Raw genomic sequence first — 56,179 nt, 5'->3', positions numbered from 1 at the left:
ACTTCGCCATCTTCGCCTTGCGTCCTCAGCCCAAAGGGCAGAACAGCGAAAAGCGTGATCCACCAGATCACGAAATAGACGGCAAATGACGAAACAAATTGCATTTTTAGGCCTCCCGCCCGCGGGAAAGTATCGAAGCCGAGGCTGCCAAGCAAATGCCGCCTGCGTGATCGATTGTCACACCTCTTCGAGCTCGACCAGCGTGCCGAAGAAATCCTTGGGATGCAGGAAGAGAACCGGCTTGCGATGGGCGCCGATCTTGGGCTTACCATCGCCCAGCACGCGCGCACCGGCAGCCTTCAGGCTTTCGGCCGCCTCGGCAATATCGGCGACTTCATAGCAGATGTGGTGCATGCCACCGGCCGGGTTCTTTTCCAGAAAGGCCGCGATGGGCGAGCCTTCACCAAGGGGCTCCAGAAGCTCGACCTTGGTGTTGGCGAGCTCAACGAAAACCACTGTCACCCCATGCTCCGGCAGCGCCTGTGGCGCGGAGACTCGCGCGCCCAAAGTGTCTCGATAAGTTGTGGATGCAGCCTCGAGATCCGGTACGGCGATGGCAATATGGTTCACGCGGCCCAACATTTCCACATCTCCTCACACCAATAGTATGACTTTAGCCTTGGAGACGCGTCACGAAAACGGTCACGACAGGCTTCTTACCCCAGGTCGCATTGGCGGCTGCACGCACGGAGCGACGCACCGCTTCGCGCAACATATCCAGATCCTTGCGGCGCGCCCGCGGAATGCTTTCAATGGCACCCAGAACGGCATCATAGAGTGCGTCTTCCATGTCCTCGCCTTCATCGTCGAATTCCGGCAGGCCATAGGATTCCACATCCGGATCGGCCAGGAAGTCATAGCGGTTGTCGAGCAGGACATTGACCGACACATGGCCAACATAAGCGAGCTTCTTGCGCTCCGAAATTCCCATTTCGTCTAGGTCGCCGATCAGCTTGCCATCCTTGAAGATACGCCCATGCGGCGCCTCGTCGATCACTTCCGCCGGGCCCGGTGCCAGACGCAGCATATCGCCGTTGCGCACGCGCGGAACGGTCTTGATACCGGCACTGAGCGCCAGTTCCGTCTGGGCCGTCAGGTGGGCTGCCTCGCCATGCACAGGCACAAGGATCTCGGGCCGCACCCATTCATACATCTTCAGCAGCTCGTTGCGGCGCGGATGGCCGGAGACGTGCACCAGCGCCTGGCTGTCGGTGACGATCTTCACACCCTGCTCGATCAGGCCGTTCATGATCTCCAGGATCGCCTTCTCGTTGCCTGGAATGGTACGGGAGGAGAAGACGACCGTATCACCGGAAGCCAATGCCACATGCCGCATCTCGTCGCGGGAGAGCTTGGCAAGCGCTGCACGCGGCTCACCCTGGCTGCCGGTCAAAATCACCACCACCTTGTCACGCGGGATATAGCCATACTCGTCTTCGGCGATGAAAGGCTTCACGCCTTCCATGATGCCGATATCACGGGCAACGTTTGCCACGCGCTTCAACGAACTGCCGAGCAGAAGAACCTCGCGGCCCGCCGCTTCCGCCGCATGGGCGATGGAGCGAATGCGTCCGACATTGGAGGAGAAGGTGGTGATGGCGACGCGACCCTCGGCGGCCTCGATGATCTTGCGCAAGCCTTCGGAGACTTCCTGTTCGGAAGGCGAGACCCCTTCGCGCATCGCATTGGTGCTGTCGCACATCATGGCCAGCACGCCTTCGTCACCCAGTGCGCGGAACCGCGCTTCATCGGTCAACGGCCCCAGTGAGGGTTCGGCATCAATCTTCCAGTCGCCGGTATGGACAACATTGCCGAGCGGCGTCCTGATCACCAGAGACATGGGCTCCGGGATCGAGTGGTTGACGCCAACCGCTTCCACCTCGAAAGGCCCGACCTTGATACGGTCGCCCGCCTTGAAAATGGTGATCGGAATCTCGGCGCGGGTACCTTCGTAATCGCGCTTGGCTTCCAGCATGCCGGCGGTAAAGGGGGAGGCATAGACAGGCACGTTCAGGCCCGGCCAAAGATCGTTCAGCGCACCATAATGGTCTTCATGTGCATGCGTGATGATGATGCCTTTCAGGCGATCCCGCTGCTTGGCCAGAAACCGGATATCCGGCAGCACGAGATCGACACCTGGCAGATCCGGACCCGCAAAGGTCACACCGCAATCCACCATGATCCATTGACGTTGAGACGCCGGTCCATAGCCGTAAAGCGCGAGGTTCATGCCAATCTCGCCCACGCCGCCCAAAGGCAGGAATACCAGTTCGTCCTGTTTAGCCATCAATCCATCATTCCAGATTTACGCGAAAAATACATCGCCCGCTGCGATCGCCAACTGCTCCGCGCCCGTATCGAGCATCAGCAGTCCCTGATCATCAATACCGGCAAAACGGCCAACAAGCGAGCGGTCAGGCAGGTTGACCCGGATGGTTTCGCCAATTCCACACGCAATTTTGCGCCACAGGGCTGTGACGGCCGCCACCGCCCTGCCCTCATCCCAAATCTCCAGCATCTCCGCCATCTCGCGGTAGAGATGAGCAAAGACCTCCTCCGGAGCCACATAGGCGCCCTGCTCGTTCAGCGAGGTCACACCATAGGGCGCGTCAACCGGGCGGTGGCGGATATTGATGCCGATGCCGATCACCAGCGCACGCTTGCCCGAAGGAAGCATTTCTGATTCCAGCAGAATGCCGCAGGTTTTCTTGCGGCCGATCAGGATGTCGTTCGGCCATTTCACCTCCGCCGGTTCCGCCGTCGGCGGCAGAACGGAACGAAAGGCGCCGTGCACGGCGACCGCTACCGCAAGCGGCAGTGAGCCCAGTCGTTCAGCAGGTGCGGGATCGATGAGAAGCAGGGAGGCGTAGAGGTTGCCGGGCTCGGAGGTCCAGGCACGCCCGCGACGGCCGCGCCCAGCCGTCTGGCGTTCTGCGGTGACCCAGAGATTGCCCGGGTCACCAGCGCGTGCCCGTATCAGGCACGCGCTATTGGTGGATTCCGTCTCGCCGATGGCTTCATGACGGAAGGTCTGGAGGGCATAACGCCCTCCCTGCACCGACACGCTCAAAAGAATGTCCGTGCTGCAGCCGTCGCCGCAGTACCGATCGGGCCACCGAACAGTACGTAAGCCGTAACGAACAGACCAGAGATGCCGAACACCAGACGCAGAGTGCCTGAGGTGCGGGCAAACTGCCCTGCCGGTGCATCAAACCACATCAGCTTGACGACACGCAGGTAGTAATAAGCACCCACGACCGACGACAGCACGCCAATGATGGCCAGCGCATAAAGCTTGGCCTCGATCGCTGCGACGAAGACGAAGTACTTGGCGAAGAAGCCTGCAAGCGGCGGAATGCCGGCCAGCGAGAACATCAGGGCCGTCAGAACGACCGCCATGAAAGGATTGGTGGAAGACAGACCAGCCAGATCCTCGATGTTTTCGAGACTGCCTTCATCACGGCGCATCGACATGATGCAAGCGAAGGTGCCAAGCGTCATGACCATGTAGATCAACATGTACAGCGCGACGCCCGATACGCCGGTCTGCGAGCCGGAAGCCAGACCAACCAGCGCGTAGCCCATGTGGCCGATGGAGGAATAGGCCATGAGGCGCTTGATGTTCTTCTGGCCAATGGCCGCGAAGGAACCCAGCAACATGGACGCGATGGAGATGAAGACGACGACCTGCTGCCAATCGGCAAAGACCGGCATGAAGGCTTCCGTGACAACGCGGACGAAGACGGCCATGGCGGCAACCTTCGGACCAGAGGCGAAGAAGGCCGTGACCGGTGTCGGCGCACCTTCGTAAACGTCCGGCGTCCACATATGGAACGGAACGGCGGAAATCTTGAATGCCAGACCGGCCAGAATGAAGACGAGACCGAAGACGACGCCGAGCGAACGGGTTTCAGCGGAAAGCACCGCTGCAATGTTTGCAAGGCCCGTATTGCCCGTGAAGCCATAAACCAATGACATGCCATAAAGCAGCATGCCGGACGACAGCGCGCCAAGAACGAAATACTTCAGGCCCGCTTCGGTCGAACGAACGCTATCGCGGTTGAAGGCGGCAACGACGTAAAGCGCGAGCGACATCAGCTCGAGGCCGAGATAGAGCGCGATCAGGTCATTGGCCGAAATCAACAGCATCATACCAAGCGTTGCCAGCACCAGCAGAACCGGGAATTCGAACTGGTTAAGCTTGTCGGCGCGGCTGTTGACGGAACTCATGATGAGCGACACCAGCGAACCGATCAGCGCCAGGATCTTCATGAAGCGGCCGAAAGGATCGAGAACGAAGGCGCCACCAAAGGCCTCGCCTTGCGTGGGAGCGAAGATGAGCCACAGGCCAGACACCGCCAGAACGGCCACGGCAAGGCCGGTGACCGTCGATGCCGACCGTTCGCCTGAGAAGACGCCGACCATCAGCAGCACCAGGGCACCGATCGCCAGGATCAGTTCTGGCGTCGCGATCTGCAGGCTGGAGAGAAGGATATCAGAAGTCATGTTCAGTCGTGTCCCGTCTCAGTGCACTGCGAGTGCCAGTTTCTGCGCCGCCTGCAGGGCCGCGGAGTAATTGTTGATCAACAGGTCTACCGAAGCCGTGGTCACATCGAAGACCGGGGCCGGATAGACGCCGAAGAAGATGGTCAGAGCGACAAGCGGATAGAGAATGAGCTTCTCGCGGCTCGACAGATCCAGCAGCCCCTTCAGGCTGTCCTTTTCCAACGCACCGAAAATGACCCGGCGATAGAGCCACAATGCGTAGGAAGCCGACAGGATCACGCCGGTTGCCGCAAACAGGGCCACCCAGGTGTTGACGCGGAAGATACCGACGATCGTCAGGAACTCGCCGATGAAGCCTGACGTGCCGGGCAGACCGACATTGGCCATCGTAAAGATCATGAAGGCGACGGCATATTTCGGCATGTTGTTGACGAGGCCGCCATAGGCCGCAATCTCGCGGGTGTGGAGCCGGTCATAGACAACGCCGACGCAGAGGAAGAGAGCGCCCGATACGATGCCGTGCGACAGCATCTGGAAGATGGCGCCCTGCAGGCCCTGCGCATTCGCCGCAAAGATACCCATCGTTACGTAACCCATGTGGGCGACGGAGGAATAGGCGATCAGCTTCTTGATGTCTTCCTGCATCATCGCGACCAGCGAGGTGTAGATGATGGCAAGCACCGACAGCGTGAAGACGAAGGGCGCAAAGTGCTCAGACGCCAGCGGGAACATGGACAGCGAGAAGCGGATGAAACCGTAACCGCCGAGCTTCAGCATGACGCCTGCCAGGATGACCGAGCCTGCGGTCGGAGCCTGCACGTGCGCATCCGGAAGCCAGGTGTGGACCGGCCACATCGGCATCTTGACGGCAAAGGCTGCAAAGCAGGCAAGCCACAGCCAGGTCTGCATGCCGGCCGGGAAGCCGAACTTCAGGAGTTCGGTGATGTCAGTGGTGCCAGCCTGCCAATACATCGCCATGATCGCGAGCATCATCAGCACGGAGCCGAGCAGCGTGTAGAGGAAGAACTTGTAGGATGCGTAGACGCGATCCTTGCCGCCCCACACGCCGATGATGACGAACATCGGGATCAGGGTTGCTTCGAAGAACACGTAGAAGAGAACGACGTCGAGAGAGACGAAGACGCCGACCATGACCACTTCGAGAAGCAGGAAGGCGATCATGTATTCCTTGATGCGCTTCTCGACCGCTTCCCAGCTTGCCAGCACGCAGAAGGGCATAAGGAAGGTGGTGAGAATGACGAACAGCATGGAGATGCCGTCAACGCCGAGGTGATAGGAAATGCCGGTGTTCAGCCAGTTATGCTTTTCCACCATCTGGAAACCCGGATTGGCCTTGTCGAAGCCGATCCAGATGAACAGCGAGAGGATGAAGGTCGCAACAGTCACACCGAGAGAGATGTTGAGAACATTCCGGCGGCCGTGGGCGGTGTCCCCCTGCATGAACAGCAGAAGCACAACGCCGACGAGCGGCAGGAAGGTGACCGCGGAAAGAATCGGCCAATCGGTCATCAGAAGGAACTCCCAAGCATCATCCAGGTGACGAGGGCCGCAATGCCAATCAGCATCGCGAACGCATAATGGTAAAGGTAGCCGGACTGCAGGCGCACGACACCACGGGTGATATCGACGACGCGGGCGGCAATGCCGTTCGGGCCATAGGTATCGATGACGGCGACGTCACCCTTCTTCCACAGGAAGCGGCCAAGCGCCTTGGCGGAACGAACGAAGAGGAAGTCGTAGAGTTCGTCGAAGTACCACTTGTTCAAGAGGAACTGGTAGAGCACGCGATGCTGCTCGGCGAGACGCTTCGGCGTTTCCGGCGACTTGATGTACATGAACCAGGCGGTCACGAAGCCGAGCACCATGGCAATGAACGGGCTCCAGCTGACGAGAACCGGCACGTGATGGAACTCATGCAGGATTTCGTTGTGCTCGGAGGTGAACAGCGCACCCTTCCAGAACTCCTGATACTCCTCGCCGAAGAAGCGGCCTTCGAAGAGCACGCCGGCCAGCACCGCGCCAACCGTCAAAACGGCGAGCGGAAAGAGCATGACCATTGGCGATTCATGCACATGGTGCATGACTTCGTGGGAGGCGCGCGGCTTGCCGAAGAAGGTCAGGAAAGCCAGACGCCAGGAGTAGAAGCTGGTGAAGAGAGCGGCGACCACGAGCAGCGTGTATGCGAAGCCCGAGAGAATCGAGTGCGAAGCATAGGCCGACTCGATGATCACGTCTTTCGAGAAGAAGCCTGCAAAGCCGATCATCGTGCCAGGGATACCAACGCCCGTCAGCGCCAGCGTGCCGATCGTCATCGCCCAGAAGGTGTAGGGGATGTGCTTACGCAGGCCACCCATGTAGCGCATGTCCTGCTCGCCATCGACGGCGTGAATGACAGAACCGGCACCAAGGAACAGCAGGGCCTTGAAGAAGGCGTGCGTGAACAGGTGGAATACGGCTGCACCATAAGCGCCGACGCCGAGTGCCACGAACATGTAGCCCAACTGCGAACAGGTGGAATAGGCGATGACGCGCTTGATGTCGTTCTGCACGAGACCGACAGTTGCGGCGAAGAAGGCGGTGATGGCACCGATCAACGTCACGAAGGTCAATGCGTCCGGCGACAGTTCGAAGATCGGCGACATGCGCGCGACCAGGAAGACGCCGGCGGTGACCATGGTGGCGGCATGGATGAGCGCAGACACCGGGGTCGGGCCTTCCATGGCGTCCGGAAGCCAGGTGTGCAGCAGGAACTGCGCCGACTTACCCATGGCACCCATGAAGAGCAACAGGCAGACGCCCGTGATGGCATGGGCCTTGTCCAGCTGCATGCCGAACAGGTTGATCACGGCATTGTGGGCGTCAGCAGCGCCTTCAGCCGGGAGATAGGTCGCGGCGGACGCGAAGATCGTCTCGAAATTGATCGAGCCGAACAGGACGAACACACCGGAAATGCCGAGCACGAAACCGAAGTCACCGACGCGGTTAACGATGAAGGCCTTCATGGCGGCAGCCGATGCGGACGGCTTCTTGAACCAGAAGCCGATCAGCAGGTAGGACGCCAGACCCACGCCTTCCCAGCCGAAGAACATCTGGGCCAGGTTGTCGGAGGTGATCAGCATCAACATCGCGAAGGTGAAGAGCGACAGATAGGCGAAGAAGCGCGGACGATGCGGGTCATGGTGCATGTACCCGATCGAGTAGATATGCACGAGCGTAGAGACCGTGTTGACGACCACAAACATGATCGCTGTCAACGTATCGACGCGGAATGCCCAGTCGAGATCGAGACCACCGACCTGGATCCAGCGCAGGACCGAGACGCGGATGACTTCATGGCCTTCGCCATGGGCCAGCGCCACGTTGAAGAACACGATCCAGGAGAGGACAGCGGCGATAACCATCAGGCCGCTGGTAACATATTCCGATGCCTTGGCACCGATCGAGCGGCCGAAAAGGCCGGCGATCAGGAAGCCGATCAGGGGAAGGAAGACAATAGCCTTGTAGATCATGACCTGATCAGCCCTTCATCATATTGACGTCTTCAACCGCGATGGAGCCACGGTTGCGGTAGAAGACCACGAGAATTGCAAGACCGATGGCCGCTTCCGCAGCGGCAACCGTCAGGATGAACAGCGCGAAGACCTGACCGACGATGTCATTCAGGAAGGACGAAAACGCCACCATGTTCAAGTTGACGGAGAGCAGGATAAGCTCCACCGACATCAGGATGATGATCACGTTCTTCCGGTTCAGGAAGATACCGAAGACGCCAAGGGTAAAGAGAATGGCGCTGACGGTCAGGTAATGAGAAAGTCCGATTTGCATATCCGAAAGTTCCTTGATCGCGCGCTCAGAGACCCTGGCCAGGCTTGACCTTGACCACCTCGACCGCCGTTGCCGGCGTGCGGGCAACCTGCTTGGAGATGTCCTGGCGCTTGATGTTCTGCCGGTGACGCAGCGTCAGCACGATTGCGCCGATCATCGCGACAAGCAGGACGAGGCCGGCCACCTGGAAGAAATAGACATAGTGCGTATAGAGAACGTCACCGAGTGCAGCCGTATTGGTGCGCTCGACAGCCGACGGGATCGGCATGGTGATGGATTTCGCAGCCTGCGGCGACAAGACAGAACCGCCGACGACCACGATCAGTTCAGCGGCAACGATCAAACCCACGAGGGCGCCGATCGGCGCATACTGCAGGAAGCCGGACCGCAGCTCTGCAAAGTCGATATCCAGCATCATGACGACGAAGAGGAAGAGAACCGCGACGGCGCCGATGTAAACCACCAGCAGGATCATCGCCAGGAACTCAGCCCCGGTCAGCAGGAACAGGCCGGCGGCGTTGAAGAAAACCAGGATCAGGAAAAGTACGGAATGCACCGGGTTCCTGGCCGAAATGACCATGAACGCCGACGCCACTGCGACGAAGGCGAACAAATAGAAGAAAACAGCCTGCAAACCCATGGTGGTGCCTTTTTCGTCTTCCCCGGCGGGGCTGTCCCCTCGCCGTCAAAAACCCGGAGGCCTTGCGCCGTCCAGGCTCACTCTTGTTTTTTAGACCACCGCCTTTGTCAGGCGGCGGCATCTTCCATCACTCAACGATACGGAGCATCAATCGCAATGTTGCGTGCGATTTCACGTTCCCAGCGGTCGCCGTTGTCGAGCAGGCGCTGCTTGTCAAAGTAAAGCTCTTCGCGGGTCTCCGTGGAGAACTCGAAGTTCGGGCCTTCGACGATGGCATCGACCGGGCATGCTTCCTGGCAGAAGCCGCAGTAAATGCACTTCACCATGTCAATGTCATAACGAACGGTGCGGCGCGTACCATCATTGCGGCGCGGGCCGGCTTCGATGGTGATGGCCTGGGCAGGACAGATCGCTTCGCACAGCTTGCAGGCGATGCAGCGTTCTTCGCCGTTGGGATAACGACGCAGTGCGTGCTCGCCACGGAAACGTGGGCTTACCGGTCCCTTTTCAAAGGGATAGTTCACGGTCGCCTTCTGCTTGAAGAAATAGCGCATCGACAGGAAGAAGGCTGCGACGAACTCTTTCAGGAACAGCGAACTGACCGATTGTGCCAGACTAGCCATTGTTATTCTCCAGAAAAGCTTCGGTTGATGCCGGGGCCTGCGATCAGGCCCAGCCACCCAACTTCAGCACGAATGCGGTAATGATGACCATGGCGAGCGACAGCGGAAGGAAGACCTTCCAGCCGAGGCGCATCAGCTGGTCGTAACGGTAACGCGGTACGAATGCCTTCACCATGGCGAACATGAAGAAGACCATCAGCCCCTTCAGCAGGAACCAGAAGATACCCGGAACCCAATTCAGGAACCATACGTCGAGCGGCGGCAGCCAGCCCCCGAGGAACAGGATGGTCGTCAGCGCGCACATCAGGCAGATCGCGGCATATTCGCCGAGCATCAGCATCATGTAAGGGGCAGACGCATACTCGACCATGTAACCGGCAACGAGTTCGGATTCTGCTTCCGGCAGATCGAAGGGCGGACGGTTGGTTTCAGCCAATGCCGAGATGAAGAAGATCACGAACATCGGGAACAGCGACAGCCAATGCCAGTCGAGCAGGCTGTTTGGCAGGCCGATCATCGTGCCGATACCGGACTTCTGCGAATAGACGATGTCCGACAGGTTCAGCGAACCGGCGCAAAGCAGAACGGTCACGATCACAAAGCCGATCGAGACTTCGTAGGACACCATCTGTGCCGCGGAACGCAACGCGCCAAGGAACGGGTACTTCGAGTTCGACGCCCAGCCCGACATGATGATGCCGTAGACTTCGAGCGAGGAAATCGCGAAAACATAGAGGATGCCGACGTTGATGTTGGCGACGACCCAGTTTTCGTTCAGCGGGATGACGGCCCAAGTCGCCAGTGCCAGAACCACGGACACCAGCGGCGCCAGCAGGAAGACGCCCTTGTTGGCGCCGGCCGGGATGATCGGCTCCTTGAAGACGAACTTCAAAAGATCGGCGAAGGACTGGAAAAGTCCGAAGGGACCCACCACGTTCGGACCACGGCGCAGCTGAACGGCAGCCCAGATCTTACGGTCGGCAAGCAGAATGTAGGCGATGAAGACGAGCAGGCAGACGAGCAGCAACAGGGACTGACCGATCATGACGATCGCCGGCCACAGATAGGTGGAGAAGAAAGAGTCCATGTTTTAAGCCTTTACTCCGCCGCAGCCTGGAAGTTGTTGCGGGCCAGCGCAGAACATTCAGCCATGACAGCCGAAGCACGTGCGATTGGGTTCGTCAGATAGAAGTCTTTGACCGGCGACGCAAATGCGGACTTCGCCAAGCTCACCGGTTTTTTCGAAAGCTGGGCCAGATCATTCACATTGCCTGCTGCAATTTCATCGAGCTCGTTGAAGTGCGGGTAAGCCGCATAGAGCTTGGCGCGGAGCTGCGACAGCGAATCGAAGGGCAGCTTCTTGCCCAGCACATCCGACAGTGCGCGCAGGATCGCCCAGTCTTCGCGGGCATCGCCCGGTGCAAAGCCTGCACGGTTGCCCATCTGTACGCGGCCTTCGAGGTTCACCCAGGTACCGGACTTTTCGGTGTAGGTCGCACCCGGTAGGATCACGTCGGCATTGTGGGCACCGGCATCGCCATGGCTGCCGATATAGACCGTCAGCTTGGCGTACTTCGAAGCAAATTCCATTTCGTCTGCGCCGAGCAGGAACAGAACATCCATGGACTTCAGCATGGTTGCGGCATTGGCACCGTTCGGGCCCGGCACGAAGCCGAGATCGAGGCCACCGACGCGCGATGCTGCCGTGTGCAGAACGCCAAAGCCGTTCCACTCTTCGGTGATGGCGCCGACGGAGGCGGCGAGCGTTGCAGCAGCTGCCAGAACGCTTTCGCCGTCATCGCGGGTCAGCGCACCGCTGCCGACGATGATGAGCGGGTTCTTGGCGTTGCGCAGCTTTTCAACAAAGCCATGCGAACCGTTGACGAGATCGTTCAGCGTTTCCGGACCGGCGCCGAGATATTCGTAGCCGTAGCGCAGCTCACCAGCCTCGCCGATCACGCCGATCGGGAAGTTGCCGCGGCGCCAGCGCTTGCGGATGCGGGCGTTGAGAACTGCGGCTTCGAAGCGCGGGTTCGCGCCGACGAGAAGCAGCGCATCCGCCTGCTCGATCCCCTGGATCGTCGCATTGAAGATGTAGCTGGCGCGGCCATTGGCCGGGTCGAGCTTGGAACCATCCTGACGGCAGTCGAGGTTCTGAGAGCCAAGAGCGGCCATCAGTTCCTTCAGCGCATACATTTCCTCGACGGAAGCGAGGTCGCCGGCGATCGCACCGATCTTGTCACCCTTGGTCGCAGAAACGGCAGCCTTGATGGTGGCGAATGCCTCACCCCAGGTGGCCGGCTGCAGGCGGCCGTCGCGGCGGACATAAGGCCGATCGAGGCGCTGCGTCTTCAGACCATCCCAGATGAAGCGTGTCTTGTCGGAAATCCACTCTTCGTTCACCTGCTCGTTGACGCGCGGCATGATGCGCATCACTTCGCGGCCACGGGTGTCGACGCGGATCGCGGAACCGACCGCGTCCATGACGTCGATCGATTCGGTCTTGCCGAGTTCCCAAGGACGGGCCGTGAAAGCAAACGGACGAGAGGTGAGCGCACCGACCGGGCAAAGGTCGATCACGTTGCCCTGCAGTTCGGAGGTCATGGCCTGTTCGAGATAGGTGGTGATTTCTGCATCCTCGCCGCGGCCGATGAGGCCGAGTTCGGAAATGCCGCCGACTTCAGTCGTGAAGCGAACGCAGCGCGTGCAGTGAATGCAGCGGTTCATCACCGTCTTCACGAGCGGGCCGATATACTTGTCTTCGACGGCACGCTTGTTTTCAGAATAGCGCGACGCATCGACGCCGAAAGCCATCGCCTGGTCCTGCAGGTCGCATTCGCCGCCCTGGTCGCAGATCGGGCAATCCAGCGGATGGTTGATCAGCAGGAATTCCATCACGCCTTCGCGGGCCTTTTTGACCATTGGCGTGTTGGTGAACACTTCCGGCAGTTCGCCATTCGGTCCGCCGCGGATGTCGCGCACGCCCATGGCGCAGGAGGCTGCCGGCTTCGGCGGTCCACCCTTTACCTCGATGAGACACATGCGGCAGTTTCCAGCCACGGACAGGCGTTCATGGAAACAGAAGCGCGGCACTTCGGCGCCGGCTTCCTCGCACGCTTGCAAAAGCGTGAAGTGATCCGGAACCTCGATCTCTTTACCGTCAACCTTGAGCTTTACCATCGTCACTTACGTCCTGTTTCCAGTCCCCTGCCCTCTTCCAATCAAGAGAGTGGCGACACATTCCGTCACCGCAGCAGTGCTTTTGCCTGCGCGATCCAATCATCCTTCGCAATGCGGCCGTCAAGCCCAAGCTCGCGGTCGAAATGCTCGACTTCCGTTTGCGTCCAGGCGGCAATCTCATGATAGCGCCTGATGCCAAGATCGTTCAGCAGCGTCTCCAGCTTCGGGCCGATGCCGGAGATCTTCTTCAGGTCATCTGCCTTCGCGGCAGCCTTGGCCGATACCTTTTTTGCCGCGGCCTTTTTCACGGGCACCGGCGTCACTTCAACGGCGGGCGCGGGCGTCACGACCTTCGGTGCCTTTGCCTTTACAGGTGCCGCCACCTTCTTCGCAGCGGGTGCCTTCTTGGCAACTGGCGCCTTCACCGGGATCTCGGGCTCAACCGCTGAAACAGCAGGCGCTTGCGCAACCTTGGGCTCCAGCTTGACCACGACCGGTTCCGGCTTGGCAGCCTCAGTCGAGGTCGCGGGCTCAGCCGCTTTCACCTCTTCCTTGGCAGGCGTTGCCGGTGCGGAGCTGTTCAGCCTGGCTGAAACCTCCAGAGCCGCCTGCGCCATACCGAAAAAGGCATTGGCCATCTGCGCGGACAGCGACATGCCGACGGCCGTTGCAGCAGCGATCGCAGCTGCAGGGTTCGTCATAGCCGCATGAACGGCGGCGGAATCCGCGAACGGCAAGGTAAAGCCGAGCGTCGGCTCTGCCGTCGTCCTGCCCTCTCCTGTTTCGTTCGGTCCGCCAGCCATCGGTGCTTACTCCGCTGCTTCCATGACGGCGCCGTCCTTGGTGGCGTTCGCCGTATACTGATCGATCCGCTGTTCGATTTCCGGACGGAAATTGCGGATGAGACCCTGGATCGGCCAGGCAGCTGCGTCGCCAAGCGCGCAAATCGTGTGACCTTCAATCTGCTTCGACACCTGGAAGAGCATGTCGATCTCGCGCTTCTGCGCGTTGCCCTTCACCATGCGTTCCAGTACGCGCATCATCCAGCCCGTGCCTTCACGGCAGGGCGTGCACTGGCCGCAGCTTTCATGCTTGAAGAAGGCTGCAATACGCCAGATCGCCTTGATGATGTCCGTCGACTTGTCCATCACGATCATGCCGCCGGTACCGAAGGAAGACTTCACTTCGCGCATGCCGTCGAAGTCCATGATGGCATCGGCCATATCTTCGCCGCGCACGACCGGACAGGAGGCACCGCCCGGAATGACGGCCAGCAGGTTATCCCAACCGCCACGAATACCGCCGCAGTGGTGCTCGATGATTTCGCGGAACGAGTGGCCCATCGCTTCTTCGAAGGTGCAGGGCTTGTTGACGTGACCCGAGACCATGAACAGCTTCGTGCCGACATTGTTCGGACGACCGATGGCCGAGAACCAGGAGGCGCCGCGACGCAGAATGGTCGGCGCAACGGCGATCGATTCGACGTTGTTGACCGTTGTCGGGCAGCCGTAGAGACCCATGTTGGCCGGGAACGGCGGCTTCAGGCGCGGCTGGCCCTTCTTGCCTTCCAGGCTTTCCAGAAGTGCGGTTTCTTCGCCGCAGATATAGGCACCAGCGCCGTGATGGACGTAAACGTCGAAATCCCAGCCGTTCTTGTTGTTCGTACCGAGCAGGCCGGCATCATAGCATTCGTCAATCGCAGCCTGCAGGGCTTCCCGCTCGCGCATGTATTCGCCGCGCACATAGATGTAAGCCGTGTGAGCGCCCATGGCGAAACCGGCAATCACGCAGCCTTCGATCAGCGTATGCGGATCGTGGCGCATGATGTCGCGGTCCTTGCAGGTGCCGGGCTCCGATTCGTCGGCATTGACCACGAGGTAATGCGGACGGCCATCTGATTCCTTCGGCATGAAGGACCACTTTAGACCCGTCGGGAAGCCTGCGCCACCACGACCACGAAGACCGGAAGCCTTCATCTCGTTGATGATCCAGTCACGGCCCTTTTCGATGATCGTTTTCGTGCCGTCCCAGTGGCCACGGCTCATGGCGCCTTTCAGCGACTTGTCCTTGAGGCCGTAGATGTTGGTAAAGATGCGATCCTGATCTTTCAACATGATCTATTCCACCAGTCCGCCGCCACTATAGGTCGGCTTTAAAATGCAAGATGCGCCCGTATCCGGCCGCGGTCCGATGACGAGAAGGATGTCTCGCCTTCGGTTACTTCTTCTCAGGCTCGGCGCTCGTCTTCGGTGCGCCTTCCGCAGCCTTGGCGTTTTCCGCCGCAGCAGCCGGCGCCGTCACCGGCGTCTTCAGAGCGGGATTGGTTTCCGCTGCGGTATCCTTCGGGCGTGCGGCATCGGCCGGCGGCACCTCGGCAGCCGGAGCAACCGGCTGCGGCTCAAGGTTCGTCCGGACGGGCTTTGTCTCTTCCAGAAGCGTGACCGGGCCACCGGCAGGCGCCGAGGTATGACGGTCGATCTGCGGGCCGGTCTTGACGTCGGCGCCCTTGCCTGCCTCGAACGCGTCGATGATTTCTTCCAGACGCTCTGGCGTCAGGTCTTCATAGGCATCCTTGAAGATCATCACCATCGGTGCGTTGACGCAGGCGCCCTGACATTCAACCTCTTCCCAGGACAGCGTGCCCGATGCGTTGAGGTGGAAGGGATCGTGATGGATCTTGCGCTTGCAAACATCCATCAGGGCCTCGGAACCTCTGAGCATGCAGGGCGTTGTGCCGCATACCTGGATATGTGCCTTCGTCCCGATCGGCTTCAGCTGGAACTGGGTATAGAAGGTCGCTACTTCCAGCACCCGGATATAGGGCATGGCAAGCTTCTGCGCGACGAATTCGATCGCGGCGCGGGTAACCCAGCCATCCTGTTCCTGTGCACGCATCAACAGCGGGATGACCGCCGATTGCTGCCGGCCTTCAGGATACTTGCGGATCGTCGCCTCTGCCCAGGCTGCGTTTTCCGCAGAGAAGGCAAAGGCTGCCGGCTGGAACTGATCTTCGGCTAGTCGACGAACGGACATTCTTTCTCACGCCTTATCAATTGACAGATCCGCACCGCGTTTTCGTGGCATGCACGAATTCACAGGCGTATGCCGAGGTTTCCTTCTGCAGAAAGACGATCAATTTCGTCGATCCATTGGGCACCGCGGCCTTGATTTCATACCCCTTGGAAAGGAGATCCGCCATGGTTGTGCTGTAACCCTGCGCTGAACTCGGCCCGGTGTTGCTGTCTTGCGCAAGCGCCGACGATGCAACAGAAAGACAAAGAAGAGCAGGCGCCAGCCAACGCATCATTAGCGGTCCACCTCACCAAACACGATATCGAGGGAACCGAGAACCGCCGACACGTCGGCGAGCTGGTGCCCACGGCACAGGAAGTCCATGGCCTGCAGGTGCGCATAACCCGGAGCGCGGATCTTGCAGCGATACGGCTTGTTGGTGCCATCTGCCACGAGATACACGCCGAACTCACCCTTCGGTGCTTCGACGGCGGCATACACTTCGCCTTCCGGCACGTGATAGCCTTCCGTGTAGAGCTTGAAGTGGTGGATCAGCGCCTCCATGGAACGCTTCATCTCGCCACGCTTCGGCGGAACGACCTTGCCGTCCAACGCCGAAGCCGGACCGGTCTTGGCATCACCCAGCAGGCGGTTCACGCACTGCTTCATGATCTTCACCGATTCGCGCATTTCAATCATGCGGATCAGGTAGCGGTCGTAGCAGTCGCCGTTCTTGCCGATGGCGATGTCGAAGTCGAGATCCGCATAGCACTCGTAGGGCTGCGCCTTGCGCAGGTCCCAAGCAGCGCCCGAACCGCGAACCATCACGCCCGAGAAGCCCCAGGCCCAGGCATCTTCCAGCTTCACGACGCCGATGTCGACGTTACGCTGCTTGAAGATACGGTTCGGCGTGATCAGGTCGTCGATGTCGTCAAGCGCCTTCGGGAAGGCATCGCACCACTTGCCGATATCTTCGACCAGTTCCGGCGGCAGGTCCTGGTGAACACCACCCGGACGGAAATAGGCAGCGTGCATGCGCGAGCCGGAGGCACGCTCATAGAACACCATCAGCTTTTCACGTTCTTCGAAGCCCCAGAGCGGCGGCGTCAGAGCACCGACGTCCATGGCCTGCGTCGTCACGTTCAGAAGATGCGACAGGATACGGCCGATTTCCGAATAGAGCACGCGGATCAGCTGGCCGCGGATCGGGACCTGCAGGCCGAGCAGCTTTTCCACTGCGAGACAGTAGGCATGCTCCTGGTTCATCGGCGCGACATAATCGAGACGATCGAAGTAAGGCAGCGCCTGGAGATAGGTCTTGGTCTCGATCAGCTTTTCGGTACCGCGATGCAGCAGGCCGATATGCGGATCGACGCGCTCCACGATTTCGCCGTCAAGCTCGAGTACGAGGCGCAACACGCCGTGCGCCGCCGGGTGCTGCGGTCCGAAATTGATGTTGAAATTGCGGACGTTATGTTCAGTCATGGCCGCGCTCCGCGCTGGTGATTAGCGAATAGCGAATAGCGAATAGATACCCGGACCCGCTCATGTCTTCTCCTGCAGACTTCTGATTAACGCCCTGATCATTCGCCCGATCTCGTCGCACTGTTTCGACAGGCTTTGAAACGGTTGCGTAGCGAGAAGTTCAACTCGTTCCGCAATGATCAAATGCGTTTCCAACTCTTTCAAGGAGCCCTGCGCAATCCGCAGGAACTGAATGAAACTGCCGGTATTTTCCCGCCCGTGACCTTCCGCAATATTGGCCGCAATCGAAGCAGCCGCTCTGCGTATCTGGGCGGTCAGACCGTAAGCCTCACTCTTTGGAAACCCTTCGGTAAAACGATAACATTGAACCGCAAGCTCAATGGAATGCTGCCATACCTTAAGGTCCTTGTAAGAGTTAATCGTCCGTCCTTTCCTTATCCCTTGGCGCCAGCTATTCGCTATTCGCTACTCGCTATTCGCCAAAAGTTGATTATGCCTTTGCCTTCTCATCCCCGGGCAGCACGTAATCCGTGCCTTCCCATGGGCTCAAGAAATCGAAATTGCGGAACTCCTGGCGCAGCTGCACCGGTTCGTAAACAACCCGCTTTGCCGAGTCGTCGTAACGAACTTCAACGAAGCCGGTCGTCGGGAAATCCTTGCGCAGCGGATGGCCTTCAAAACCGTAATCGGTCAGGATACGACGCAGGTCAGGATGGCCGGTAAACAGGATACCATACATATCCCAGGCTTCACGCTCGAACCAGTCAGCACCCGGATAGACGGAACAGGCAGACGGGATCGCCACATCTTCGGCGGTCGCCACCTTGACGCGCACACGCATATTCTTGCGCGGCGACAGCAGGTGATAGACCACGTCAAAACGACGCTCGCGCTTCGGCCAGTCCAGACCGCAGACATCGATGAGGTTGACGAAACCGCTCTTGGGATCGTCACGCAGGAAGGTCAGGAGCGCAATCACATTGTCGGCCTCGACCGACAGGGTCAGCTCATCGAACTCAACCTTGGACGAAGCAATCAAGCCGGGCTTGGCTGCTTCGACGTAGGCTAGAAACTCGTTCAGGGCTTCAGTCATATCAGGTCCTCGCCCTTAGCGCTCGATCGTGCCGGTGCGGCGGATCTTCTTCTGCAGCAGGAGCACACCATAAAGCAGCGCCTCTGCCGTGGGGGGACAGCCGGGAACATAGATATCGACCGGCACCACACGATCGCAGCCGCGAACCACCGAGTAGGAGTAGTGGTAGTAGCCGCCGCCATTGGCGCAGGAGCCCATCGAGATCACGTAGCGCGGCTCCGGCATCTGGTCATAGACCTTGCGCAGAGCGGGCGCCATCTTGTTCGTCAGCGTGCCGGCAACGATCATCACGTCCGACTGGCGCGGGCTGGCGCGCGGCGCAAAACCGAAGCGCTCAACGTCGTAGCGAGGCATGGAAACCTGCATCATCTCGACCGCGCAGCAGGCAAGACCGAAGGTCATCCACATCAGCGAGCCCGTACGAGCCCAGTTGATCAGTTCATCGGTCGAGGTGACCAGAAAACCCTTGTCGGCGAGTTCATTGTTGATCTCGCCGAAGAACGCATCATCACTGCCAACAGGCTTGCCGGTACGCGGATCGATGATCCCCTTCGGCTGCGGCGCGACGAGGGTCGTGCTGTTATCAGCTACTCCCATTCCAGCGCTCCTTTCTTCCATTCATAGATGAAACCGATGGTCAACACGAAGAGGAAGGCCATCATGGACCAGAAGCCGAACCAGCCGATGGCACCGAAGGACACAGCCCACGGGAACAGGAAGGCGACTTCGAGGTCGAAAATGATGAAGAGGATCGACACCAAGTAGAAGCGAATGTCGAACTTCATGCGTGCATCGTCAAAGGCGTTGAAGCCGCATTCGTAAGCCGAGAGCTTTTCCGAATCGGGCGCCTTATATGCCACTGCGAATGGCGCAATCAAAAGCGCCAGGCCGATCACGAGACAGATGCCGATAAAAATCGCGATCGGGACATAGGAACTGAGAAGTTCAGTCATGGTATTCGATCCCTACTTGCCGACAGCGCCGGGGCGGCACCTGAAACGTCTACGCGGCAAGCGAACGTGCATTGCAACAAGCCGTGACTAGCGCAGCCTTGGGTTCGGCGCAAGACTTTTGAACGGCTGTTCCCGTCCCAAAGTGACACAAATTCGCCTCACCTGCCGCACTTCCTTTACATATCAGGATTCGATGACACAGAAGTGTTCAAATTGCATTCCGCGCCGCGGCGATACGGTCGGACAAAGCCGATACTTCATCGCCATTTTCTACGGTGACTGAAATGAAAGTGCGCAGGCCCAACACATGTTAGCCAATCATGCCAAGCTTACGTAATGGCACGCAAAACGGATCGCAATAGCCTGCGGGCTTTTTATTTTAGTTTTATCTAAAATTATGGATGCTCCGCAGCATTTTCCGCCCTGGTCCTTGGGCAAGAACCGAGACAGGGAGCCAACCACGGCCAATGACGAGATGTTCTCCAACGGAGTGGGGGTCGCGGATGAACAACTTCCATGCCTCAGACCGGTGCAGCCTACCGCACGGTGATGGCACAACGGTAAAGCTAAACGCGTCACCGAAAGAAGGAAGCTCCCGAAAGCTTTCCAAAGAAGGATTTTGCGAGGAAGAAGCCGGAACATCGACAACAGCATTCCCAAGGCCCGTGTTCAGCCCGCCTGAGCGACAGCTGCAGAGAATGAACAGGGTCTCAGTGAAGTAAATGGCGCGAGTGACGGGGCTCGAACCCGCGACCTCCGGCGTGACAGGCCGGCACTCTAACCGACTGAGCTACACCCGCGCATTGTTGGCAGCTTCCTGCCTGGCGAACTAAACATCCTTCGAAGTGGCGCGAGTGACGGGGCTCGAACCCGCGACCTCCGGCGTGACAGGCCGGCACTCTAACCGACTGAGCTACACCCGCATTCCTTCAGAAGGAGGAGAAAGTCCCCCGCCCGACCGGCTGTGCCAATCGGATGAGCGGCTCTCTAAGGGGTTCGTTTGAGAGTGTCAAGCAGCATCTAAGACAAAACCGTGACGAAACTGAATTTGGCCGGGAGCGATATCCACACCCTCGCGCTGCCTGTGGAGAGGTGAAAAAAGTTGGAACCCGAAAATCCCTGCGTCGCAAGGCTTTGCGGCCATCGCCCGATGTGAAGCGCGAAAAAAATCAAAAAAACTTCACAAACCCTCTTGCGTCATTCCCGCGATCCGCATAGATCACGGCCACCGACGCGGCGGACACGAACCGCACAGCGGACGGGCGATTAGCTCAGTTGGTAGAGCGCCTCGTTTACACCGAGGATGTCGGGAGTTCGAGTCTCTCATCGCCCACCATCTCCCCTTTTTATTTCCCTTTCTTATATTTGCGTTTTTGCAGCGACGCGAAAGAAGGCCGCCCGCTTTCGCTTGGCGACCCTCCTCATCTGGTCCCGGAGAGGCAGGGGATCAGAATTCTTGCCCGCTTTTCTTAGCCGCGCCGCTCCTCACGGCCCGCGGGACGCTCTGTACTCACGCGGCAGAGCGGGAAGCATATGTTGCGTGTAGAACGGCAGCTCTGCCAAGTCCGGTATGGACGCGACCTCCGCCAAGCTGAAAACGTCCTACCAACTGCCGCAGTTTTTCGGCCTCCCCTGCCAGAGATGCACTGGCGGCGGTGGCCTGTTCCACCATGGCAGCATTCTGTTGGGTGGTCTGGTCCATCTGGTTGACGGCGGTGTTGACCTCGGAGAGGCCGACCGACTGCTCGCGAGCCGAGGTGGCGATCGCATCGAGTTGACCGTTGATGGCAACGACGTGGTCCTCGATCACCTTCAGCGCCTGGCCGGTCGCGGTCACCAGCTTCACACCGCTATCGACTTCACCGGCAGATGCGCGAATGAGATCCTTGATCTCCTTCGCCGCCTGGGCAGAACGCTGGGCGAGTTCACGGACTTCCTGGGCCACGACAGCGAAGCCCTTCCCCGCTTCACCGGCGCGTGCGGCTTCGACGCCGGCGTTCAGGGCGAGAAGGTTGGTCTGGAAGGCGATTTCGTCGATCACGCCGATGATGTTGGAGATCTGGCTGGAGGATGTCTCGATGCGCTGCATGGCGTTGACGGCATTCGCCACCACTTCACCGGACTGCCGCGCCGATTTGTTGGCATCGAGTGCCATCGAACGGGCTTCTTCCGTGCGCTTGGAAGCGTTCGAGACATTGGTGGTGATTTCGTCCAGCGCTGCGGCTGTCTCTTCCAGCGACGCTGCCTGCTGTTCTGTCCGCCTGGAAAGGTCTCTGGCGCTGGAGGAAAGCTCACGTGAGCCGCCATCGATAATCTGGGTCGCCTCGGCAACAGCAGTCAGCGTTTCGCGCAACTGCGCAACGGCAAGGTTGAAGTCGTTGCGCAGGCCTTCGAAATCAGACGAAAAGGGGCGCGACAGTTCGAAACCGAGATTGCCGCCGGCGAGTTGCTTCAAGCCTTCTGCGAGACCGGATGTGGCTTCTGCCATTTCGGCGGCGCGCTTGGCATCGGCTTCCGCCACGCGGGCGCGCTCTGCCTCGGTCATGCTGCGGGTTTCCGCGGCAGCGCGATCGGTTTCTATCTTGGCAATGGCCGCCTGTCGGAAGGTTTCGACGGCTCCGGACATATCACCAAGTTCGTCCTTGCGGCCGCGGCCGGGCACCTGCACGCTGTTCTGGCCCTTGACGAGGCTGAGCATGCACTCGTTCAAGGCACGCAATGGCTTGACAAGGCTGCTGTTGAGAACAAGCAGCCCCAGAGCAGAGATCATCAGCATGGCGGCGCCGCCAAACACGGCCGTCATCTTCGCCATGTCGCCGGCGGCGACCAGTGCGGCCTTGCGCGTGCTGAGCAGTGAAGTCTCTGCGTCAGCCAGCTCCTTTACCTTGGCGCGGATGCCATCCATTGAGGCCTTGCCGGCACCGGAGATTTCGACCTGGCGGGCCTTTTCATAGGTGGCCGGGTCCTTCATGAATTCCATTTCGACCTTGACGACCTTGGCAGTCCAGGCGTCCGCCAGTCTTGCGACATCATCAAGGCGGGCCTGCTGGGCCGGATTGTCGGAGGTCAGCTTTTTAGCGGCGGCCCAATTCTCCTGAAACGCTTTCGCGCCCGCGATCTGCGGTTCCAGGAATTTTGGATCAGCCGCTACCAGATAGCCACGCATGCCGGTTTCTTGATCCACCATGCCTGCCATCATGCCGTTCACCTTGTCCAGTACCTGATAGGTGTGGTCGGTCCAATCAGCGTTCATGGTCTGCGTCGAACTGGAGGTGTAGCTTACAAAAGCAACGATTGAACTGACAATGATCAAGCTGATTATGACGGCTGATATCTTGCTAATGATTTTGATATTCTGGACAAAATTCACATCTGCCTCCCACGCTCTTTGGGTTTACGCTCTGAAAAATGGGATAGGCACTTTAACGAATGCATACCGACGAACAATGAGCATTCGCCATGCATAAATTAGACGTTTTGCATTTTATGAATATGCAACACTTAGCAGAAAAATTAGATTATTTTTCTATTTAATTGGAACAACGCTTGGAATTTCGAGATATAAATATCTACTCAGCCCGTTATATGCGGAAAATCTTGCATACACTCGTTATGTGTCTATGAATTGCAGCATCCGGAGAGGTCATACTGCCTGCAATAATCGCGTTAAGAGCGAGACGAAAGATTAAGTAAAATGTGTGCGACCCCACACAACCGGGCCGCGGATCTGTGGCCGATTCCGGGCAGATGGCCGCGCATTTTCACCCAACGCGAGCACCTGCTGTTTTGATCACGGGAGTGTGGCGTCTACAGCTCCAGTTCCTGCCGGTGCTCGACATACCACTCCACAAAAGCCTTCACGCCTTCATCCAGCATGATCTGCGGCTTTTCGCCTGTAAGTGCCACAAGCAGGTCCGGACTTGCATAGGTGCGCGGTACGTCACCCTGCTGCATGGGCAGCATCTGGCGCCTGGCAGGCTTTCCCATCACTCGCTCGATCGATTCGATGAAATCCAGCACGCTGACCGGCTGGCCGCCGCCGATATTGACGACTCTGAACGGTCCCTGCCGGGACAGTGTGTCGTTGGCTTCTGAGGTTTCGACGCGATTCGATTCCGAAGGCATGACTCGGGAGAGGTTGATGATGCCTGTCACGAGGTCATCGATATAGGTGAAGTCGCGACTCATCTTCCCTTGGCCATAAACCTCGATTTCGCGATCCTCGAGGATCGCTTTCACGAACTTGAAGAGCGCCATATCCGGCCGTCCCCAGGGGCCATAGACGGTGAAGAATCGAAACGCGGTGATGGGTAGCTTGTGGAGATGCGCATAAGTATGCGCCATCAGTTCCATGCCCTTCTTCGTTGCCGCATAGAAACTCAGCGGCTCATCCGTCTTGTCGCTCTCGCTGAAGGGAATCTTGTCGTTGGCGCCGTAGACGGAGGATGTGGATGCCAGCATCAGATGCTGCACCCCCGTCAGGCGGGCCAGTTCCAGAACATTCCAGGAGCCGGTCAGGTTCGATTCGAGATAGGCTTTGGGATTTTCCAGGCTGTAGCGAACACCGGCCTGGGCCGCGAGATGAATGATGACATCCGGCTTGCCAGCATCGCAGGTGCTTTCCAGCACCGCCCTATCCTCAAGCATGCCAATCACTGGACGGAAGGAGTGAAACTGTGCCAGCGCTGCGTGACGCGCTTCCTTGAGCTTCAGATTGTAATAGGGCGTCATGCCATCAAAGCCGGTGACGCGATGCCCGTCCTGCAGCAGGCGGCGGGCCAGGTGAAACCCGATGAAGCCAGCTGTTCCGGTAATCAAATAATGCATCGCATTTCACCTCATGTCATTGCCGCGGGATAGAAGCCCATCCCCCGGCGGGAAGCAACCTCGAATGCCGCTTTCAGCGCCGTGCTTCGCGCAACATCAGCGAAAGCGAGGCGGCGAGAATCAGCAGCGCGCCGATCCACAGATAGCCGGAGGGTGCGTAACCGAACACGGCCCAGCCGGCCAGAACGTTGAGCGGCAGTTTAAGGTCATCGAAGGGCTGCACATAGGCCGCATCCGCCGCATTGTAAGCGAGCGTCAGAAGATATTGTCCAAGCGCGGTGAGAAAACCCGCAGCGAGCAGCAGAACGAGCGCTTGTCCCTGCGGCAGTTCGAAGCCGCTACCCGCCGCCAACACAGCATTGACAGGGGTCAGCAGAACCAGCAGCCAGACGGTGACCGCTTCCGGCGGCTCGTGATGGGTGAGGTTCTTCATGATCAGCGACGAGCCGCCCCAGAGAAGTGCTGAAAGAACCGGCAGGAGCGCTGCCCAGGCAAAGCTTTCAGACCAAGGCTGCAGGATGATCATGGCGCCGATGAAACCGGCACTCGCCGCCAGCCAGCGGTGCAGGCCGACCGCTTCGCCTAAAAACAGCCGCGCGCCGATGATGACGAAGAAGGGTGAGGTCATCACAAGCGCGATCGCCTGCCAGATCGGAACCGTCGCAAGCCCCAGCAACCAGGTCTGCACACCAAGCGCTGCCAGAAGCACCCGCACCACATGCCTGAGCCAATAGCGCGTCTTCATGGCTCGGAGCCCAAGCTTCGCCAACAGCGGCAGCGACAACACGAGCGCGAAACCATACTGCCAGAAGGCCGTGGAGGATGCCGATACATGCAGGTTCATGGCCAGCCATTGCGTGATGACATTGAGCGCGGCAAACGCCACGCCTGCCGCCACCATGTAGGCCGCGCCAGCAACGGCGCGAGAGCGGGTAGGCAAGACGGATCTCGATTGGGTCATGGCAGTCCTTCTGTGATCATTACGCACAAGGACGGCGGGGAAGCGATCCGTGCCACAGACAAAACCACAGCACGTAAGAGCCGAGGGCCATGGCTGCGCCATGTCCCCTCCCCGTTCTCTTCCATCCGGACTTTCACCGTCGGCTCCGGAGTTCGACCGGATCTGCTGACCCCGATGCGGGTAAACCGCAGCAGGCGCTCGCGGGCTTGAGGCATTGGCTAGAGAATTCATCTTCGCCAAACGCCTCCCACCGCCGGTAAGGAATTACACCTCGCCCTGAGAACGTTGCCGGATTGCTCCGGCAAGTGATGGGTAGCGCAGACCATCACCGGCGGCAAGCCATGAAAAAAGGCCCGACCGTAAAGTCGAGCCTTTCATCTGTGCAGGTGCCATGCCCGGAAAAGGATCCGGGGAGAATGGCATGAGACCGCTTAGCTGTTGACGGCGTCCTTGAGGCCCTTGCCGGCCGAGAACTTCGGCACGTTGCGAGCCGGGATGTCCACTTCAGCGCCCGTCGACGGGTTACGGCCCTTGGAGGCCTCACGACGCGACACGGAGAAGCTGCCGAAGCCAGCGAGACGAATGTCGCCGCCCTTCTTGAGCTCTTCCTGGACAGCTTCGAACACTGCATCAACGGCAGATGCCGCGTCAGCCTTGGAAAGACCAGCCTTCTCGGCGACAGCGGACACCAATTCGGTCTTGTTCATGTTTCCACCCCTTTCAATGGTTTCACATAGATGGATCTCTCGGCGCCACCCACATCAGGGTGACTCCTTGGCAACCCAAAAGCTCCGGGATGGCCTGAAAAACAAGGGGTCTCGGATTGTTTTCACAAAAAAGGCCGGTGAAAACCGGCCTTTTTTTCGTTGAGCTTGCCATATTCACACAGGCTTGCGCCTTAATGTGCCACGGATGCACCCGTTTCCTCGACACCGTCGACGCTGGTCACGAGCGGCGTTTCCACGGTACCATCCCATTCGATCGGCTCCGGCATGCGGGTGAGCGCGTGCTGAAGCACCTCGCCCATGCGCGAGACGGGGATGATCTCCATATTGTTCTTCACGTTGTCCGGAATGTCAGCCAGATCCTTGGCGTTCTCTTCCGGGATCAGAACCTTCTTGATGCCACCGCGCAGCGCAGCCAGAAGCTTTTCCTTCAGACCGCCGATCGGCAGCACCCGGCCGCGCAGCGTCACTTCACCGGTCATGGCGACATCCTTGGAAACCGGAATGCCCGTCATGATCGAGACGATGGCCGTTGCCATGGCGATACCGGCAGACGGACCGTCCTTCGGCGTTGCACCTTCCGGCACGTGCACGTGGATATCCGACTTGTCGAACAGCGGCGGCTTGATGCCGAAATCGACAGCGCGCGAGCGGACATAAGATGCCGCGGCCGAGATCGATTCCTTCATCACGTCCTTCAGGTTGCCCGTAACCGTCATGCGGCCCTTGCCGGGCATCATGACACCTTCGATCGTCAGCAGTTCACCACCGACTTCCGTCCAGGCCAGACCCGTGACAACACCCACCTGATCCTCGCGCTCGGCTTCGCCGTGGCGGAAGCGCGGAACGCCCAGATAATCGTGAATATTGGCGGCAGTGACTTCGACCGACTTGGTCTTGCCCTTGATGATCTCGGTGACCGCCTTGCGGGCGAGCTTCATCAATTCGCGTTCGAAGCTACGCACGCCCGCTTCACGGGTGTACTGCTGGATGATGGCCATCAGGGCATCGTCGCTGACCGAGAATTCCTGCGGCTGCAACGCATGTTCCTTGATCGCCTTCGGCAGCAGGTGCCGCTTGGCAATCTCGCGCTTCTCATCCTCGGTATAGCCGGCGATCCGGATGATCTCCATACGGTCCATCAGCGGAGCCGGGATGTTCAGCGTGTTCGCCGTGGTGATGAACATCACGTCGGACAGATCGTATTCGACTTCCAGGTAATGGTCCATGAAGGTCGAGTTCTGAGCCGGATCCAGCACTTCGAGAAGTGCGGACGACGGATCGCCACGGAAGTCCTGGCCCATCTTGTCGATCTCATCGAGCAGGAAGAGCGGGTTGGACTTCTTCGCCTTCTTCATCGACTGGATGACCTTGCCGGGCATCGAGCCGATATAGGTGCGGCGATGACCGCGGATTTCCGCTTCGTCACGGACGCCACCCAAGGCCATGCGGACATACTCACGGCCGGTCGCCTTGGCGATCGACTGGGCGAGAGAGGTCTTGCCGACGCCCGGAGGGCCGACGAGGCACAGGATCGGGCCCTTGATCTTGGTCGCACGCGCCTGAACTGCCAAATACTCGACGATGCGCTCCTTGACCTTATCCAGACCGAAATGATCCTGCTCGAGAATCTTCTCGGCATTGTTCAGATCGGTCTTGATCTTGGACTTCTTGCCCCACGGAATGGTCAAGAGCCAGTCGAGATAGTTGCGCACGACGGTTGCTTCCGCCGACATCGGGCTCATCTGGCGCAGCTTCTTCAGCTCCGCCTCAGCCTTTTCGCGGGCTTCCTTGGTCAGCTTGGTCTTGGAGATGCGCTCTTCCAGTTCGGCCATCTCGTCACGGCCATCCTCGCCGTCGCCGAGTTCCTTCTGGATCGCCTTCATCTGTTCGTTCAGATAGTATTCGCGCTGGGTCTTCTCCATCTGGCGCTTGACGCGCGAACGGATACGCTTTTCGACCTGCAGAACGGAGATCTCACCTTCCATGAAGCCAAGCGCCTTTTCCAGACGCAGCTTCACGCTCACCGTTTCCAGCATTTCCTGCTTTTCGGTGATCTTGATGGACAGGTGCGAGGCAACCGTATCGGCCAGCTTCGAGTAATCCTCGATCTGACTTGCGGCGCCAACCACTTCCGGCGAAATCTTCTTGTTGAGCTTTACGTAGTTTTCGAATTCGGAAACCACGGAACGGGCAAGGGCTTCGACCTCGACAGTCTCGTCCTCCGGTTCAGCCAGAACCTCGGCCGTCGCTTCGTAGAAATCCTCACGGCTGGTATAATCGGAGATCTTGGCGCGGGCACGACCCTCGACCAGTACCTTCACAGTACCGTCAGGCAGCTTCAGAAGCTGAAGAACATTGGCAACCGTGCCCACCTTGTGGATGGCAGACGGTGCCGGATCGTCGTCGCTCGCGTTGATCTGGGTGACCAGCATGATCTGCTTGTCGGAGCCCATGACCTCTTCCAGCGCGCGGATGGATTTCTCACGTCCGACGAACAGAGGTACGATCATGTGCGGGAAGACCACAATGTCGCGCAAGGGCAGAACCGGATAGGTATCGCCGCCTTGTGCCGCAGACGCTGTATTCGTCATTGTATTTCCTTTCACTCGTCCCGTTGCCGGGAACCCGGTCCAGTGGGAGACCTGGACACTTCTTTCCTCCCCAAGGTGGAGGTTCGAAATGATGTTTTCAAGCCTCCGACACGCCGGGGTGGCAGCCCGCGACAATGCTTAAGGCTAAAACAGGATGCTTACGCGTGACTGATGATCCGTCGATCGGCCTCTATGCGCCGGCCTCATTGGCCTGCGGCGACCGGAGGCTCTGCACGGCTTTGCAAGCCGATGCAGTTCGCTCCCGCAAGATACTGGCGCCAACGACGCATGCAGAAGCCGGTTTTATGTGGAAGGGGCGACAACGCCCCTTCCACGTTATTGATTCGATCAGGCCGAAACGTTGGCCTTTTCTTCCTGTCGATCCGCATAGATGTAGAGCGGACGGGCGGTGCCGCGAACGACCTCTTCCGAGATCACGACTTCGCGAACGCCTTCCAGGGCAGGAAGTTCGAACATGGTGTCGAGCAGGATCTTTTCCATGATCGAGCGGAGACCACGCGCACCGGTCTTGCGAACAATCGCCTTCTTGGCGATTTCGCGGAGCGCGTCTTCGTGGAAGGTCAGTTCCACGTCTTCCATTTCGAACAGGCGCTGGTACTGCTTCACCAGAGCGTTCTTCGGCTCGGACAGGATCTGGATCAGGGCATCCTCATCCAGGTCTTCCAGCGTCGCCAAAACCGGCAGACGACCGATGAATTCCGGAATGAGGCCGAACTTCACCAGATCTTCCGGCTCCAGTTCACGCAGCACTTCACCGACGCGACGATCATCGGGCGCCTTGACCATGGCACCGAAGCCGATCGAGGTCTTCTCGCCACGGGCGGAGATGATCTTGTCGAGGCCGGCAAACGCGCCACCGCAGATGAACAGGATGTTGGTCGTATCCACCTGCAGGAATTCCTGCTGCGGATGCTTGCGGCCACCCTGCGGCGGAACGGAGGCAACAGTGCCTTCCATGATCTTCAGAAGCGCCTGCTGCACGCCTTCGCCCGACACGTCACGCGTAATGGACGGGTTGTCGGACTTGCGGCTGATCTTGTCCACTTCATCGATGTAGACGATGCCGCGCTGCGCGCGCTCGACGTTGTAGTCGGCAGCCTGCAGAAGCTTCAGGATGATGTTTTCCACGTCCTCACCGACATAGCCGGCTTCGGTCAGCGTGGTCGCATCCGCCATGGTGAAGGGCACATCAATGATGCGGGCGAGCGTCTGGGCAAGATAGGTCTTGCCGCAGCCGGTCGGGCCGACCAGCATGATGTTGGACTTCGCCAGCTCGACATCGCCGTTCTTGGAGGCATGCGCCAGACGCTTGTAGTGGTTGTGAACCGCGACGGACAGGATCTTCTTGGCCTGCTTCTGGCCGATCACGTATTCGTCGAGAACCTTGATGATGTCCTGCGGGGTCGGTACGCCGTCCCGGGACTTGACCATCGAGGTCTTGTTCTCTTCGCGGATGATATCCATGCACAGTTCGACGCATTCATCGCAGATGAACACGGTCGGTCCTGCAATCAGCTTGCGGACTTCGTGCTGGCTTTTGCCGCAGAACGAACAATACAACGTATTCTTGGAGTCGCTGCCGTTGCTGCCGCTGACTTTGCTCATTTCACTTCCCTTCCAGCACACCGCCAGCCCAAAATAACGGGCGCGGATACTTCTTTTGCGGTCAAGCCCAGCCAAGGCTCCGCCCGCCACGCTGCCGGGGTACTCTACCGGAGGGGAACTTTTGGTTCCTGGACCGGTGGCAACGAAACCCCTTCCAGACCGAATGCTATGTCATAAAACTTCAACACAGCCTTAATGCTACTATTAGTCTTTTCCGCGTCGGTGGGAACCCCCTGTTTTCGGTCACAACAGGGTGATATCCCAGCGCGGGCGTCCGGTATTAATCCCCGGAACCGCCTTCAAGTTCCTGGCGCGAGGTCAGGATCTTGTCGATCACGCCCCAGTTCTGCGCCTCATCGGCGTCCATGAAGTGGTCACGATCGAGAGTCTTTTCAACTTCTTCGTACGTCCGACCCGTATGCTTCACGTAGACTTCATTCAGACGCTTCTTCATCTTCAATATGTCGCGAGCATGGCGCTCGATATCCGATGCCTGCCCCTGGAAGCCGCCGGAGGGCTGGTGAACCATGATGCGTGCATTCGGGGTCGCAAAGCGCATGCCCTTCTCACCTGCGGCAAGAAGCAGCGATCCCATGGAGGCTGCCTGGCCGATGCAGAGCGTCGAAACAGCCGGCTTGATGAACTGCATCGTGTCATAGATCGCCATGCCGGCGGTGACGACACCACCCGGCGAATTGATGTAGAGCGCGATTTCCTTCTTCGGGTTTTCCGCTTCCAGGAACAGCAGCTGGGCGCAGACGAGAGACGCCATATGGTCCTCGACCGGACCGGTCAAAAAGATGATACGCTCCTTCAGAAGGCGCGAGTAGATGTCATAGGAGCGCTCGCCGCGATTGGTCTGTTCCACGACCATCGGGACCAGGGCCATAGCGGTATCAACGGGATTTCTCATGGTGTTCCTTTGTGTCATCGCACCTGACGGCGCGTCAGCGCCATGAATCGGCAGAATGTGGTCAAATCCCTACATAGAGTGTGGAAGGCCCGCACTTCAAGACTGAGCCCTCGATATCCTTAACCGCCGGTGGTTTTCCACGGCGTACCGTAGACACTCAATTTTAGTGTCCGCCAGCAACTTAGCTTTAAACTGTATCTGGTTATTTCTCAGTGAATCATGAAGTAAGCCGGAGTTCTTTCTTGGATATTGCAACCGCTTTGATGTTGTGGTCGACAGAGGCCACAACTCTGGCTGTGCTTTTACTGGCGACATGGCTGCATAACCGCAACCTGAAGGAAATTGGCACATGGGGCGCGGGCTTCGCCTGCCACGGCATTGGCGTCGCCATGATCGGGTTGCGCGGCATCATTCCGGATTTTGTGTCTATCCATGCGGGCAATATTTTACAGCTGGCGGGCGCCGGTTTCTGGTGCGCAGGCCTGATGATCTACGACCACAAGCGGCTGCGGCCGTGGCTTGCGGCGCCTGCCCTGATCTGGATCGTCTGCATGCTCTTTCCCGATGTCCGCCAGGAGTTCTGGGCGCGCATCGTTGTTTTCCAAATCGCTGCGGGTGTGGGATATGGATTGCTGGCATTCCTTCTCATCGAAGGCCAGCATACGCAGCGTCTGACTCGAATCCTATTTTCAATCGTGGCCGTGATCCAGTGTTGCATCGCCCTGCGAATGGCGATCGAGACGATCGGTCTTCGGCCCGGCAACTTTAAGCAACTGCCGAATGTGGTGGCATTCACGGTTGGCAACATCTTCTGCCTGGTGTGCGGCATCATGCTGGGCGCAAGGCTTCTGATGTCGCGCACAGAGGAAACGCTTCGTCAATTGGCCTTGGTGGACCCGTTGACGGGCGTTCTTAATCGCCGAGGGTTGTTCGAACAATTCACCGAGATTCGTGCAAAGTCCACTCCGGCACGGCCGCTGGTGGCAATCGTCGTCTTCGACCTCGACCACTTCAAGCGGATCAATGACGTCCATGGTCACTCGACCGGCGACGAGGTGCTGGTCAGCTTTTCTCGGCTTGCTACCGACCACATCGGTAAAATGGGTGTCTTCGGTCGCATGGGTGGCGAAGAATTCGCCTGCATCCTCAGCGTCTCAAGCCAGTCTGAGGCAAGCGGCGTTGCGGAAGCGATACGAATGTCGTTGATGCACTTGGAGATAACAACCGGGGCTGAGCATATCAAGGTTCAGGCAACTGTAAGCGCCGGGCTTGCCATCATGCCAGCAGCAAAGGCGGAACTGGAGGCGATGTTGATGACTGCCGACAAGGCGCTTTATGCCGCCAAGGCCGCCGGTCGCAACAGAGTTGCGCTACAGGCAACGCTATGCGAGACCCCAGTCGCAAACGCTCCCGGTCTGCCTGACGCATTTTCCTTGCCACCGACCGCCGCGGCACAGGAAGCCGCCTCTCGTTACCATGAATTCGGGCGCGGCATCTGAATTTCCAACCCTGATGCTATTCATTTCGTGCCATTTTCCCGTAAAGCAGTTGTACAAGAGCCTCTGCTCGATATTGGCTGATCAGTGCGTCATGATTGAAGCATGCGCCGCTGCCCGGAGACCATCATGAAGACCGCCATTCTAACATCCATTTCGCTCGCCCTGCTGGTGTCCGGGCCGTACGCGTTCGCCCAGCAGGCATCCGATACGGTCGCTCCTGAACGGGCAACCGGCTTTACGGCTGCAAAGCGGGTCGAGACCAAGCGTTACATGGTGGCGGCTGCCAATCCGCTGGCCGCAGAAGCCGGGCGGGACGTCATTGCCAAGGGCGGCAACGCCATCGACGCCCTGATTGCCGTGCAGACGGTTCTCGGTCTCGTCGAGCCTCAAAGTTCCGGTCTCGGGGGCGGCTCCTTCCTGGTCTATTATGATGCGGCCGCGGGGAAGCTCACGACTTTCGATGGCCGCGAGACGGCCCCGATGGAAGCGACCCCAAAGCTTTTCCTTGACGCACAGGGCCAGCCGCTGAAGTTCATGGATGCCGTCGTCGGCGGCCGCTCCGTCGGCACGCCGGGCACTGTCAAGCTCATGGAGACCATCCATCGCCGTTACGGAAAGCTGGCGTGGGGCACGCTGTTTCAACGGGCACAGACGCTTGCATCCGATGGCTTCCAGGTCTCACCGCGTCTCGCCAGTCTCGTGGCGGCGGAAGGTGACCGGCTCAAGAAATACGATGGCCCGCGCACCTATTTCTTCGATGCGTCAGGCGCGCCTCTGAAGGCAGGAACCGTTCTCAAGAACCCGGATTATGCGGCCACACTGAAGGCGATTGCGCTCGGCGGTGCCGATGCCTTCTACAAGGGGCCGATTGCCGAGGCGATCGTGAAGACCGTTCGAGAAGCCGCAGGCAATCCCGGCGTGCTGTCGCTGACGGATCTTGCGAATTACAAGGTTCGCGAACGTGAGCCGGTATGCTTCAACTACCGTGCACTCGATGTCTGCGGCATGGGACCGCCCTCCTCCGGCGCGATTGCCGTCAGCCAGATCCTGGGCCTCGCCGAAAACTTCGACCTGAAAGCGCTCGGTCCGCAGAACCCGGAAAGCTGGCGCATCATCGGCGATGCGCAGCGCCTCGCCTTTGCTGATCGGGAGCGTTATGTGGCGGATACCGATTTCCAGCCCGGCCCCATCAAGGGCCTGCTGAAGAAAGATTATTTGAGCCAGCGGTCGCACATGCTGGATGGCCAGAAGGCGCTGTCGCAGGATGCGATACGGGCCGGCGAGCCGACCTGGGATCACGCCCTGCTGTTTGGCCGGGATGCAGCCATAGAACTTCCCTCCACCAGCCATATCGTTATCGTGGATGCGGATGGCAATGTCGCCTCCATGACCACCACCATCGAGAACGGCTTCGGCTCGCGCCTGATGACCAACGGCTTCCTGCTCAATAACGAGCTGACCGACTTCTCCTTTAAGACGCATGACGGACCTTTGGCTGTTGCCAATCGCGTCGAGCCGGGCAAGCGCCCCCGCTCTTCCATGGCGCCGACCATCGTCATGAAGGACGGCAAGCCTGTGCTGGCTGTTGGTTCGCCGGGTGGCAGCCAGATCATTGGCTATGTGGCGCAGGCGCTGATCGCCTATGTCGACTGGGGCATGCCGGTAGAGCAGATCGTCGCACAACCGCATCTGATCAACCGCTTTGGCATTTATGAGGTGGAAGCGGGCACTGAGGCGGAAAAGCTGACGGACGGCTTGAAGGGGCTGGGCTACGAAGTGCGGCCCGTGGAAATGAATTCCGGCCTGCAGGCCATCGAGATCGGCCCCAACGGCTTGGCAGGCAGCGCCGATCCACGCCGTGAAGGCATCGCCACCGGCGAATGAGGCTCCCGATCCCTGCCCGGATCAAGGCCGCCGATCCGGGCAGCGCGAGAAAATCGGATCTGGTTGGTTTTAATCTTGCCCGGCGCCGTAGACGATGGCCGTTTTCGTCGGGCCGCCGGCATCGACGTCCTCTACATTCGGCAGCTTTTTCAAAAGCGCCCACGCGCTTTCGACTGTCTCCAGGGGCGCTTCACCGTCATCCAGATCGAAACGATAGCTGAATTCCGCAGCGATTGGAGCAGTCACTTGATGCTTGCTCCACCAAAGGATGACAGCCGCCTCGACCTTCTGGCCGGAAAGTGTCAGCTTACCACTGTCATAGACGTGCTCGACAATCTCAAGATCATTCACGTCAGACAGTGCATGGTCTTGAAGATCATCGATCGCCTCAGGCAGGCGGCCATACAGCGTCTTGAGGTCGGACACCTTCCTAAGACTGTCCCTATCAGGCACATCGGTATTGGCGGAGCGGCTGAAGAGAGCCCAGAATGCCGCACGCCCCGTGGTGATCACGGCTTTGACGTCCTCCTCGAACTTCACGTTCCTCCCCTCAGGCGCATAGGCTTTTCTGGGCCGAAAGGTTTGTGCACCAGCCAGCAATTGGTCGCCGAGCCGGAACTTCAGCGTTGCATCCCATGCACCGTCCGCTTGCCGTTTGCGCCGCAAGCGGAAAACCAGATCATGCTTGAGGAAGAGCGCCTTTTCGGGCGTATCCAGGAATAACACATCCCGCTTCGCATCAAGCCGGGGTGCCTTGCCGAACGCGATGCCCTTATCGAAGGGGAGATTTGCAAGCGCTTGCCAGAACCTGCCGACAGCGGCCTCACTTTCGGCCTCGTTGCCAACAAAGGCATCTGCCTTCAACATCATCTTGTATTCGCGTGATGTCGGATACTTCAATGTTCGCTCCGGGATAAACACTCTTGCAACAAGAGCATGAATACAATCCAGGCGAGTGTCAACAGAGCCTCTTTTCCTTTATCGCAAGATGATCTACGCAATCGGGCATGACCTCCATGCCCGATTTCCTCCATATCGATCCCACCGCCCGCCGCGTCTCGCTGGATGGCCGTAATCCCGCCTTCTACAGCGACCCGAACCGGGTCTACGCGGCTCTTCACCAGCATTGCCCGACCTTCTTCTGGGAGGAACAGCGGCAGTGGTTCTTTACCGGTTACGACCACGTGAACGCGCTGTTGCGCGACCGCCGCTTTGGTCGGCAGATCCTGCACATTGCCAGCCGTGAGGAGCTGGGCTTGGCCGAACCTGCAGCGCATACGGCACATTTCGATCTCGCCGAGCGCCACTCGCTGCTGGAGATCGAGCCGCCGGAACACACAAGATTGCGAACGCTGGTCAACCGCGCCTTTGTCTCGCGTCATGTCGAGAAGATGAGCGGCGAGATCGAGGAACTGGCCAACCGGCTGATCGACCGATTCGAGAAGGACGGGCAGACGGAACTACTCTCTTCCTTCGCCGACATCATTCCCGTGACGATGATCGCCCGCATGATCGGCATTCCCGAGGAGATGGGGCCGCAGCTTCTGAAATGGAGCCATGACTATGTCGGCATGTACATGTTCAAGCGTTCCCGCGCCGACGAGGACGCCGCCGACCGCTCGGCAAAAGAGTTTGCCGATTACGTGAAGACGGTGATTGCCGAGCGCCGCGCCAACCCGCGCGACGATCTCTTGAGCCACATGATCCACACGGAGCACAAGGGCCAGTTCCTGACCGAGGACGAGCTCGTCTCAACCACTATCGTTCTCTTGAATGCCGGCCATGAGGCGACCGTCCACCAAATCGGCAATTCGGTGCGCATCATTCTGGAAAGCGGGCTCGATCCGGCGGCGATGTTTGCCGATGCGGCCACCACCGAACGCACGGTGGAGGAGACGCTGCGCATCTGCGCGCCGGTGCATATCTTCCAGCGCTGGGCACTCGAAGACGTCGAAGTGGATGGCGTCACCTTCAAACGCGGCGACAAGGTGAGCCTGATCCTCGCCGCCGCCAATCTCGACCCGAACAAGTTTACCGATCCGCTGACCTTCAAGCCGGAGCGCAACGAGGGTGCCAACCTCTCCTTCGGTGCCGGCATCCATTTCTGCATTGGCGCGCCGCTCGCCAGGCTGGAGCTCAACATCGTGCTGCCACTGCTCTTCAAGCGGCTGCCGGGGCTGAAGATTGCCGCGCCGCCTGTTGTGAAGGACGTCTATCACTTCCACGGTCTGGAGCGGCTTGATCTGCGGTGGTGAGGCCACACCCTAGCCCTTTTGCCTGTGAGGCCAAATGCATGTAATCTGGGCTTCTGGACAGCGGAGCCCGACCATGCGCCATGTTACGATTGCGGAAGCCAAGGAACATTTCGATGAGCTGATCGCGCTCGTGCGCGAAGGCGAGACCGTGGTGCTTACGGACGGCGGGCAGACAGCGATTGAGCTGAAAGCCACACCACCCGTGCCGAAGAAGGTAGATATCGAAGCGCTGAAGCGTGATCTGGCGGAATTGCGTGCATCAATGCCGAAGTTCACGGCGGAAGAACTCGCACAATATCGTCGCGAGGGCCAGAAGGGCTGATGCAGCTTGTCATCGACGCTTCCGTCACCGCGTCATGGCTCTTGCCCGACGAAAACTCGCCGGAAGCTGAAGCCTGGCTGGAAAGGCTGAACAGCGTCGGCGGCTTTGCGCCGCTTCTTTGGCTTTATGAGGTGACCAATATTTGCGTCATGGCCCATCGCCGCGGTCGACTGTCGTCGCTGCAGTTGGCCGATGCATTGAGCCGCATGGACAAGCTTCCGATCGCGATCGATCAATCTGTCCCGCTCATGGCCATCCGTTATCTGGCGGAGCGCCACAACCTCACCATCTATGACGCCGCCTATCTCGAGCTCGCGCTGCGGCTGGACGGGCACCTCGCCACCTTCGACAGGGCGCTGGCAGAGGCAGCGAAAGCCAACGGCGTGTTGGCCATATTATGATCAGAGGCCTACAGCCTGATCACATAGTCCTTGCGAGTCGTTTCAACCACTTCCCAGCTTCCCTTGAAGCCGGGTCTGAGGATCAGTCGATCGCCTGCCCTAAGGTGAACCGGTTCGCCGCCATCCTCGGTGACGATCGAATAGCCTTCGAGGATGTGGAAATATTCCCATTCGTCGTAAGACATGCGCCACTTGCCGGGCGTCGATTGCCAAACTCCTGCGTAAAGCCCGCCTTCGGCCTCCTCGATATTCCAGGTGGTGAAGCGCGGATCGCCTGAGATCAGCCGGTCCGGCGCAGGCGCGCCCTCTTCCGGCGTGATGGTCGAGAGATCGAAGGAAAGCTGGCGGGACATGATCAGGCTCCGGACGAAGAGACGGCACCGGATGCGCCGTCTCCTCACGTCTTTAGATCTTTGCCAGCGACTGTTCCAGATCGGCGATGATGTCGCTAGAATCCTCGATACCGACGGAGAGACGCACAACATCCGGACCGGCACCGGCTGCCACCTGCTGCTCCGGCGTCAGCTGCCGATGCGTGGTCGAGGCCGGGTGGATGACGAGCGAGCGCGTATCACCGATATTGGCAAGATGCGAAAAGAGCTTCAGCCCCTCGACAAAGCCCTTGCCCGCCTCATAGCCGCCCTTCAGCCCAAAGGTGAAGACGGCGCCGGCTCCCTTCGGCGAATAACGCTGCTGCAGCGCATGGTTCGGATCATCCTCCAGCCCCGAGTAGGAAACCCAGGCCACCTTGTCGTGGGTCTTCAGCCATTTCGCGACCGCCAGCGCATTGTCGGAATGGCGCTGCATGCGCAGCGGCAAAGTCTCGATCCCGGTGATGATCATGAAAGCGTTGAAAGGGGAAATTGCTGGCCCGAGGTCGCGCAGACCCAGAACGCGGGCTGCAATGGCAAAGGCAAAATTGCCGAATGTCTGGTGCAGCACCACCCCACCATATTCCGGACGCGGCTCCGAAAGCATCGAATATTTGCCTGGCTTAGCCGACCAGTCGAATGTACCACCATCGACGATAATGCCACCCATGGAATTGCCGTGGCCGCCGAGAAATTTCGTCAGCGAATGCACGACGATGTCGGCACCATGCTCCAGCGGCCGCACGAGGTAAGGGCTTGCCATGGTGTTATCGACGATCAACGGCAGGCCGTGACGATGAGCGACGTCAGCGATTGCGGCGATATCGACAAACGTGCCAGCCGGGTTGGCAAGGCTCTCGATGAAGATCGCCTGCGTGTTCTCATCGATCTGCGCCGCGAAGCTTTCGGGATCATTGGTATCCGCCCAGCGCACTTCCCAGCCGAAGTTCTTGAAAGCATGGCCGAACTGGTTGATCGAACCACCGTAAAGACGGCGTGCGGCGATGAAATTGGTGCCGGGCCGAAGAAGGTTATGGAAGATGAGAAGCTGGGCCGCGTGGCCTGAGGCGACGGCCAGCGCCGCGGTGCCGCCTTCAAGGGCCGCGACGCGCTCTTCCAGCACTGCCTGGGTCGGGTTCATGATGCGGGTGTAGATGTTGCCGAACTGCTGCAGGCCGAAGAGGGCGGCGGCATGGTCGGCATTCTCAAAGACGAAGGATGTCGTCTGGTAAATTGGCGTGGCGCGCGCGCCGGTCGCCGGGTCCGGTGCGGCACCGGCATGGATGGCGAGCGTCGAAAAGCCTGGATTGTGATTGGTCAAGGGTCCCTCCCCGATTGTCTTCGGAATCGTCGCCTGCCGGCGATCTGCGAGCGAAATATAGCCTCTGGCTTTCGCCGCCGACAGCCGCAGGGCTGCGGCATTTCAGATCAAACAGGATGATTTTTTGGTCGCGGGCCAATTTCGGGAACATCACTTCTCAAAGCCTGATGAACTTGACCAAGATCAATGCCCGCGGGGCGCCGCGTGGCATTCTGTCTCCACGATGATTTCAACGTCGCTGGAGACCACGACCATGACAGAAACTGCCTCCCCACTCGCCCAACGCGTCGGCGAACGTCTGGCCAACTGGTATTCGGAATTCCGCACGCGCTTGGAAGAAGAGAACGCGCTCCTCAATCTCGACGCAGAAAGCCGCCGTCAGCTGGCGGAAGACTGTTCTGTCAGCGCAGATACGCTCCTACAAATCGTGCGTGCGGGTCCCAACGGCGCCGCAGAGATGGAAAAGCTGATGAAGGCTCTGCATCTCGACAGCGCAGAACTGCAGACGCATTCACCTGACGTCTATCGCGAAATGCAGATCAACTGCGCGACCTGCCGCGACAAGGGACGTTGCCGCCACGATCTCGAGAACCACACGGCACCGGTCACGTTCTCGGAATACTGCGTCAATACGGCCATTCTCAATCGGCTGCAGGCAGAAACGCCTCTTATGGAGGAATAGGGTCCATGCCCGCCGCAATAGCCGGATGATCGTTTCGAGGCGATCAACCGGTTGAGGGCTTGCACCCGCGGCGAGTGCGAGCCCTCAATTGCTCGACGCGGCTGATCGTCAGTGATGGCGATGCCCCAGCAGGCGCGGATATTCAATCGCCGGGCAACGATCCATGACAACCTTTATGCCGGCGGCCTCCGCCTTTTCCGCCGCCTCATCATTGCGCACGCCCAGCTGGAGCCAGATAGCCTTCGGCGGATGATCGAGCGCCAGCGCCTCATCCACCACACTTTCCACATGTTCGGACGCGCGGAACACGTCAATCATGTCGATCGTATCCGGAATCTCAGCCAGATCGCCATAAACCTTCTGGCCGAGGATCGTCTTACCCGCTTGGCCGGGATTGACCGGCACCACGCGGTAACCTTTTGACAGCAGAAATCCCATGACGCCGTGGCTCGGGCGGCTTGGATTGGGTGACGCGCCGACGAGCGCAATCGTTTTGACTGATTTCAGAACGTCAGCGACATAACCGTCTTCATATCGATCGTGGTTCATGACTGGTTCCTCCCAAGACAATCTTGGATGTTATGAATTATGCTCCATGTGGGTACCGCGTGTCTTAATGCAAATGTTAAGATTGAATCCGCTGTCCCACAATCGCGATCAGAGCTGATATTCCGCGAAGGCATCGACCAGCGATTGGGGCGCATTGTCGCCAAACAACAGGTTGGCGGTACGCTCTGCATCTTCCGCCGCAGCCCTGCTGCGGGCAAACAGTGCCGTTTCATAGGCGGCCAGGGCAGCTTCATGGTTGCCGGGATTGGCGATCAGGGCCTTGGCGAGTTCCGCACCGTCATAGAGAGCAAGGTTCGCACCCTCGCCGGAGGGGATCATCAGATGCGCGGCATCTCCGACCAGGGTGACGCCCGCCAACCGCTCCCAGGCGTGATCGATCGGCAGCGTATGAAGAATGCGCGGCACGGGCGGCGTGTCGCTCTGCGTGATGAGGGCGGTCAGCGCGGGCGCCCAGCCCTCGAACTCCGCAGCGATCGTCGCGGCTGCGGCCTTCGGGTCGGCGAAATCAATGCTCTCGATCCATTCCTGCGGCCGGTTCAGGGCGATATAGGCATGCAGCACGGCGTTCGGTTCCCGGTGCGCCATGATGCCCTGGCCCGGCGCCACGGCAAAGAGAGAGCCGCCGCCCACCGCCGCGGCGGTTTCGGCGTGGCGCCTGTCGGCATCATACAACCAGGTTTCGATAAAGGTGGTACCGCTATAGATCGGCTTTGCGGGTGACAGAAGCCGCCGCACCTTCGACCATGCGCCATCCGCGCCGACCAGCAGGTCCGTCGTGACGACAGTTCCGTCGGCAAAGGAAAGCTCATAGCCACCCGCTGGCCGCGGCAGGCAGTCCGCGAGCTTGCGGCCCCATTGCACCGTGCCAGGCACAAGCGAGTCCAGCAGCATCTGGCGCAAGGCGCCGCGCAGCACTTCCGGTCGCCCGCCGGTTCCGTCGTCTGGCGTATCGAAAAGAACGTTGCCGTGTCTGTCCAGCGCGCGCGTCTGCTGGCCACCCGGCTGGATCAGGGAGAGGAATTCCTCGTAGAGCCCTGCGTCCTTCAGCGCCAGCTGGCCGTTGAAATCATGGATGTCCAGCATGCCGCCCTGGGGCCGGTGATCGGCAGAAGGGTCGCCCTCGAACACCATCGCGGTGACGCCGTGTACCTGCAGGACGCGGGCGAGCGTCAGGCCGCCGAGACCGGCGCCAATGATGGCAATGGGCATGTGCATGGGATTGTCTCCGCGGGAAGGTGTGAAAGCCGGAATGGAATGTCGTTCCATAGTTGGAATGCCGTTCCATTCATGTCAAGATGAGGCATGAAGAAAGCTTCCGGCACCAGACGTGACACATCCCTTTCCCGCGAACAGATCGTATCGGCTGCGATTGCCTTGCTGGACGAGGCGGGCATACAAGGGCTCACCTATCAGGCGCTGGCGAAATCGCTCGCGACAGGCGCTGGCGCCATTTACTGGCACATTGCCAACAAGAGCGAATTGCTGACAGCGGCCTGCGATCACATAGTATCCCACCGCCTATTGAGTGTTTCGCCCGACCTGCCGCCGAAGGACATGCTACGCAGCCTGGCGCTGGAACTGTTCGACATGATCGATGCGCATCCCTGGATTGGCTCAGGTCTGATGCAAGGCGCCGCGGACATGCCGATGGCGCGCATCATCGACGCGCTGGGCCGGCAGGTCTCGCAACTCGGAGTTCCGCACGCGATGGAATGGTCGGCCACCTCCGCGCTCTTCAGCTACATCCTGGGGGTGGCGGGGCAGAATGCAGCCAACGCCCAACATGCCCGCCAGCACAATCTGGACCGATCCACCTTTCTGAATGATGTTGCCTCCGCATGGGAGCGGCTGGATCCGGCGGCCTTTGCCTTCGTACAGCGGATTGCGCGGCAGCTCCCCGCGCATGACGACCGAGCCGACTTCCTTGCCGGCGTTGATCTCATCCTCAGCGGCTTGACGGCAACACCTGCATGATGGCGTCTGCGACTTGGATTACGCTCTGCGCGCCCTATCTACCCCCACTCCCCAGAATGGACCGAAACCATGCGCCCCATCCTTTTGTCCGTCAGCCTGAGCCTGCTCCTCGTGACTCAGGCGCATGCCATTTCCCGCTACCAGTCGAAAAGCATGACCTGCGATCAGGTGCATAGCGCAATCGAGCGCGAGGGGGCGGTCATCCTACGTTACTCCGGCCGATCGGGCGTTCCGCTCTATGATCGCTATGTCTCCTCCCGCCGCTTCTGCTCGCCCGGCGAATTCGCGAAATCCGGCACGGTGCCAACCTCGGATCAGGCAAGCTGCCCGGTCCGCAGCTGTGAGGACATCCCGCCGCCGGATGATTGCGACAGCTTCGTTGCGGAAGGCTGCACGGGCATGGACGGCCCCTGAGATCAGATTTTCGCGTCCCGCACTCTGAAATTTTGTGGTAACATTATACCACCTAAGCAAACCATTGATTTTTATCGCTTAATTTTTACGCCGGCCTTTTGGCGCGACTTGACGCTTCACATGCTCGCAGCTTATAAGCCCGCATCCATGAAAGCCTCGGGTTTTCTGGATGTTTGGCGCCTCGACGTGCCAAGCCAAGCAACAAAAAACGCCCATAGCCGGGTCACCCCGCTCTGGGATCACCAGAAGAGAGCAATCAATGTCTACCTTCGTTCAGAAGCCCGCCGAGGTGGAGAAGAAGTGGGTCGTAATCGACGCAGAAGGTCTCGTCGTCGGCCGCCTCGCCACCATCATTGCAAACCGCCTTCGCGGCAAGCACAAGGCAACCTATACCCCTCACGTTGACGACGGCGACAACGTCATCGTTATCAATGCCGAGAAGGTCGTTTTCACCGGCAAGAAGTACTCCGACAAGAAGTACTACTGGCACACCGGTTACCCGGGCGGCATCAAGGAACGTACGGCTCGCGCCATCATCGAAGGCCGCTTCCCGGAGCGCGTTCTCGAAAAGGCTGTTGAGCGCATGATCCCGCGCGGTCCGCTCGGCCGTCGTCAGCTGAAGAACCTTCGCGTTTACGCTGGCGCCAACCACCCCCACGAAGCTCAGCAGCCGGCCGTTCTGGACGTTGCCAAGCTTAGCACCAAGAACACAAGGAGCGCCTGATCATGGCTGACCTTTCTTCTCTGAAGGATCTGGGCACCTCTGCCACGGCATCCGCTCCGGTTCATGAGCGCAAGGTTGACGCTCAGGGCCGCTCCTACGCAACCGGCAAGCGCAAGAACGCTGTTGCCCGCGTATGGGTCAAGGCTGGCACCGGCAAGATCGTCATCAACGGCAAGGAATTCAACGCGTATTTCGCACGCCCGGTTCTGCAGATGATCCTGCAGCAGCCGATCCTGGCTGCAGCACGCACCGGCCAGTTCGACATCATCGCAACGGTTACCGGTGGCGGTCTCTCCGGCCAGGCCGGTGCTGTTCGTCACGGCATCTCCAAGGCCATGACCTACTTCGAGCCGGGCCTGCGCTCGGTTCTGAAGAAGGGGGGCTTCCTGACCCGCGACAGCCGCGTTGTCGAGCGTAAGAAGTACGGTAAGGCCAAGGCCCGCCGTTCGTTCCAGTTCTCCAAGCGCTAATCGCTGGAGACCGGTTACGGTCGAAAAAATCAAGGCGGAGCTTCGGCTCCGCCTTTTTTGTTTGCGCAGATGCTGGCCGCCGTCATTGCGACGGCCATGTTGATCCTCAGCCCAGGAACTCGACGGCGCCCGTATCTAGGTCATAGCGGCCATAGACGACCTTGACCTTGCCGTGATGGATGAACTCGCTGACGATCGGGCTCTTTTCCGTGATCTTCTTCGCCGTCAGGCGGGCGCTTTCCTTGACGACGTTATCGACATAATCGCCGGGCTTGCCGCGCATCGCCTTGGCCGCTGGCAGGATGGCCTTCACCATCGGGCCAATGGAGCCCGGCAGCTTGGTGCCTTTTTCCGCCACTTCGCAGGCAGCGGCAATCGCGCCGCAACGCTCATGCCCCAGCACCACAATCAGCGGCGCGCCGAGATGCTCGACCGCATATTCGATGGAGCCCATGGTCGCGACATCAGCCATGTTGCCGGCATTGCGGCAAACGAAGAGATCGCCCAGACCCGTGCCGCCGAAAACCAGCTCCGGTGCCACGCGACTATCGGCGCAAGCGAGCACGACAGCCCAGGGATTCTGGCCCTTGGCCACCGTTTCACGGGTCTTCATCATGTCGGCGGCGCAGACTTCCGGCGCCTTCTGGTATTTGAGATTGCCGGCCTTCAGCTTCTCAAGCGCCTGATCCGGCGTCAGTGTCGTTGCGGCGATCGCCGGAGCGGCATTGAAAAGGCCACTTCCCAGCCCTCCAACGCCAAGAGCGGCGCCCGCAGCCATGCCGAAAAAGCTGCGTCTATTCATGTTCAAGCATTCGTTACACATTGTTGGATCCCCATCCGCCAGAATTGCGGGGCAAGTCTATTCCGAGGATACGCCAATGCAACTATCCAAAATGAGCTAGACCGCATGAGCGACGTGAAATTTCTATGAAATTTATCTAAGCATTATCTTATCTATAAATATTTCCTAATTTATACACACATTACATTACCGCACTTCGCGAGACGTACGTTTTTGAGGCATAGGCATTCAAACAAAGCACGCAGATGCTTTGGCGCATGGCATCAGGAATTGGAATTTGTGCATCAATGGTCTTCCTGTTCTTGTAGACCCATTCAAGTGCACGGAGAGATCAATGTCTGCTTCTTCTTTTTCCGAACTGCCCGAGCCGCCCTATTACGTTGTTACTTTCTCATCCCAGAGAACCGAGGGGCATAACGGCTATCTCGCTATGGGGCAGGCCATGGCGGAGCTGGCCGCACAACAACCGGGTTACCTCGGCATGGAAAGTGTGCGCGGCGAGGACGGCTTCGGCATTACCAATTCCTATTGGAAGGATGAGGAAAGCATCCGCGCCTGGAAACGTGTTATGGACCACGTGGCCGCGCAGACACGAGGCCGTGCCGAATGGTATAGCCGTTATCAGGTGCGCGTGGCGCTCGTGCAGCGCGCCTATGGTTTTACGAAGAAAGACGGATGACATGGCATCGAAATCGATCGACCACGCCTTCACAGGACAGGAACTGACCTCCGCCGCGACCGACCCCACCTATGCCGGTGCGCTCTCCTTCATGCGCCGCCGGTTTACGAAATCGCTCGAGGGCGTTGATTCGGTTGTCTGGGGCATTCCCTTCGATGCCGCCACGTCTAACCGTCCGGGCGCCCGCTTCGGAGCACAGGCCATCCGCCGCGCCTCAGCGATCTTCGACAACGACCCGCAATATCCGTTCCAGCGAGATCTCTTCGAAGCGATGGCGGTCATTGATTATGGGGACTGCCGGCTGGACTATGGCAATCACTGGGAGACCCCAGCGACGATCGAGAACGAGGCTTCGCATATTCTCGGCAGCGCCAACTTCCTGCTGACGCTCGGCGGCGACCATTTCATCACCTGGCCGCTTTTGAAGGCGCATGTGGCAAAGCATGGTCCCCTGGCGCTGGTGCATTTCGACGCGCATCAGGACACATGGTCCGATGACGGCAAGCGTATCGATCATGGCTCATTCGTGGTGCGCGCCGTGCGTGATGGGTTGATCGATCCCAGCCGCTCGATCCAGATCGGCATCCGAACCCATGCGCCTGAGGATTGCGGTATCCGCATTCTCTACGGTCATGAGGTCGAGGATATGCGCGCATCCGAGATCGCGAGCCTCGTCACGGAGCATGTGTCAGGCGCCCCCACCTACCTGACCTTCGATATCGACTGCCTCGATCCGGCCTTTGCGCCCGGCACCGGCACGCCGGTCGCTGGTGGACCATCGAGTGCAAAAATGCTGTCGGTTCTGCAGAACCTTCATAAGCTCGACATCCGCGGCGCCGATGTTGTCGAGGTGGCGCCTGCTTACGACCACGCGGATATTACCGCCATTGCAGGCGCAACAGTCGCAATGTATATGCTCGGGCTCCGTGCGGAAAAGCTTGCGCGGACCCCATGACAAACTGATTCAGGAATTCATTCCAAGCTGCTGAACACACTGGAGTAACGATCATGACAGCGAAAATCTTCATCGACGGCGAACATGGCACAACGGGTCTGCAGATCCGTACGCGCATGGCCGACCGCCGCGATGTCGAATTGCTGTCGATCCCGGAAGCGGAGCGGCGCAATGCCGCCATGCGGGAAGATCTGCTCAATAGCGCCGACATCGCCATTCTCTGCCTGCCGGACGATGCTTCCAGGGAAGCCGTCTCCATGCTGTCCGGCAATAACAAGGTGCGGATCATCGACACCTCGACAGCGCATCGTGTGGCACCGGACTGGGCATACGGCTTTGCAGAGATGGACAAGGCGCAGGGCGAAAAGATCCGTTCCGCCCGCTACGTCGCCAACCCGGGCTGCTACCCGACTGGCGCGATTGGCCTGATCCGCCCTTTGCGTGCCGCCGGCATTCTGCCGGATGGCTACCCGGTCTCGGTCAATGCGGTCTCGGGTTACACCGGCGGCGGCAAGCAGATGATCGCCCAGATGGAAGACGCAAGCCGCGAGGATGCGATCTCCGCCAACAACTTCCTCTATGGGCTCACGCTGAAGCACAAGCATGTGCCCGAGATGAAGATCCATGGTCTTCTGGATCGCGCTCCACTGTTTTCGCCATCCGTCGGTCGCTTCCCGCAGGGCATGATCGTGCAGGTTCCGCTGTTCCTGGAAGATCTGTCGGACGGCACCACGATCGAATCGATCCATCAGGCGCTGGTCGCACATTATACCGGCCAGGACATCGTGACGGTCGTGCCGCTGGAAGAGAGCGCACAGGCAGCCCGCATCGACGCGGAGGAACTGGCCGGCAAGGACACGATGAAGCTCTTCGTGTTCGGCACGCCGGGCGGCGCGCACGTGAATCTGGTGGCGCTACTCGACAACCTCGGCAAGGGTGCATCGGGCGCGGCAGTTCAGAACATGGACCTGATGCTGTCGGCGTAAGACTTAAGGTGAGCGGGCGATGCTGGATCATATCGGACTGTCTGTTTCGGATCTCGCACGCTCGCGCGCTTTCTATGATGCAGTGATGCCGACCATCGACGCCGCCTGCGCGATGGTCGTGACTGCCGAAGAAACGGGCGGCACCTACGAGGGTGCAGGCTATGGCCGCGCCGGCAAACCATCCTTCTGGATCGGAACCGGCGGGCGCACCAAAGGCTCACTCCACATCGCCTTCGCCGTAGAGAGCCGAGCGCAAGTGGATGCATTCTACAAGGTGGCTATGGCAGCCGGCGCGACGGACAACGGCGCGCCCGGCTTGCGCCCCCATTACCACCCGAACTACTACGGCGCCTTCGTGCTCGATCCCGATGGACACAACATTGAAGCCGTCTGTCACAAACCGGAATAAGATGCCTTCGTTCACAATTTCAGAACGTATCGTCGTCTGACGCACCTATTTCCGTAAACAATAAGCTCTGCTAGTCTTTCGCCATAAACTGAGGCGGTAGACCATGAGCAAAAAATTCCCTGTCTATTTTATTCCCCATGGTGGCGGTCCCTGGCCCTTCATGGAATTCCCGAAAAACGAACAGGGCAAAGGTCCCTGGGATGAGCTCGGGGATTTCCTGCGCGGATTGGACAAGGAAATCGGACGCCGGCCGAAGGCCGTTCTGGTCGTGTCCGGCCACTGGGAAAAGGAACCGGTCCCAACTGTCAGCACCGCCGCGAAACCGGGAATGCTGTTCGACTACTATAATTTCCCGCCGCACACCTACGAACTCTCCTACCCTGCCCCAAACTCGCTGGAGCTGGCGGCTCGCGCGCGGCAACTGCTTTCGGCTGAAGGCATCGAGTCAGCAGAGAATGCAGAACGCGGTTTCGACCACGGGGTCTTCATTCCCTTCATGCTGATCTATCCGGAGGCGGATGTGCCACTGACGATGATTTCGCTGAAGAACACGCTGGATGCGGAAAGCCATCTGAAGATCGGTCGGGCCTTGGCACCGCTTCGCGATGAGGACGTCCTCATCATCGCGTCGGGCATGACCTATCACAACATGCGCAAGTTCCGCACCGCCGAGCCTGATCACGTTGCCGAAGCCATCCGCTTCGACGACTGGCTGGCGGAAGCGGTCGAACTGCCCGATGAGGCGCGCACGGCAAAGCTTTCTGCCTGGGAAGACAACCCCGACGCCCGCGCCTGCCATGTGCCTGATCATGACCACCTTGTGCCGCTGTTCGTTGCAGCGGGTGCTGCTGCCGGAGAGCCGGGAAAGCGCATCTTCAAGACTGATTTTCTCGGCAAACCCTACTCCGCCTACCGTTTCGGCTGAGATCAAGCCTTCACAGGTTCTCTGGTGAATTCGCCATAGAAACCGCGCCAATGGGCGATCGCATAGCCCAGTACGATCAGCGCGCCGCCCTGATGGGCGACGCCCATATCAACGGGCACATGCATGACAAGCGTGCCGATGCCGAGCGTGGCCTGCAGGCAGACCAGCAGGAAGAAAACGACACTACCCCGCGCGTGTTTGGTGCCGGGAGCCTTCTTCAGCGACACGACCATGTGAACGAATGTGGCTGTCAGCAGCAGATAGGCGCCGCAGCGATGGACGAACTGGACGGTCTTCGGGTTCTCGAAAAGGTTGATCCACCAGGGTTGTTGGAGGAAAAGATCGCCTGGAATGAGCGCACCATCCATCAGCGGCCAGGTGTTGTAGGAAAAGCCGGCATCCAGCCCTGCTACCAGCGCGCCAAGATAAATCTGGAACAGAGCGAGCCCTGCCAGGGCCGCCGCGGCGTACTTTGATTCCGCCGTTGGTGGGCGATCCGTCTTCTGCGGCGTCAGCCCGCGCATGATCCACACGCAGCTCGAAAAGATCAGACAGGCCATGATGAGATGCGTCGCCAGCCGGTACTGCGACACGCTGGTCAGCTTGGTGAGGCCTGACGAAACCATCCACCAGCCGATAAAGCCCTGAAGACCGCCCAGCGCCAGAATGCCGACGAGCGGCCAGCGCAGGCTTCGCTCGATGCGTCCCGTCAGCCAGAAGAAGGCGAGCGGCAACGCGAAGATGACACCGATGGAGCGCGCCAGCAGGCGATGCGCCCATTCCCACCAGAAGATCTGCTTGAACTCGTCAACGGTCATGCCTTTGTTGACCAGCTCATATTGGGGGATTTTCTGGTAGAGGCGGAATTCTTCTTCCCATTCGGAAGCGCTGAGAGGGGGGATGACACCGTGGATCGGCTTCCATTCCGTGATGGAGAGACCAGAGCCGGTCAGGCGTGTAGCGCCGCCGACCAGAACGAGACCAAACAGGGCGGCAATCACCACCCACAGCCAGATGCGGATCGCTTTCCGATCCTGCGTGAGCCGATGATCTTTCTCCACCTGCCCCACCATGATTGCATCCGCGCTTGCCATGGGATCTCCTGACATTTGTCAACACGTCATCTCACCGCGTTGATTTGCCCCAGCGGTCGGTGCAATACAAGACCCGCAGCTTTGCGGCATGCGGTCGCGGTGGATGGTTGAGGAGAATTCATGCCCCTTCGTTTGAAGAAGTTCATCGGCACCATCCTGATCATTATCCTGGTGCTGGCCTATGCGCTGATCGCAACCACCGTTGCCTCACTGACACTGGCCACCTCTCCCTGGTGGATCCACCTCCTTTATTTCTTCCTGACGGGTCTTCTCTGGATCCTGCCGGCCATGCTGATCATCAAGTGGATGGCAGGGCCGAAGGCTCGCTGATTTACGCGATGTTCACCATCGTGACGATTGGCCGGATCGCGGTGCGGCCATTAAAGGCTTATTGCAGATCCTCCTCTACGGTTCGCTTCAACCCTTGTTTGAAATGATTTGAGGCGATCCGGAATGAGACAGGAGGCGGAAGACGCGGTCGATGCACTGGCATCGGCAACGGATTTCAACGAAGCCCCGGATATGGCCGTCACGCGTGCAGCCTCGCCCAGCCCTGCCGCAGCGGACGCACCATTGCGCGTGGAACAAATGACGTTCAGCGTCGCCAACGACATGGTTGCAATCGAGACGGAATGGCGCGCGCTGGAAGCGTTGTCCGCGAACTCCCTGCATCAGGCTTACGATTGGTGCCGCGCCTGGGCCGATGCCCAGGGGTCGGAACTGCTCCTCATCAAGGCCGAGGTCAATGGTCGGTGCGTAATGCTGCTGCCGCTTGAAGTGATGCGCCAGCATGGGGTGCGCGTGGTAAGTTATCTTGGCCAGGGACACAACAACTTCAACACCGGTCTCTTCGCCAGTGACTTCCCGGCTCTGTCGCAAGAAGAGATCTCACTGTTCAAACGGCAGATGCGACATGTCATGAGCGGCAAGGCTGACATGGTGCTGTTGGAGGCAACACCACCGGTGTGGCGAGGCGTTCCGCATCCACTCGCGGGCCTGACAACAATCGAAAACCCCAATCACACATTTCAGCTCAATCTTCATCGGAGTTTCGAAGCAACACTTGCCCAACTGAACGCCAAACGGCGGCGCAAGAAATTCCGTGTCCAGACACGCCGGCTGGAAGAAATGGGCGGTTACGCGCACGCATGTCCGGACACTCTGGAGGGCCAGCGAGACCTGCTCGAAGCCTTCTTCCGGCAGAAGGGACAGCGCCTGCGGTCCCAAGGCCTGCCGGATGTGTTTGCTCCGGAAGACATCCGCAGCTTCTTCCGCCGCCTTCTGGAGGCGCGAACAACGAACGAAACCTATCCGCTGAAACTTCACGCCATCAGCCTGCAGGGCGAGCATGCCGGACGGATCGCGGCGATCGCGGGCCTTTCCCGCAAGGGCGACCACATAATCTGCCAATTTGGCGCGATCGACGACTCGCTCGCACCGGAAACCAGCCCGGGCGAACTTCTGTTCTGGCTGATGATTGAGCAGGCCTGCTACGAAGGGGCTGCTTTGTTCGATTTTGGCCGGGGTGACCAGCCATACAAGCGCAGCTGGTGCAATATAGAGACCGTCGCCCATGATCTGATGATCGCGATCTCTTGGCGCGGCCTTTTGGCCACCCAGGTGCACGTGGCGACGGCCAGAGCGAAGGCGGCCATCAAGCGCAACCCGGCACTCTACCGATTCATCCAGCGCCTGCGCACGAAGGACGCAGCACCCGCCACGCCCACGGAGGCGGCCGACTGATCAGGCCGCCTGGCGGCCCGACGAGCGGGTGGGTGTCCCACTGATTTCCACCGACATTACCAGCGGGTTGGCATACCCTTCAGCGACATACTCTGCCAGGAGTTCATCGACCTCAGCCTCGTCAGCACGCGGCAGCGACAGAATGATTTCAGCGTCGGCATTGCGCGTGAGGCGCGACAGGCCCCGCACATCTGCCTGCCCGCATTCGACGATCACAAGATCATAAGCGTCCGTCAAAGCATCTAGGATCATCGTCAATCGGTCGGCCCCACGCATGGCCTGCGCCGCATCGGCGGTTCCGCGCGGAATGATATGGGCGTCGGATAGCCGGTCCGGATGAAGCGTGTCGCCGAAGGCTGTTTCGCCACACAGAAGATCGGTGATGCCAGCCAAGCCGCGATGCTCGGCCATCAGCCGCGTGGGGCAACCGGTTCCCGTCATATCGACAAGCACCACGCTCCGGCCAGCCTCGGCCACCTCGCGTGCCAACATCACAGTCGCCGTCGAGCCCTCGTCGCCGGTTGGAGAAACGGCAATGGCAAGCGGCACATCACGGCGCACCAGATAGTCACAGACAGCCTTGAGGCTGAGATGCGGCAGAGGCGTCGGTTCCTGACCGTCGCTTGCCGCTGCCATTCGGGACTGCTCTTCCTGATCATACTCATCGTGCAGGGAAGGGTCGGATATGACGCGATCTTCGATGGGTGTTCGCAGCTTCATGGCGGAGGATTCGGCAACCGTTTCCACCTCGGATGCGACCTTGCGGCTCCGGGACTTTTCGACTGCGGCAGACTCATCGGAATGAGCTTTGCCGTCCCCCAACGGGCGCAGGATCTTTCGCCAGATCGGAACGTGATTGGCAGCAGGGGGTGTGGCAGGCTGCGTAACGATCACCGTCTCCGCGACCGGAACCGGCGGCGCTACGGCGACAGGCGGCACAGCGGGCGCCGCCAAGGGTGGGGCTACCGCCACCACTTCGACATCCTCGGCAAAACGCAAGCCTCGTCCTGTGAACAGGCCGACGATGATGATGCCCAGTGCCTGCAGCACCAGTGTTGCCAGCGCCACGACGATGGTGATCGGCCAGATCTTGGGGAAATAGGCTTCCGACGGCTCGACGGCGGTCGAGACGATGCGCGCATCCGCAGGCGTCGAATTGCGGTCGACGCGCGATGCCGCCTCGCGATAGCGCGCCAGATAGGTTTCCAGCAACTGGCGCTGTGCCGCTGCCTCACGCTCCAGCGCCCGCAGGCCGACTTCCTCTTCGCCCGCACGGGCGGAGTCGGATTTCAGGCTGGTCAGTTGCTTCTGCAACTGATCCTCGCGAAGCTTAGCAACATTGGCTTCGTTTTCGAGGCTCGCCAGGATCTTGCGCGTCTCGTTTTCGACCTGTTGACGGATGCCGGCAAGCTGGGCACGCAGCGCCTTCAGGCGCGGATGCCCATCCATCAGGGTGACCTGCAGATCGGAAATCTGGGACTGCAGATTGATCTCTGTTTCCTTCAGCCGCTGGATCATTGCAGAACCGACGACGTCGCTCATGCTGTCGAGGCTGCGCCCCGTTTTCAGAGCATTGCGGACGTTTTCAGCACGCGCTTCGGCATTGGCCCGATCGGCCTTGATACGGGCAAGCTCGGTCGAAATGTTGTTGAGCTGCTGCGACGAGAAGCTCGCCGTGTCGCTGGTCTGAAAAAGGCCGTTGGAGGAGCGATAATCCGCGACCTTCTTTTCGGCGTCCCTCACCTTTTCCCGCAGGTTTGCGATCTCGGGCTCCAGCCACCGCGTGGCTTCCGTATGGGTATCGAGCTTTGCGCCGCTCTGCATCGTGAGATAGAGGTCAGCCATGCTGTTTGGAATGCTGGCGGCGAGCTTGGGGTCCTTAGAGCTGAACTCAATGGCAATGACGCGGGAACCCTCGACAGGATAGACTTGGAGTTTCTCACGGAAGGTTTTTATGACGCGCTCTTCCGGTGCGAGATCCATCGGGTCTTGCTTCAGGTGCAGCAGCACCAGGGGATCTGGCAGAAGCCGGTGTGCATCCGGATCAAATTCCTTCAGCTCGTAAAGCTTCAGCTGCTTGGCGACGGCCTTGATAAGATCCGCCGATTGCAGGATCTGCGCCTGGCTGACCACGTTGTACTGGTCAAGCACCGGTTCGCTTCCACCCTGCTGCGACTGGCCGGTCAGGTTCTGCGCACGGTTCTCGATAAGAATGCGCGTCTCCGCCTTATAGGCCGGCGTCATCAGGCTGGTGCCAACAAGCGCGAGAGCACCTGCCAGTGCCGTGGTCGTCAGGATCCGTCTCCGGCGCTCCCAGATGGCGCTGAAAAGTTGGCCGATATCGATATCTGCATCCTGATTGCCGCTTACACCAGACATTGCGCGCTCCAGCTTAAAGTGTGGCGGCAGCGTAAAGGATCATGGTAACTCGCCCGTTAACAACCGATAGATGAATGCGATCTGCGGAGAGGCCTCCCAATGGCGGGGAAATCGACGGATTATTTACCGAGGGTTAACCCTAATGGAATGATAACAGGCTCTAGTTGGGTTTCAACCGGAGTTCGCGTGGATGTCATCCTCACGCATCAGATCTGTCATGGCATTGACGATTGCGCTTGGCGCCTCGGTAGCGCTTGCAGGCTGTAATGCCTATGCGCCGGCTCCGCGCGCCTTTGAGCAGGCAACTATCCAGCCCTATCGCCTCGATAGCGGCGATCGTCTTCGTGTGGCCGTTTTCGAACAGACAGCGCTCACCAACACCTATACCGTCGACCAGGCAGGCTACATCTCCTTCCCGCTGATCGGCCAGGTGCCTGCACGCGGCCAGACGCTGACGCAGCTGGAGAAAGCCATTGCCACCAAGCTTCGCCAGGGCTACCTGCGCGATCCTGATGTGACCATCGAGGTGGACCGCTATCGTCCCGTATTCGTGATGGGCGAAGTGGGCAGGCCCGGTCAGTATTCCTATGTGCCCGGCATGACAGCGCAGAACGCCATTGCCATCGCCGGTGGTTTCACGGCACGCGCCAACCAGCGTGACCTTGATGTCACCCGCAAGATCAACGGGCAGATCCTGACCGGCCGCACCTCTATTTCCGCACCCGTTCTGGCAGGCGACACGATCTATGTTCGCGAACGGCTGTTCTAAAACCTATGGAAGATGCCAGGCCGCTTAGGATCATCCACTGTTTTCGCTCGCCGGTTGGCGGAATTTTTCGCCATGTGCGCGATCTCGTCGAAGAACATCGCAGTGCTGGCCACGATGTCGGCATTCTCTGCGATAGTTCGACGGGCGGGGCGCATGAGGAACGGCTGTTCTCGGCAATACTGCCGCAATTGTCGCTCGGGCTGGTCCGCATGCCGATCCGGCGGGCCATCAGTCCGACCGATGCTCTGGCGCTTTATAAAAGTTACAAGCATATCAAAAGTTTGCAGCCTGATGTCCTGCACGGGCACGGCGCCAAGGGTGGCGTCGTGGCCCGGCTCATCGGCTCGCTTCTGCGGGTGAACAGGTATCGCGTAGCCCGCCTCTATTCCCCCCATGGCGGCAGCCTGCATTACAGCCGGACAAGTCCGGCAGGGCGGATCATCATGGGCATCGAGCGCTTTCAGGAGCGCATGACCGACAGCCTGGTTTTCGTCTGCGATTACGAGCGCAGGACCTATCAGGAAAAGATCGGCAAGCCTCGCAGCCCTGCCAGCGTGATCTATAACGGCATCAAGGACAGCGAGTTTCATCGCGTTCCACTTGATGAGAACGCCGCCGACTTTCTCTACATCGGCATGATGCGCGACCTTAAAGGCCCCGATGTTTTCATCGAGGCCTTTGCGCGCACCGAACAGCTGCGTGGCCGCCCCTTGACCGCTGTTATGGTGGGCGATGGCCCGGACCGCGAACGCTACCGCGCTCTGATCGCCAAACTCGGCCTCTCCCGGCGCATTCGCATGCATGATGCAATGCCCGCCACTCAGGCTTTTGCACTCGCGCGCACCGTCGTGGTACCATCGCGAGCCGAAGCCATGCCCTATATCGTGCTGGAGGCGCTTGCCGCACAGAAGCCAGTCATTGCCAGCCGCGTGGGTGGTATTCCCGAAGTACTGGGTTCGAGCAGTGCGGCCCTGGCGATACCCGGCGACGCAAAAGATCTCAGCCGCATCATGGCCGAGACGTTGGCAGATCCGGACTGGCAGGTCCGCGTGATGCCGAAGCCGGAAGATTTTCAATCCATCTTCTCGGCCTCCCATATGGCGCATGACATGATAGCCCTCTACCAGAACCTCCAGCGGCAAGGTTTAAAGTTCTGACTTCTGTTTCACGCTAACCGAGCAACTATAAACTTTCTTAGCATCTTACTGATACGCATCAGCGTGGCGCAGTCGTTTCAGCGATTGCGCAAACTTGCGTTGGGATGCTGCGCCATGACGGAGCCTGCAAAAAGGGACGAACTGGACGTCGAACGCCTTCGGCGTCAGGTTGCGGATATCGGTGAAGCGAGGACCGCCTCTGCGGAACCTGCGCCCGAGTTGAACGCGTTCGCCCGCCAGATCGCGGAGCACTATCGCGACAGCAGCTATTCGCCCGCGCTCCTGATCGGCCAATTCCGCCTGCTTGAATTCGTCCTCTGTTTCACACTTGGCCTGCTGGTCAACTGGGTGGCGGGCGTTCTGGCAGCGCATGTCATCTACGCAACCCTGGCGATCGCCATCGGCTCAGC

The 56,179-nt window shown here is 59.4% G+C and carries 55 protein-coding genes, 3 tRNA genes, 1 pseudogene and 1 riboswitch (2 of these 60 running past the window's edge); of the genes and pseudogenes, 21 read left to right on the top strand and 38 right to left on the bottom strand.

The window, feature by feature from the left end:
• The 23 genes and pseudogenes from Q2T52_RS07000 to Q2T52_RS06890 form a co-directional block, all read right to left on the bottom strand.
• Positions 1 to 104, bottom strand: the start of a protein-coding gene (locus tag Q2T52_RS07000; RefSeq protein ID WP_302075924.1) for a DUF1467 family protein. It extends 175 nt beyond the left edge of the window; only the first 104 of its 279 coding nucleotides appear in the window; the start codon lies at positions 102 to 104; its stop codon lies beyond the left edge, outside the window.
• A 73-nt stretch (positions 105 to 177) separates the two neighbouring features.
• Positions 178 to 582, bottom strand: coding sequence for a methylmalonyl-CoA epimerase (gene mce, locus Q2T52_RS06995; RefSeq protein ID WP_302075923.1), 405 nt, complete (start codon positions 580 to 582; stop codon positions 178 to 180).
• 31 nt (positions 583 to 613) lie between these two features.
• Positions 614 to 2,287 carry a ribonuclease J gene (locus Q2T52_RS06990; RefSeq protein ID WP_302075922.1) on the bottom strand — a complete coding sequence of 558 codons (1,674 nt, stop codon included), beginning with the start codon at positions 2,285 to 2,287 and terminating at the stop codon, positions 614 to 616.
• An 18-nt stretch (positions 2,288 to 2,305) separates the two neighbouring features.
• Entirely contained in the window at positions 2,306 to 3,064 is a 759-nt protein-coding gene (locus tag Q2T52_RS06985; RefSeq protein ID WP_302076061.1) for a biotin--[acetyl-CoA-carboxylase] ligase, read from the bottom strand.
• Between the two features lie 2 nt (positions 3,065 to 3,066).
• Complete coding sequence (gene nuoN, locus Q2T52_RS06980; protein WP_302075921.1) at positions 3,067 to 4,506, bottom strand: NADH-quinone oxidoreductase subunit NuoN; 1,440 nt, start codon at positions 4,504 to 4,506, stop codon at positions 3,067 to 3,069.
• Between the two features lie 18 nt (positions 4,507 to 4,524).
• Entirely contained in the window at positions 4,525 to 6,036 is a 1,512-nt protein-coding gene (locus tag Q2T52_RS06975; protein ID WP_302075920.1) for an NADH-quinone oxidoreductase subunit M, read from the bottom strand.
• Positions 6,036 to 8,036, bottom strand: coding sequence for an NADH-quinone oxidoreductase subunit L (gene nuoL / locus Q2T52_RS06970; RefSeq protein ID WP_302075919.1), 2,001 nt, complete (start codon positions 8,034 to 8,036; stop codon positions 6,036 to 6,038). Before nuoL ends, Q2T52_RS06975 begins: the two co-directional genes overlap by 1 nt.
• Before the next feature lie 7 nt (positions 8,037 to 8,043).
• Complete coding sequence (nuoK, locus tag Q2T52_RS06965; protein ID WP_302075918.1) at positions 8,044 to 8,352, bottom strand: NADH-quinone oxidoreductase subunit NuoK; 309 nt, start codon at positions 8,350 to 8,352, stop codon at positions 8,044 to 8,046.
• 25 nt (positions 8,353 to 8,377) lie between these two features.
• Positions 8,378 to 8,992, bottom strand: a complete 615-nt coding sequence (locus Q2T52_RS06960; protein ID WP_302075917.1) for an NADH-quinone oxidoreductase subunit J — start codon at positions 8,990 to 8,992, stop codon at positions 8,378 to 8,380.
• A 131-nt stretch (positions 8,993 to 9,123) separates the two neighbouring features.
• Positions 9,124 to 9,615, bottom strand: a complete 492-nt coding sequence (gene nuoI / locus Q2T52_RS06955) for an NADH-quinone oxidoreductase subunit NuoI (protein WP_302075916.1) — start codon at positions 9,613 to 9,615, stop codon at positions 9,124 to 9,126.
• Between the two features lie 43 nt (positions 9,616 to 9,658).
• Positions 9,659 to 10,702, bottom strand: coding sequence for an NADH-quinone oxidoreductase subunit NuoH (nuoH, locus tag Q2T52_RS06950; protein WP_302075915.1), 1,044 nt, complete (start codon positions 10,700 to 10,702; stop codon positions 9,659 to 9,661).
• A gap of 11 nt (positions 10,703 to 10,713) precedes the next feature.
• Positions 10,714 to 12,795, bottom strand: coding sequence for an NADH-quinone oxidoreductase subunit NuoG (gene nuoG / locus Q2T52_RS06945; protein WP_302075914.1), 2,082 nt, complete (start codon positions 12,793 to 12,795; stop codon positions 10,714 to 10,716).
• A 65-nt stretch (positions 12,796 to 12,860) separates the two neighbouring features.
• Complete coding sequence (locus Q2T52_RS06940) at positions 12,861 to 13,598, bottom strand: helix-hairpin-helix domain-containing protein (protein WP_302075913.1); 738 nt, start codon at positions 13,596 to 13,598, stop codon at positions 12,861 to 12,863.
• 6 nt (positions 13,599 to 13,604) lie between these two features.
• On the bottom strand, positions 13,605 to 14,909 hold the full coding sequence (nuoF, locus tag Q2T52_RS06935; RefSeq protein WP_302075912.1) for an NADH-quinone oxidoreductase subunit NuoF: 1,305 nt from the start codon (positions 14,907 to 14,909) through the stop codon (positions 13,605 to 13,607).
• Positions 14,910 to 15,024: 115 nt separating this feature from the next.
• Positions 15,025 to 15,828, bottom strand: a pseudogene (gene nuoE / locus Q2T52_RS06930) (NADH-quinone oxidoreductase subunit NuoE); the annotation flags it as partial.
• Positions 15,829 to 15,844: 16 nt separating this feature from the next.
• On the bottom strand, positions 15,845 to 16,099 hold the full coding sequence (locus tag Q2T52_RS06925; protein ID WP_302075911.1) for a hypothetical protein: 255 nt from the start codon (positions 16,097 to 16,099) through the stop codon (positions 15,845 to 15,847).
• Between the two features lie 2 nt (positions 16,100 to 16,101).
• Complete coding sequence (locus Q2T52_RS06920) at positions 16,102 to 17,292, bottom strand: NADH-quinone oxidoreductase subunit D (RefSeq protein WP_302075910.1); 1,191 nt, start codon at positions 17,290 to 17,292, stop codon at positions 16,102 to 16,104.
• Positions 17,293 to 17,352: 60 nt separating this feature from the next.
• A complete protein-coding gene (locus tag Q2T52_RS06915) occupies positions 17,353 to 17,673 on the bottom strand; it encodes a four helix bundle protein (protein ID WP_436799504.1) in 321 nt (106 codons plus the stop codon).
• 109 nt (positions 17,674 to 17,782) lie between these two features.
• Positions 17,783 to 18,385 carry an NADH-quinone oxidoreductase subunit C gene (locus Q2T52_RS06910; protein ID WP_302075909.1) on the bottom strand — a complete coding sequence of 201 codons (603 nt, stop codon included), beginning with the start codon at positions 18,383 to 18,385 and terminating at the stop codon, positions 17,783 to 17,785.
• Positions 18,386 to 18,400: 15 nt separating this feature from the next.
• Positions 18,401 to 18,982, bottom strand: a complete 582-nt coding sequence (locus Q2T52_RS06905; RefSeq protein WP_302075908.1) for a NuoB/complex I 20 kDa subunit family protein — start codon at positions 18,980 to 18,982, stop codon at positions 18,401 to 18,403.
• A complete protein-coding gene (locus tag Q2T52_RS06900) occupies positions 18,973 to 19,338 on the bottom strand; it encodes an NADH-quinone oxidoreductase subunit A (protein WP_302075907.1) in 366 nt (121 codons plus the stop codon). The genes Q2T52_RS06905 and Q2T52_RS06900 overlap by 10 nt, the downstream gene beginning before the upstream one ends.
• Positions 19,339 to 20,061: 723 nt before the next feature.
• Positions 20,062 to 20,138 (bottom strand) — tRNA-Asp (locus Q2T52_RS06895).
• Positions 20,139 to 20,184: 46 nt separating this feature from the next.
• Positions 20,185 to 20,261: transfer RNA gene (locus tag Q2T52_RS06890), tRNA-Asp, on the bottom strand.
• A 337-nt stretch (positions 20,262 to 20,598) separates the two neighbouring features.
• Here Q2T52_RS06890 and Q2T52_RS06885 point away from each other — a divergent pair.
• Positions 20,599 to 20,674: transfer RNA gene (locus Q2T52_RS06885), tRNA-Val, on the top strand.
• A gap of 174 nt (positions 20,675 to 20,848) precedes the next feature.
• Here the strand turns inward: Q2T52_RS06885 and Q2T52_RS06880 are convergent.
• From Q2T52_RS06880 to clpP, 7 genes are all read right to left on the bottom strand, one after another.
• A complete protein-coding gene (locus Q2T52_RS06880; protein ID WP_302075906.1) occupies positions 20,849 to 22,591 on the bottom strand; it encodes a methyl-accepting chemotaxis protein in 1,743 nt (580 codons plus the stop codon).
• 554 nt (positions 22,592 to 23,145) lie between these two features.
• Positions 23,146 to 24,165 (bottom strand): NAD-dependent epimerase/dehydratase family protein, encoded by a 1,020-nt coding sequence (locus Q2T52_RS06875; protein WP_302075905.1) that lies wholly within the window; start codon positions 24,163 to 24,165, stop codon positions 23,146 to 23,148.
• A 73-nt stretch (positions 24,166 to 24,238) separates the two neighbouring features.
• The gene (locus tag Q2T52_RS06870; RefSeq protein ID WP_302075904.1) at positions 24,239 to 25,126 is read right to left on the bottom strand and encodes a DMT family transporter; all 888 of its coding nucleotides are present in this window, start codon (positions 25,124 to 25,126) and stop codon (positions 24,239 to 24,241) included.
• A gap of 109 nt (positions 25,127 to 25,235) precedes the next feature.
• A riboswitch (FMN riboswitch) is annotated at positions 25,236 to 25,414 on the bottom strand.
• Between the two features lie 143 nt (positions 25,415 to 25,557).
• Positions 25,558 to 25,833: a DNA-binding protein HupB gene (hupB, locus tag Q2T52_RS06865; RefSeq protein WP_302075903.1), complete on the bottom strand. Its 276-nt coding sequence runs from the start codon at positions 25,831 to 25,833 to the stop codon at positions 25,558 to 25,560.
• Positions 25,834 to 26,024: 191 nt separating this feature from the next.
• A complete protein-coding gene (lon, locus tag Q2T52_RS06860) occupies positions 26,025 to 28,445 on the bottom strand; it encodes an endopeptidase La (protein ID WP_302075902.1) in 2,421 nt (806 codons plus the stop codon).
• A 348-nt stretch (positions 28,446 to 28,793) separates the two neighbouring features.
• Complete coding sequence (clpX, locus tag Q2T52_RS06855; protein WP_302075901.1) at positions 28,794 to 30,071, bottom strand: ATP-dependent Clp protease ATP-binding subunit ClpX; 1,278 nt, start codon at positions 30,069 to 30,071, stop codon at positions 28,794 to 28,796.
• A gap of 280 nt (positions 30,072 to 30,351) precedes the next feature.
• Positions 30,352 to 30,984 (bottom strand): ATP-dependent Clp endopeptidase proteolytic subunit ClpP, encoded by a 633-nt coding sequence (gene clpP, locus Q2T52_RS06850; protein WP_302075900.1) that lies wholly within the window; start codon positions 30,982 to 30,984, stop codon positions 30,352 to 30,354.
• Positions 30,985 to 31,226: 242 nt separating this feature from the next.
• Here clpP and Q2T52_RS06845 point away from each other — a divergent pair, with 242 nt between their 5' ends.
• Together Q2T52_RS06845 and ggt are read left to right on the top strand one after the other, a co-directional pair.
• Positions 31,227 to 32,483 (top strand): GGDEF domain-containing protein, encoded by a 1,257-nt coding sequence (locus tag Q2T52_RS06845; RefSeq protein WP_302075899.1) that lies wholly within the window; start codon positions 31,227 to 31,229, stop codon positions 32,481 to 32,483.
• A gap of 126 nt (positions 32,484 to 32,609) precedes the next feature.
• A complete protein-coding gene (gene ggt, locus Q2T52_RS06840) occupies positions 32,610 to 34,367 on the top strand; it encodes a gamma-glutamyltransferase (RefSeq protein ID WP_302075898.1) in 1,758 nt (585 codons plus the stop codon).
• Between the two features lie 69 nt (positions 34,368 to 34,436).
• Here ggt and Q2T52_RS06835 read toward each other — a convergent pair whose 3' ends face one another.
• Positions 34,437 to 35,267, bottom strand: a complete 831-nt coding sequence (locus tag Q2T52_RS06835) for a hypothetical protein (RefSeq protein WP_302075897.1) — start codon at positions 35,265 to 35,267, stop codon at positions 34,437 to 34,439.
• 107 nt (positions 35,268 to 35,374) lie between these two features.
• Between Q2T52_RS06835 and Q2T52_RS06830 the strand changes: the two genes are divergently transcribed.
• From Q2T52_RS06830 to Q2T52_RS06820, 3 genes are all read left to right on the top strand, one after another.
• Complete coding sequence (locus tag Q2T52_RS06830; protein ID WP_302075896.1) at positions 35,375 to 36,622, top strand: cytochrome P450; 1,248 nt, start codon at positions 35,375 to 35,377, stop codon at positions 36,620 to 36,622.
• A gap of 73 nt (positions 36,623 to 36,695) precedes the next feature.
• Positions 36,696 to 36,944, top strand: a complete 249-nt coding sequence (locus Q2T52_RS06825) for a type II toxin-antitoxin system Phd/YefM family antitoxin (RefSeq protein ID WP_302075895.1) — start codon at positions 36,696 to 36,698, stop codon at positions 36,942 to 36,944.
• Positions 36,944 to 37,345 (top strand): type II toxin-antitoxin system VapC family toxin, encoded by a 402-nt coding sequence (locus tag Q2T52_RS06820; protein ID WP_302075894.1) that lies wholly within the window; start codon positions 36,944 to 36,946, stop codon positions 37,343 to 37,345. Before Q2T52_RS06825 ends, Q2T52_RS06820 begins: the two co-directional genes overlap by 1 nt.
• Positions 37,346 to 37,353: 8 nt before the next feature.
• On the opposite strand, the gene Q2T52_RS06815 is transcribed toward Q2T52_RS06820, so the two are convergent.
• Both Q2T52_RS06815 and Q2T52_RS06810 read right to left on the bottom strand, forming a co-directional pair.
• Positions 37,354 to 37,698: a cupin domain-containing protein gene (locus Q2T52_RS06815; protein ID WP_302075893.1), complete on the bottom strand. Its 345-nt coding sequence runs from the start codon at positions 37,696 to 37,698 to the stop codon at positions 37,354 to 37,356.
• A gap of 52 nt (positions 37,699 to 37,750) precedes the next feature.
• A complete protein-coding gene (locus Q2T52_RS06810; protein WP_302075892.1) occupies positions 37,751 to 39,037 on the bottom strand; it encodes an O-acetylhomoserine aminocarboxypropyltransferase in 1,287 nt (428 codons plus the stop codon).
• A 253-nt stretch (positions 39,038 to 39,290) separates the two neighbouring features.
• Here Q2T52_RS06810 and Q2T52_RS06805 point away from each other — a divergent pair, with 253 nt between their 5' ends.
• Positions 39,291 to 39,719: a DUF6455 family protein gene (locus Q2T52_RS06805; RefSeq protein WP_302075891.1), complete on the top strand. Its 429-nt coding sequence runs from the start codon at positions 39,291 to 39,293 to the stop codon at positions 39,717 to 39,719.
• Between the two features lie 108 nt (positions 39,720 to 39,827).
• Here the strand turns inward: Q2T52_RS06805 and Q2T52_RS06800 are convergent, their stop codons facing one another.
• Entirely contained in the window at positions 39,828 to 40,268 is a 441-nt protein-coding gene (locus Q2T52_RS06800) for a CoA-binding protein (RefSeq protein ID WP_302075890.1), read from the bottom strand.
• A gap of 108 nt (positions 40,269 to 40,376) precedes the next feature.
• Positions 40,377 to 41,504, bottom strand: coding sequence for an FAD-dependent oxidoreductase (locus tag Q2T52_RS06795; RefSeq protein ID WP_302075889.1), 1,128 nt, complete (start codon positions 41,502 to 41,504; stop codon positions 40,377 to 40,379).
• Between the two features lie 87 nt (positions 41,505 to 41,591).
• On the opposite strand from Q2T52_RS06795, the gene Q2T52_RS06790 reads away from it, so the two are divergent.
• The 4 genes from Q2T52_RS06790 (at position 41,592) to rpsI (ending at position 43,871) form a co-directional block, all read left to right on the top strand.
• Entirely contained in the window at positions 41,592 to 42,263 is a 672-nt protein-coding gene (locus tag Q2T52_RS06790) for a TetR/AcrR family transcriptional regulator (protein ID WP_302075888.1), read from the top strand.
• A gap of 69 nt (positions 42,264 to 42,332) precedes the next feature.
• Positions 42,333 to 42,677, top strand: coding sequence for a hypothetical protein (locus Q2T52_RS06785; protein WP_302075887.1), 345 nt, complete (start codon positions 42,333 to 42,335; stop codon positions 42,675 to 42,677).
• A gap of 259 nt (positions 42,678 to 42,936) precedes the next feature.
• Complete coding sequence (gene rplM, locus Q2T52_RS06780) at positions 42,937 to 43,401, top strand: 50S ribosomal protein L13 (protein ID WP_302075886.1); 465 nt, start codon at positions 42,937 to 42,939, stop codon at positions 43,399 to 43,401.
• A gap of 2 nt (positions 43,402 to 43,403) precedes the next feature.
• Positions 43,404 to 43,871 carry a 30S ribosomal protein S9 gene (gene rpsI, locus Q2T52_RS06775; RefSeq protein ID WP_302075885.1) on the top strand — a complete coding sequence of 156 codons (468 nt, stop codon included), beginning with the start codon at positions 43,404 to 43,406 and terminating at the stop codon, positions 43,869 to 43,871.
• Between the two features lie 106 nt (positions 43,872 to 43,977).
• Here the strand turns inward: rpsI and Q2T52_RS06770 are convergent, their stop codons facing one another.
• Entirely contained in the window at positions 43,978 to 44,673 is a 696-nt protein-coding gene (locus tag Q2T52_RS06770; protein WP_302075884.1) for a carbonic anhydrase, read from the bottom strand.
• Positions 44,674 to 45,007: 334 nt separating this feature from the next.
• Here Q2T52_RS06770 and Q2T52_RS06765 point away from each other — a divergent pair, with 334 nt between their 5' ends.
• The 5 genes from Q2T52_RS06765 to Q2T52_RS06745 all read left to right on the top strand — a co-directional run bounded on the left by Q2T52_RS06765 (position 45,008) and on the right by Q2T52_RS06745 (position 48,627).
• Positions 45,008 to 45,352: an antibiotic biosynthesis monooxygenase family protein gene (locus Q2T52_RS06765; protein ID WP_302075883.1), complete on the top strand. Its 345-nt coding sequence runs from the start codon at positions 45,008 to 45,010 to the stop codon at positions 45,350 to 45,352.
• A 1-nt stretch (position 45,353) separates the two neighbouring features.
• Positions 45,354 to 46,307, top strand: a complete 954-nt coding sequence (gene speB / locus Q2T52_RS06760; protein WP_302075882.1) for an agmatinase — start codon at positions 45,354 to 45,356, stop codon at positions 46,305 to 46,307.
• Positions 46,308 to 46,360: 53 nt separating this feature from the next.
• Entirely contained in the window at positions 46,361 to 47,293 is a 933-nt protein-coding gene (gene argC, locus Q2T52_RS06755) for an N-acetyl-gamma-glutamyl-phosphate reductase (RefSeq protein WP_302075881.1), read from the top strand.
• Positions 47,294 to 47,312: 19 nt separating this feature from the next.
• Positions 47,313 to 47,702 carry a VOC family protein gene (locus Q2T52_RS06750; protein WP_302075880.1) on the top strand — a complete coding sequence of 130 codons (390 nt, stop codon included), beginning with the start codon at positions 47,313 to 47,315 and terminating at the stop codon, positions 47,700 to 47,702.
• Between the two features lie 103 nt (positions 47,703 to 47,805).
• Positions 47,806 to 48,627, top strand: a complete 822-nt coding sequence (locus tag Q2T52_RS06745) for a DODA-type extradiol aromatic ring-opening family dioxygenase (protein ID WP_302075879.1) — start codon at positions 47,806 to 47,808, stop codon at positions 48,625 to 48,627.
• A gap of 2 nt (positions 48,628 to 48,629) precedes the next feature.
• Here Q2T52_RS06745 and Q2T52_RS06740 read toward each other — a convergent pair whose 3' ends face one another.
• Complete coding sequence (locus Q2T52_RS06740) at positions 48,630 to 49,721, bottom strand: COX15/CtaA family protein (RefSeq protein WP_302075878.1); 1,092 nt, start codon at positions 49,719 to 49,721, stop codon at positions 48,630 to 48,632.
• 120 nt (positions 49,722 to 49,841) lie between these two features.
• Here Q2T52_RS06740 and Q2T52_RS06735 point away from each other — a divergent pair, with 120 nt between their 5' ends.
• A complete protein-coding gene (locus Q2T52_RS06735; RefSeq protein ID WP_302075877.1) occupies positions 49,842 to 50,051 on the top strand; it encodes a DUF2842 domain-containing protein in 210 nt (69 codons plus the stop codon).
• Positions 50,052 to 50,174: 123 nt separating this feature from the next.
• The gene (locus tag Q2T52_RS06730; protein WP_302075876.1) at positions 50,175 to 51,464 is read left to right on the top strand and encodes a GNAT family N-acetyltransferase; all 1,290 of its coding nucleotides are present in this window, start codon (positions 50,175 to 50,177) and stop codon (positions 51,462 to 51,464) included.
• On the opposite strand, the gene Q2T52_RS06725 is transcribed toward Q2T52_RS06730, so the two are convergent.
• Positions 51,465 to 53,843 carry an exopolysaccharide transport family protein gene (locus Q2T52_RS06725; protein ID WP_302075875.1) on the bottom strand — a complete coding sequence of 793 codons (2,379 nt, stop codon included), beginning with the start codon at positions 53,841 to 53,843 and terminating at the stop codon, positions 51,465 to 51,467.
• Positions 53,844 to 54,060: 217 nt separating this feature from the next.
• On the opposite strand from Q2T52_RS06725, the gene Q2T52_RS06720 reads away from it, so the two are divergent.
• From Q2T52_RS06720 to Q2T52_RS06710, 3 genes are all read left to right on the top strand, one after another.
• Positions 54,061 to 54,612 carry a polysaccharide biosynthesis/export family protein gene (locus Q2T52_RS06720; RefSeq protein ID WP_436799494.1) on the top strand — a complete coding sequence of 184 codons (552 nt, stop codon included), beginning with the start codon at positions 54,061 to 54,063 and terminating at the stop codon, positions 54,610 to 54,612.
• 5 nt (positions 54,613 to 54,617) lie between these two features.
• On the top strand, positions 54,618 to 55,769 hold the full coding sequence (locus Q2T52_RS06715; protein ID WP_302075873.1) for a glycosyltransferase family 4 protein: 1,152 nt from the start codon (positions 54,618 to 54,620) through the stop codon (positions 55,767 to 55,769).
• Positions 55,770 to 55,883: 114 nt separating this feature from the next.
• Positions 55,884 to 56,179 carry the start of an undecaprenyl-phosphate glucose phosphotransferase gene (locus tag Q2T52_RS06710; RefSeq protein WP_302075872.1) on the top strand. Its footprint extends 1,249 nt past the window's final position, so 296 of the gene's 1,545 nt are visible here — the first part of the coding sequence; it begins with the start codon at positions 55,884 to 55,886; its stop codon lies beyond the right edge, outside the window.

Source organism: Rhizobium oryzicola (assembly GCF_030504645.1).
GTDB lineage: Bacteria > Pseudomonadota > Alphaproteobacteria > Rhizobiales > Rhizobiaceae > Neorhizobium > Neorhizobium oryzicola.
The sequence above is the reverse complement of the archived record's forward strand: the minus strand, read 5'-3'. Positions and strand labels throughout refer to the sequence as shown.

What these genes read in the sequence shown, in the direction of transcription:
- mce (WP_302075923.1), bottom strand. Translation starts at nt 582, where the DNA reads ATGTTGGGCCGCGTGAACCATATTGCCATCGCCGTACCGGATCTCGAG.
- Q2T52_RS06990 (WP_302075922.1), bottom strand. Translation starts at nt 2,287, where the DNA reads ATGGCTAAACAGGACGAACTGGTATTCCTGCCTTTGGGCGGCGTGGGC.
- nuoN (WP_302075921.1), bottom strand. Translation starts at nt 4,506, where the DNA reads ATGACTTCTGATATCCTTCTCTCCAGCCTGCAGATCGCGACGCCAGAA.
- Q2T52_RS06975 (WP_302075920.1), bottom strand. Translation starts at nt 6,036, where the DNA reads ATGACCGATTGGCCGATTCTTTCCGCGGTCACCTTCCTGCCGCTCGTC.
- nuoL (WP_302075919.1), bottom strand. Translation starts at nt 8,036, where the DNA reads ATGATCTACAAGGCTATTGTCTTCCTTCCCCTGATCGGCTTCCTGATC.
- nuoK (WP_302075918.1), bottom strand. Translation starts at nt 8,352, where the DNA reads ATGCAAATCGGACTTTCTCATTACCTGACCGTCAGCGCCATTCTCTTT.
- Q2T52_RS06960 (WP_302075917.1), bottom strand. Translation starts at nt 8,992, where the DNA reads ATGGGTTTGCAGGCTGTTTTCTTCTATTTGTTCGCCTTCGTCGCAGTG.
- nuoI (WP_302075916.1), bottom strand. Translation starts at nt 9,615, where the DNA reads ATGGCTAGTCTGGCACAATCGGTCAGTTCGCTGTTCCTGAAAGAGTTC.
- nuoH (WP_302075915.1), bottom strand. Translation starts at nt 10,702, where the DNA reads ATGGACTCTTTCTTCTCCACCTATCTGTGGCCGGCGATCGTCATGATC.
- nuoG (WP_302075914.1), bottom strand. Translation starts at nt 12,795, where the DNA reads ATGGTAAAGCTCAAGGTTGACGGTAAAGAGATCGAGGTTCCGGATCAC.
- Q2T52_RS06940 (WP_302075913.1), bottom strand. Translation starts at nt 13,598, where the DNA reads ATGGCTGGCGGACCGAACGAAACAGGAGAGGGCAGGACGACGGCAGAG.
- nuoF (WP_302075912.1), bottom strand. Translation starts at nt 14,909, where the DNA reads ATGTTGAAAGATCAGGATCGCATCTTTACCAACATCTACGGCCTCAAG.
- Q2T52_RS06925 (WP_302075911.1), bottom strand. Translation starts at nt 16,099, where the DNA reads ATGCGTTGGCTGGCGCCTGCTCTTCTTTGTCTTTCTGTTGCATCGTCG.
- Q2T52_RS06920 (WP_302075910.1), bottom strand. Translation starts at nt 17,292, where the DNA reads ATGACTGAACATAACGTCCGCAATTTCAACATCAATTTCGGACCGCAG.
- Q2T52_RS06910 (WP_302075909.1), bottom strand. Translation starts at nt 18,385, where the DNA reads ATGACTGAAGCCCTGAACGAGTTTCTAGCCTACGTCGAAGCAGCCAAG.
- Q2T52_RS06905 (WP_302075908.1), bottom strand. Translation starts at nt 18,982, where the DNA reads ATGGGAGTAGCTGATAACAGCACGACCCTCGTCGCGCCGCAGCCGAAG.
- Q2T52_RS06900 (WP_302075907.1), bottom strand. Translation starts at nt 19,338, where the DNA reads ATGACTGAACTTCTCAGTTCCTATGTCCCGATCGCGATTTTTATCGGC.
- Q2T52_RS06880 (WP_302075906.1), bottom strand. Translation starts at nt 22,591, where the DNA reads ATGAACGCTGATTGGACCGACCACACCTATCAGGTACTGGACAAGGTG.
- Q2T52_RS06875 (WP_302075905.1), bottom strand. Translation starts at nt 24,165, where the DNA reads ATGCATTATTTGATTACCGGAACAGCTGGCTTCATCGGGTTTCACCTG.
- Q2T52_RS06870 (WP_302075904.1), bottom strand. Translation starts at nt 25,126, where the DNA reads ATGACCCAATCGAGATCCGTCTTGCCTACCCGCTCTCGCGCCGTTGCT.
- hupB (WP_302075903.1), bottom strand. Translation starts at nt 25,833, where the DNA reads ATGAACAAGACCGAATTGGTGTCCGCTGTCGCCGAGAAGGCTGGTCTT.
- lon (WP_302075902.1), bottom strand. Translation starts at nt 28,445, where the DNA reads ATGACGAATACAGCGTCTGCGGCACAAGGCGGCGATACCTATCCGGTT.
- clpX (WP_302075901.1), bottom strand. Translation starts at nt 30,071, where the DNA reads ATGAGCAAAGTCAGCGGCAGCAACGGCAGCGACTCCAAGAATACGTTG.
- clpP (WP_302075900.1), bottom strand. Translation starts at nt 30,984, where the DNA reads ATGAGAAATCCCGTTGATACCGCTATGGCCCTGGTCCCGATGGTCGTG.
- ggt (WP_302075898.1), top strand. Translation starts at nt 32,610, where the DNA reads ATGAAGACCGCCATTCTAACATCCATTTCGCTCGCCCTGCTGGTGTCC.
- Q2T52_RS06830 (WP_302075896.1), top strand. Translation starts at nt 35,375, where the DNA reads ATGACCTCCATGCCCGATTTCCTCCATATCGATCCCACCGCCCGCCGC.
- Q2T52_RS06825 (WP_302075895.1), top strand. Translation starts at nt 36,696, where the DNA reads ATGCGCCATGTTACGATTGCGGAAGCCAAGGAACATTTCGATGAGCTG.
- Q2T52_RS06820 (WP_302075894.1), top strand. Translation starts at nt 36,944, where the DNA reads ATGCAGCTTGTCATCGACGCTTCCGTCACCGCGTCATGGCTCTTGCCC.
- Q2T52_RS06815 (WP_302075893.1), bottom strand. Translation starts at nt 37,698, where the DNA reads ATGTCCCGCCAGCTTTCCTTCGATCTCTCGACCATCACGCCGGAAGAG.
- Q2T52_RS06805 (WP_302075891.1), top strand. Translation starts at nt 39,291, where the DNA reads ATGACAGAAACTGCCTCCCCACTCGCCCAACGCGTCGGCGAACGTCTG.
- Q2T52_RS06800 (WP_302075890.1), bottom strand. Translation starts at nt 40,268, where the DNA reads ATGAACCACGATCGATATGAAGACGGTTATGTCGCTGACGTTCTGAAA.
- Q2T52_RS06795 (WP_302075889.1), bottom strand. Translation starts at nt 41,504, where the DNA reads ATGCACATGCCCATTGCCATCATTGGCGCCGGTCTCGGCGGCCTGACG.
- Q2T52_RS06790 (WP_302075888.1), top strand. Translation starts at nt 41,592, where the DNA reads ATGAAGAAAGCTTCCGGCACCAGACGTGACACATCCCTTTCCCGCGAA.
- Q2T52_RS06785 (WP_302075887.1), top strand. Translation starts at nt 42,333, where the DNA reads ATGCGCCCCATCCTTTTGTCCGTCAGCCTGAGCCTGCTCCTCGTGACT.
- rplM (WP_302075886.1), top strand. Translation starts at nt 42,937, where the DNA reads ATGTCTACCTTCGTTCAGAAGCCCGCCGAGGTGGAGAAGAAGTGGGTC.
- rpsI (WP_302075885.1), top strand. Translation starts at nt 43,404, where the DNA reads ATGGCTGACCTTTCTTCTCTGAAGGATCTGGGCACCTCTGCCACGGCA.
- Q2T52_RS06770 (WP_302075884.1), bottom strand. Translation starts at nt 44,673, where the DNA reads ATGAATAGACGCAGCTTTTTCGGCATGGCTGCGGGCGCCGCTCTTGGC.
- Q2T52_RS06765 (WP_302075883.1), top strand. Translation starts at nt 45,008, where the DNA reads ATGTCTGCTTCTTCTTTTTCCGAACTGCCCGAGCCGCCCTATTACGTT.
- speB (WP_302075882.1), top strand. Translation starts at nt 45,354, where the DNA reads ATGGCATCGAAATCGATCGACCACGCCTTCACAGGACAGGAACTGACC.
- argC (WP_302075881.1), top strand. Translation starts at nt 46,361, where the DNA reads ATGACAGCGAAAATCTTCATCGACGGCGAACATGGCACAACGGGTCTG.
- Q2T52_RS06750 (WP_302075880.1), top strand. Translation starts at nt 47,313, where the DNA reads ATGCTGGATCATATCGGACTGTCTGTTTCGGATCTCGCACGCTCGCGC.
- Q2T52_RS06745 (WP_302075879.1), top strand. Translation starts at nt 47,806, where the DNA reads ATGAGCAAAAAATTCCCTGTCTATTTTATTCCCCATGGTGGCGGTCCC.
- Q2T52_RS06740 (WP_302075878.1), bottom strand. Translation starts at nt 49,721, where the DNA reads ATGGCAAGCGCGGATGCAATCATGGTGGGGCAGGTGGAGAAAGATCAT.
- Q2T52_RS06735 (WP_302075877.1), top strand. Translation starts at nt 49,842, where the DNA reads ATGCCCCTTCGTTTGAAGAAGTTCATCGGCACCATCCTGATCATTATC.
- Q2T52_RS06730 (WP_302075876.1), top strand. Translation starts at nt 50,175, where the DNA reads ATGAGACAGGAGGCGGAAGACGCGGTCGATGCACTGGCATCGGCAACG.
- Q2T52_RS06725 (WP_302075875.1), bottom strand. Translation starts at nt 53,843, where the DNA reads ATGTCTGGTGTAAGCGGCAATCAGGATGCAGATATCGATATCGGCCAA.
- Q2T52_RS06720 (WP_436799494.1), top strand. Translation starts at nt 54,061, where the DNA reads ATGGCATTGACGATTGCGCTTGGCGCCTCGGTAGCGCTTGCAGGCTGT.
- Q2T52_RS06715 (WP_302075873.1), top strand. Translation starts at nt 54,618, where the DNA reads ATGGAAGATGCCAGGCCGCTTAGGATCATCCACTGTTTTCGCTCGCCG.